Annotated in this window: 43 protein-coding genes, 4 tRNA genes and 3 pseudogenes; 36 read left to right on the top strand and 14 right to left on the bottom strand. The window is 53.0% G+C overall.

All coding sequences use genetic code 11. The features are described from left to right. Positions 1-65: 65 nt before the first annotated feature. The 8 genes and pseudogenes from HA51_RS24180 to nagB all read right to left on the bottom strand — a co-directional run bounded on the left by HA51_RS24180 (position 66) and on the right by nagB (position 6,569). Positions 66-140, bottom strand: a tRNA-Gln gene (locus HA51_RS24180). 20 nt (positions 141-160) lie between these two features. Then, positions 161-245, bottom strand: a tRNA-Leu gene (locus tag HA51_RS24175). Positions 246-256: 11 nt separating this feature from the next. Then, positions 257-333, bottom strand: a tRNA-Met gene (locus tag HA51_RS24170). Between the two features lie 215 nt (positions 334-548). Then, the gene (gene asnB, locus HA51_RS24165; protein WP_084937802.1) at positions 549-2,216 is read right to left on the bottom strand and encodes an asparagine synthase B; all 1,668 of its coding nucleotides are present in this window, start codon (positions 2,214-2,216) and stop codon (positions 549-551) included. Positions 2,217-2,544: 328 nt separating this feature from the next. Next, a pseudogene (locus tag HA51_RS24160) lies at positions 2,545-3,294 on the bottom strand (HAD-IIA family hydrolase). A gap of 39 nt (positions 3,295-3,333) precedes the next feature. Continuing rightward, positions 3,334-4,554, bottom strand: a complete 1,221-nt coding sequence (gene nagC, locus HA51_RS24155; protein ID WP_084937799.1) for a DNA-binding transcriptional regulator NagC — start codon at positions 4,552-4,554, stop codon at positions 3,334-3,336. Between the two features lie 7 nt (positions 4,555-4,561). Continuing rightward, positions 4,562-5,710, bottom strand: a complete 1,149-nt coding sequence (gene nagA, locus HA51_RS24150; RefSeq protein WP_084937796.1) for an N-acetylglucosamine-6-phosphate deacetylase — start codon at positions 5,708-5,710, stop codon at positions 4,562-4,564. A 58-nt stretch (positions 5,711-5,768) separates the two neighbouring features. Continuing rightward, the gene (gene nagB / locus HA51_RS24145; protein ID WP_084937793.1) at positions 5,769-6,569 is read right to left on the bottom strand and encodes a glucosamine-6-phosphate deaminase; all 801 of its coding nucleotides are present in this window, start codon (positions 6,567-6,569) and stop codon (positions 5,769-5,771) included. Between the two features lie 342 nt (positions 6,570-6,911). On the opposite strand from nagB, the pseudogene nagE reads away from it, so the two are divergent. The 3 genes and pseudogenes from nagE (at position 6,912) to HA51_RS24130 (ending at position 11,390) form a co-directional block, all read left to right on the top strand. Beyond that, positions 6,912-8,941, top strand: a pseudogene (nagE, locus tag HA51_RS24140) (N-acetylglucosamine-specific PTS transporter subunit IIBC). A gap of 151 nt (positions 8,942-9,092) precedes the next feature. Next, positions 9,093-10,760 carry a glutamine--tRNA ligase gene (gene glnS / locus HA51_RS24135; RefSeq protein ID WP_084937790.1) on the top strand — a complete coding sequence of 556 codons (1,668 nt, stop codon included), beginning with the start codon at positions 9,093-9,095 and terminating at the stop codon, positions 10,758-10,760. 234 nt (positions 10,761-10,994) lie between these two features. After that, on the top strand, positions 10,995-11,390 hold the full coding sequence (locus tag HA51_RS24130) for a hypothetical protein (RefSeq protein WP_084937787.1): 396 nt from the start codon (positions 10,995-10,997) through the stop codon (positions 11,388-11,390). A gap of 60 nt (positions 11,391-11,450) precedes the next feature. Here HA51_RS24130 and fur read toward each other — a convergent pair whose 3' ends face one another. The 4 genes from fur to ybfF all read right to left on the bottom strand — a co-directional run bounded on the left by fur (position 11,451) and on the right by ybfF (position 14,132). After that, positions 11,451-11,900 carry a ferric iron uptake transcriptional regulator gene (gene fur / locus HA51_RS24125; protein WP_084937785.1) on the bottom strand — a complete coding sequence of 150 codons (450 nt, stop codon included), beginning with the start codon at positions 11,898-11,900 and terminating at the stop codon, positions 11,451-11,453. Positions 11,901-12,257: 357 nt separating this feature from the next. Next, the gene (gene fldA, locus HA51_RS24120) at positions 12,258-12,788 is read right to left on the bottom strand and encodes a flavodoxin FldA (protein ID WP_034829111.1); all 531 of its coding nucleotides are present in this window, start codon (positions 12,786-12,788) and stop codon (positions 12,258-12,260) included. A gap of 135 nt (positions 12,789-12,923) precedes the next feature. Further along, on the bottom strand, positions 12,924-13,199 hold the full coding sequence (ybfE, locus tag HA51_RS24115) for a LexA regulated protein (protein ID WP_084937782.1): 276 nt from the start codon (positions 13,197-13,199) through the stop codon (positions 12,924-12,926). Positions 13,200-13,367: 168 nt separating this feature from the next. After that, positions 13,368-14,132 carry an esterase gene (gene ybfF / locus HA51_RS24110; RefSeq protein WP_084937778.1) on the bottom strand — a complete coding sequence of 255 codons (765 nt, stop codon included), beginning with the start codon at positions 14,130-14,132 and terminating at the stop codon, positions 13,368-13,370. A gap of 248 nt (positions 14,133-14,380) precedes the next feature. Between ybfF and seqA the strand changes: the two genes are divergently transcribed. Then, complete coding sequence (seqA, locus tag HA51_RS24105) at positions 14,381-14,920, top strand: replication initiation negative regulator SeqA (protein WP_084937775.1); 540 nt, start codon at positions 14,381-14,383, stop codon at positions 14,918-14,920. 25 nt (positions 14,921-14,945) lie between these two features. Then, on the top strand, positions 14,946-16,586 hold the full coding sequence (pgm, locus tag HA51_RS24100) for a phosphoglucomutase (alpha-D-glucose-1,6-bisphosphate-dependent) (RefSeq protein ID WP_084937772.1): 1,641 nt from the start codon (positions 14,946-14,948) through the stop codon (positions 16,584-16,586). A gap of 99 nt (positions 16,587-16,685) precedes the next feature. Here pgm and kdpE read toward each other — a convergent pair. Further along, positions 16,686-17,359 (bottom strand): annotated as a pseudogene (kdpE, locus tag HA51_RS24095) (two-component system response regulator KdpE). 246 nt (positions 17,360-17,605) lie between these two features. Between kdpE and HA51_RS24090 the strand changes: the two are divergent. From HA51_RS24090 to nei, 11 genes are all read left to right on the top strand, one after another. Further along, complete coding sequence (locus HA51_RS24090) at positions 17,606-17,806, top strand: DUF2517 family protein (RefSeq protein WP_084937769.1); 201 nt, start codon at positions 17,606-17,608, stop codon at positions 17,804-17,806. 151 nt (positions 17,807-17,957) lie between these two features. Next, the gene (locus HA51_RS24085) at positions 17,958-18,914 is read left to right on the top strand and encodes a YbgA family protein (RefSeq protein WP_084937766.1); all 957 of its coding nucleotides are present in this window, start codon (positions 17,958-17,960) and stop codon (positions 18,912-18,914) included. Between the two features lie 12 nt (positions 18,915-18,926). Next, a complete protein-coding gene (gene phrB / locus HA51_RS24080) occupies positions 18,927-20,354 on the top strand; it encodes a deoxyribodipyrimidine photo-lyase (protein ID WP_084937764.1) in 1,428 nt (475 codons plus the stop codon). A gap of 18 nt (positions 20,355-20,372) precedes the next feature. Next, the gene (locus HA51_RS24075) at positions 20,373-21,116 is read left to right on the top strand and encodes a type 2 GTP cyclohydrolase I (RefSeq protein ID WP_084937761.1); all 744 of its coding nucleotides are present in this window, start codon (positions 20,373-20,375) and stop codon (positions 21,114-21,116) included. Between the two features lie 140 nt (positions 21,117-21,256). Further along, entirely contained in the window at positions 21,257-21,913 is a 657-nt protein-coding gene (pxpB, locus tag HA51_RS24070; RefSeq protein WP_084937759.1) for a 5-oxoprolinase subunit PxpB, read from the top strand. Beyond that, positions 21,907-22,839, top strand: a complete 933-nt coding sequence (gene pxpC, locus HA51_RS24065) for a 5-oxoprolinase subunit PxpC (RefSeq protein WP_084937756.1) — start codon at positions 21,907-21,909, stop codon at positions 22,837-22,839. Before pxpB ends, pxpC begins: the two co-directional genes overlap by 7 nt. Then, complete coding sequence (gene pxpA / locus HA51_RS24060) at positions 22,829-23,566, top strand: 5-oxoprolinase subunit PxpA (protein WP_084937753.1); 738 nt, start codon at positions 22,829-22,831, stop codon at positions 23,564-23,566. The genes pxpC and pxpA overlap by 11 nt, the downstream gene beginning before the upstream one ends. A 58-nt stretch (positions 23,567-23,624) precedes the next feature. Beyond that, complete coding sequence (locus HA51_RS24055; RefSeq protein ID WP_084937751.1) at positions 23,625-24,353, top strand: DUF969 domain-containing protein; 729 nt, start codon at positions 23,625-23,627, stop codon at positions 24,351-24,353. Beyond that, positions 24,353-25,369 carry a DUF979 domain-containing protein gene (locus HA51_RS24050; RefSeq protein WP_084937748.1) on the top strand — a complete coding sequence of 339 codons (1,017 nt, stop codon included), beginning with the start codon at positions 24,353-24,355 and terminating at the stop codon, positions 25,367-25,369. Before HA51_RS24055 ends, HA51_RS24050 begins: the two co-directional genes overlap by 1 nt. Positions 25,370-25,376: 7 nt before the next feature. Further along, complete coding sequence (gene pcp, locus HA51_RS24045) at positions 25,377-26,024, top strand: pyroglutamyl-peptidase I (RefSeq protein WP_084937745.1); 648 nt, start codon at positions 25,377-25,379, stop codon at positions 26,022-26,024. A gap of 11 nt (positions 26,025-26,035) precedes the next feature. Then, positions 26,036-26,824 carry an endonuclease VIII gene (nei, locus tag HA51_RS24040; RefSeq protein ID WP_084937740.1) on the top strand — a complete coding sequence of 263 codons (789 nt, stop codon included), beginning with the start codon at positions 26,036-26,038 and terminating at the stop codon, positions 26,822-26,824. A 27-nt stretch (positions 26,825-26,851) separates the two neighbouring features. Here the strand turns inward: nei and HA51_RS24035 are convergent, their stop codons facing one another. Further along, on the bottom strand, positions 26,852-28,135 hold the full coding sequence (locus HA51_RS24035) for a citrate synthase (protein WP_084937737.1): 1,284 nt from the start codon (positions 28,133-28,135) through the stop codon (positions 26,852-26,854). Between the two features lie 632 nt (positions 28,136-28,767). Between HA51_RS24035 and sdhC the strand changes: the two genes are divergently transcribed. From sdhC to HA51_RS23935, 20 genes are all read left to right on the top strand, one after another. Next, positions 28,768-29,157, top strand: a complete 390-nt coding sequence (gene sdhC / locus HA51_RS24030; RefSeq protein WP_034829146.1) for a succinate dehydrogenase cytochrome b556 subunit — start codon at positions 28,768-28,770, stop codon at positions 29,155-29,157. Continuing rightward, positions 29,151-29,498 carry a succinate dehydrogenase membrane anchor subunit gene (sdhD, locus tag HA51_RS24025; RefSeq protein ID WP_084937734.1) on the top strand — a complete coding sequence of 116 codons (348 nt, stop codon included), beginning with the start codon at positions 29,151-29,153 and terminating at the stop codon, positions 29,496-29,498. Before sdhC ends, sdhD begins: the two co-directional genes overlap by 7 nt. After that, the gene (gene sdhA / locus HA51_RS24020) at positions 29,499-31,265 is read left to right on the top strand and encodes a succinate dehydrogenase flavoprotein subunit (protein WP_084937728.1); all 1,767 of its coding nucleotides are present in this window, start codon (positions 29,499-29,501) and stop codon (positions 31,263-31,265) included. 14 nt (positions 31,266-31,279) lie between these two features. Further along, positions 31,280-31,996, top strand: a complete 717-nt coding sequence (locus tag HA51_RS24015; protein WP_084937725.1) for a succinate dehydrogenase iron-sulfur subunit — start codon at positions 31,280-31,282, stop codon at positions 31,994-31,996. 208 nt (positions 31,997-32,204) lie between these two features. Further along, the gene (sucA, locus tag HA51_RS24010) at positions 32,205-35,012 is read left to right on the top strand and encodes a 2-oxoglutarate dehydrogenase E1 component (protein WP_084937722.1); all 2,808 of its coding nucleotides are present in this window, start codon (positions 32,205-32,207) and stop codon (positions 35,010-35,012) included. Between the two features lie 15 nt (positions 35,013-35,027). Beyond that, the gene (gene odhB / locus HA51_RS24005) at positions 35,028-36,248 is read left to right on the top strand and encodes a 2-oxoglutarate dehydrogenase complex dihydrolipoyllysine-residue succinyltransferase (RefSeq protein ID WP_084937719.1); all 1,221 of its coding nucleotides are present in this window, start codon (positions 35,028-35,030) and stop codon (positions 36,246-36,248) included. Between the two features lie 61 nt (positions 36,249-36,309). Then, the gene (sucC, locus tag HA51_RS24000) at positions 36,310-37,476 is read left to right on the top strand and encodes an ADP-forming succinate--CoA ligase subunit beta (protein WP_084937717.1); all 1,167 of its coding nucleotides are present in this window, start codon (positions 36,310-36,312) and stop codon (positions 37,474-37,476) included. Then, the gene (gene sucD, locus HA51_RS23995) at positions 37,476-38,351 is read left to right on the top strand and encodes a succinate--CoA ligase subunit alpha (protein WP_084937714.1); all 876 of its coding nucleotides are present in this window, start codon (positions 37,476-37,478) and stop codon (positions 38,349-38,351) included. The genes sucC and sucD overlap by 1 nt, the downstream gene beginning before the upstream one ends. A gap of 702 nt (positions 38,352-39,053) precedes the next feature. Next, positions 39,054-40,625: a cytochrome ubiquinol oxidase subunit I gene (gene cydA / locus HA51_RS23990; RefSeq protein ID WP_084937711.1), complete on the top strand. Its 1,572-nt coding sequence runs from the start codon at positions 39,054-39,056 to the stop codon at positions 40,623-40,625. A gap of 11 nt (positions 40,626-40,636) precedes the next feature. Beyond that, complete coding sequence (gene cydB / locus HA51_RS23985; RefSeq protein WP_084937709.1) at positions 40,637-41,776, top strand: cytochrome d ubiquinol oxidase subunit II; 1,140 nt, start codon at positions 40,637-40,639, stop codon at positions 41,774-41,776. 15 nt (positions 41,777-41,791) lie between these two features. Further along, a complete protein-coding gene (cydX, locus tag HA51_RS23980) occupies positions 41,792-41,905 on the top strand; it encodes a cytochrome bd-I oxidase subunit CydX (RefSeq protein WP_058962355.1) in 114 nt (37 codons plus the stop codon). Further along, entirely contained in the window at positions 41,905-42,198 is a 294-nt protein-coding gene (gene ybgE, locus HA51_RS23975; RefSeq protein WP_084937706.1) for a cyd operon protein YbgE, read from the top strand. The genes cydX and ybgE overlap by 1 nt, the downstream gene beginning before the upstream one ends. 191 nt (positions 42,199-42,389) lie before the next feature. Next, positions 42,390-42,812 carry a tol-pal system-associated acyl-CoA thioesterase gene (gene ybgC, locus HA51_RS23970; protein WP_425435789.1) on the top strand — a complete coding sequence of 141 codons (423 nt, stop codon included), beginning with the start codon at positions 42,390-42,392 and terminating at the stop codon, positions 42,810-42,812. Beyond that, a complete protein-coding gene (gene tolQ / locus HA51_RS23965; protein WP_084937702.1) occupies positions 42,809-43,495 on the top strand; it encodes a Tol-Pal system protein TolQ in 687 nt (228 codons plus the stop codon). The genes ybgC and tolQ overlap by 4 nt, the downstream gene beginning before the upstream one ends. Before the next feature lie 13 nt (positions 43,496-43,508). Further along, positions 43,509-43,937, top strand: a complete 429-nt coding sequence (gene tolR / locus HA51_RS23960; protein WP_034829164.1) for a colicin uptake protein TolR — start codon at positions 43,509-43,511, stop codon at positions 43,935-43,937. Positions 43,938-43,962: 25 nt separating this feature from the next. Next, positions 43,963-45,252: a cell envelope integrity protein TolA gene (tolA, locus tag HA51_RS23955; protein ID WP_084937700.1), complete on the top strand. Its 1,290-nt coding sequence runs from the start codon at positions 43,963-43,965 to the stop codon at positions 45,250-45,252. Between the two features lie 115 nt (positions 45,253-45,367). Next, on the top strand, positions 45,368-46,663 hold the full coding sequence (gene tolB, locus HA51_RS23950; RefSeq protein WP_084937697.1) for a Tol-Pal system beta propeller repeat protein TolB: 1,296 nt from the start codon (positions 45,368-45,370) through the stop codon (positions 46,661-46,663). A gap of 64 nt (positions 46,664-46,727) precedes the next feature. Next, positions 46,728-47,243 (top strand): peptidoglycan-associated lipoprotein Pal, encoded by a 516-nt coding sequence (gene pal, locus HA51_RS23945; RefSeq protein ID WP_084937695.1) that lies wholly within the window; start codon positions 46,728-46,730, stop codon positions 47,241-47,243. A gap of 9 nt (positions 47,244-47,252) precedes the next feature. Further along, a complete protein-coding gene (gene cpoB, locus HA51_RS23940) occupies positions 47,253-48,053 on the top strand; it encodes a cell division protein CpoB (protein ID WP_084937692.1) in 801 nt (266 codons plus the stop codon). Positions 48,054-48,218: 165 nt separating this feature from the next. Next, positions 48,219-48,294 (top strand) — tRNA-Lys (locus HA51_RS23935). Positions 48,295-48,355 lie beyond the last annotated feature (61 nt).

The following is a 48,355-nucleotide window of genomic DNA, read 5'->3' as shown; positions in this document are numbered from 1 at the left end:
AACCGGTGCCTTACCGCTTGGCGATATCCCATCTGTCGACTCGTATCCACGAGAAACTATCGGATTGGCTGGGGTACCAGGATTCGAACCTGGGAATGCTGGTATCAAAAACCAGTGCCTTACCGCTTGGCGATACCCCATCCGGCTGCCGAAGATGAAATGGTGCGGGAGGCGAGACTTGAACTCGCACACCTTGCGGCGCTAGAACCTAAATCTAGTGCGTCTACCAATTTCGCCACTCCCGCGAAAAAAAAGATGGTGGCTACGACGGGATTTGAACCTGTGACCCCATCATTATGAGTGATGTGCTCTAACCAGCTGAGCTACGTAGCCATCTTTTTTCGCTAACCTTCATCGGCGTTGCGGGGCGCATTATGCGTATTGAGCTTTGTAGCGTCAACAAGTTTTTTGCCGTTTTTTGCCTTAAAACACCTGTTTGTCTGGGTTATAACCAGGGTGGTGATTTATTCAGCAGTTTTTGATCGCAACATCGACGAATAAAGTAAAAAGGGGCCACATTCGGCCCCTTATGATACTCATTCAAAAGCTTATTTATACGCGGACTGATGCACGCCAACGGCACGACCAGAAGGGTCATCCATGGTCTTGAAAGCTTCGTCCCACTCAATCGCTTTCGCTGAAGAGCAAGCCACAGATGGACCACCTGGAACACACTCAGCCGCACTGGCAATTGGGAACAGCTCTTCAAAGATTTCGCGATACAGATACGCTTCTTTCGAGTTCGGCGTGTTGTACGGGAAACGGAAATGTGCGGTAGACAGTTGTTGGTCACTGATCTGTTTTGCTGCCACTTCTTTCAGTGAGTCGATCCAGCTATAACCCACGCCATCAGAGAACTGCTCTTTCTGACGCCATGCTACGCTTTCTGGCAGGTATGAAGAGAAGCACTCACGCAGGATGTGTTTCTCCATCTTACCGTTGCTGCCGCACAGTTTATCTTCAGGGTTGATGCGCATAGCAACGTCCAGGAATTTCTTATCCAGGAACGGCACACGGGCTTCAACACCCCATGCAGACATCGCTTTGTTAGCACGTGCACAGTCAAACATATGCAGAGCCAACAGCTTACGCACGTTTTCTTCATGGAATTCTTTGGCGTTAGGCGCTTTGTGGAAATAGAGATAGCCGCCAAACACTTCATCAGCACCTTCACCAGACAACACCATTTTGATGCCCATCGCTTTGATTTTGCGTGACATCAGATACATCGGTGTTGATGCGCGGATGGTGGTGACATCATAAGTTTCGATGTGATAAATCACATCGCGGATGGCATCCAGACCTTCTTGCACGGTGAAGTGAATTTCATGGTGCACCGTACCAAGGTGCTCAGCCACGGATTTCGCCGCTTTCAGATCCGGTGAACCTTCCAGACCTACCGCGAAGGAGTGCAGCTGTGGCCACCAGGCATCACTCTTATCTTCATCTTCAACACGTTTAGCAGCAAAACGTTTGGTCACGGCTGAAATGATCGAAGAGTCCAGACCGCCAGAAAGTAATACGCCATAAGGTACATCGGACATCAGATGGCTTTTCACTGACTCTTCGAGCGCATGTTTCAGGCCTGCGGCATCGGTGGTGTTCTCGGCAACCGCTGAGAAATCCATCCAGTCACGCTGCCAGTAGCGGCGGATTTCGCCGTCGCTGCTCGACATGAAGCTTCCCGGTGGGAATTCTTTGATGGTACGGCAAACCGGCACCAGCGCTTTCATCTCAGAAGCAACAAACAGGTTGCCGTGCTCATCGTTGCCCATATACAGCGGGATAATACCGATATGGTCGCGACCAATCAGATATTGCTGCTTTACGCTGTCCCAAAGAATGAAGGCGAACATACCTTGCAGGTCGTCGAGGAAATCGAGGCCTTTTTCCTGGTACAACGCGAGAATGACTTCACAGTCAGAGCCGGTCTGGAAGGCATAACGATCGCTCAGTTCAGCACGCAGAGCCTGATGGTTATAAATTTCACCGTTCACCGCCAGTACGTGGGTGTGGTCGGCGTTGTACAGCGGCTGTGCGCCGTTGTTAACGTCAACGATTGACAGGCGCTCATGCACCAGGATGGCCTTGTCGTCGGCGTAGACGCCGGACCAATCTGGGCCACGGTGACGCATCAGACGGGAACACTCCAGCGCTTTCTTGCGCAGTTCAACAGGATCGGTCTTCAGATCCAACACACCAAAAATCGAACACATAACTGACTCCTGATCTCACCTTATGGCGATGTGATTTCTACGTTTGTCCGGCAGCAGTGGCTGCGTGATGTATAAGAAAATGCGCTATTTGATGGTGGTAACGCAAGCAAAATTGCGATCTTTTGATAATAATAATGTTCACTTGCGCTAAAAATTGAATAATGTTCAATTTAATCGTGATTATTTTAGATGGCGTCTAATGGAATTGTGATTGCGATGGATTTGTGTACAGTGGGGGCGGCAAGGTACAGGCCACTTTAGGAGCCAAAACAAAAAGCCCCGCTCACGCAAAACGCGAGCAGGGCCATAAGAAACGCTGATGGCTAAATCAGAACAGATCGATATCTGCCACAGAAGGATAAATCCAGTCAGGTCGGAACGGCATGGCATCAATGTCGCTGAGCGTTGAGACGCCAGAAAGCACCAGAATGGTTTCCAGGCCGGCCTGGAAGCCAGCGAGGATATCGGTGCGCAGGTTATCGCCGACAATCACCGTCTCTTCGGAGTGCGCGTGCATCTTATTCAGCGCGGCACGCATGATGTACGGGCTAGGCTTGCCGACATAAAATGGCTTGCGACCTGAAATAGTCTCGATACCTGCACACAATGCGCCGCAGGAGGAACATAGCCACGTGCATGCGTATCCGGGTTGGTGGCGATAAAGCGCGCGCCGCTGGCGACGAAGAACGCGGCCTTGTGCATCATCTCCCAGTTAAAGGAGCGCGTCTCGCCGACAATAACAAAGTCCGGATTGACATCGGTAATGGTGAATCCGGCTTTATACAATTCATGGATCAGGGCACCTTCGCCAATCACATAGGCTTTTTCCTTCCTGACGGCGCAGGAAGTCGGCGGTGGCCATCGCTGAGGTATAAAACACTGAATCCGGTACTTCAACGCCCGCGTTGGCAAATCGATTTGCCAGGTCTTGCGCCGTTTGCGACGGATAGTTGGTCAGCACCACCAGTGGCATCTCTTTTTCAAGAATGCGCTGGAGAAATTCGTTGGCGCCTTTCACGGCAGTATTGTCGTGCATCAACACGCCGTCGATGTCACAGATTACGCTTTTGATGGTCATAATGGCTTCCGGTCAGGCCCGCCAGACGGCAGGCTTCAATTATTCTTCCAGCAGATGCTGCAGCAGAATGCCATTCAGCATCGCGCGTTTTGCCAGCGCAAACGCACCAATCGCTGAACGGTGATCCAGCTCAGAACGCACCACAGGCAGATTCTTGCGGAAAGCGTTCAGCGCCTGGGTATTAATGCAGCCTTCAATCGCCGGGAACAACACTTTGTCAGCTTCGGTTATTTCACCCGCCAGCACCACTTTTTGTGGGTTAAACAGGTTAATCGCGATAGCGATGGCTTTGCCCAGATAACGCCCAACATACTCGATCACTTCACACGCCAATGCATCACCATGATTGGCTGCTCGGCAAATTTGTGGCATCAGGCAATTATCGAGCGTGAGTGTGCTGGGATATCCCTGATTGAGCAGGTGGCGCACGCGGTTTTCAATCGCACCATTGGCGGCAATGGTTTCCAGACAGCCAAAGTTTCCGCAGTGGCAGCGCTCGCCGAGTGGATCAACCTGAATATGGCCGATCTCTCCTACGTTGCCATTGCTGCCAAGAAATATATGCCCATTGGCGATGATGCCCGCGCCCGTACCGCGATGTAAACGCACCAAGATGGAGTCTGCACAGTCGCGGCTTGCACCAAAATAGTGCTCTGCCAGTGCCAGACTGCGGATATCGTGACCGACAAAACTGGTGACGTTGAAGCGTTTTTTCAGGCTGGAAACTAGTGGCCAGTGGCTTACGTTAATATGCGGCATATAACGAATGATGCCGTTAATCGGATCGACTAAACCCGGCAGGATCACGGCAATGGCGATCAGTTCGTGGATTTTGCGCTGATGTGCGGCCATAAACGCAGCGATCGCATTAAACAGGGCATTTTCCAGCGTTTCTTGAGTGCGTTCAGGGAGCGGGTAGTCTTCTTGCGCCAGCGATTTTCCACTCAGGTCAAACAGCGTTAGCGTCGCATCATTGCGTCCTAAGCGGACGCCAATGGTATGGAAGTGGCGGGTTTCGGTGATGATAGAGATAGCGCGACGGCCGCCGGTGGAGGCTTGCTGCTCCACCTCTTTAATGAGGCCGCGCTCAATGAGCTGACGCGTGATTTTTGTGACGCTGGCGGGCGCAAGCTGGCTGAGATCGGCAATCTGTATGCGCGAAATCGGCCCCTGTTGATCAATTAGCCGATAAACGGCCGCACTATTAAGTTGTTTGACAAGATCGACATTTCCTATTTGAGTCTGGCCGCCAGTGGTCATTCAGTACTTACTCGCTGAGGACGTCGTCTCCGTTGACTAACGTCTTAGTGATTTGATAATCGCGGGTAAAGACAGTCAGGTTAGCGACTTTTCCTGCTTCCACCGAACCTAACTGTTTTGCCACGCCCATTGCCTGTGCCGGATAAAGCGTTGCCATACGCAACGCTTCATCCAGTGCGATACCACAGTGTTCTACGCTATTCTGCACGGCTTCAATCATCGTCAGCGCAGAACCACTCAGGGTACCGTTTTCGTCAACGCAAAGGCCGTCGCGATAGTATATTGTTTTGCCTGCAAAAATGAATTTATCAATCGACGCACCCGCCGGTGCTGTGGCATCCGTCACTAACACCAGCTTGTCGCCTTTGATGCGTTTTGCATTGCGCACGTTAGCGTAATGGACATGTAAACCATCTGCAATGATGCCGCAGTATACATCAGGTGAATCAAACAGCGCACCGATCAGCCCTGGCTCACGGCCCGCAAAGGTCGGCATCGCGTTATAAAGGTGGGTGGCAAAGCTGACGCCCGCACTGAAGCCCGTTTTGGCTTCTTCGTAAGTGGCGTTGGAGTGACCCGCAGAAACAATAATCCCTGCACCACATAGCTTGCGAATGACCTCGGCCCCGGCGTTTTCTGGTGCGAGTGTGACTTTAGTGATCACATCAGCGTTGGCACACAGGAAATCGACCATCTCCGCATCGGGCAGACGAATCAGCTCTGGATTGTGGGTGCCTTTCTTGGCTTTATTCAGCCATGGCCCTTCCAAATGCAGACCCAGTGCCTGGTTCTGATGCTTCGCCAGGTAAGCACGCATGGTTTCGATAGCGCGCTTCATCAGTTCATTGGTGCTGGTAATCAACGTCGGCAGATAGCTGGTACAGCCAGACTTTTCATTGGCACGTTGCATAATTTCCAGTGTTTCAACGCTCAACGCTTCAATATCATCGTTGAACTGCACACCGCCGCAGCCATTGAGTTGCAAATCAATAAAACCGGGAGCGATATAGGCACCAGCCACATCCTGCTGTGCCATTGTCGCGTCGAGGGCGTCACGCGGGCACACGCGCTCAATCAGGCCATTCGCAATCACGACCGCATGATTGTCCAGAATTTCATGGCCAGTAAAAATCCGGCCGTTTACTAATGCGTACATCGTTTTTCTCCCGGCTAATCCTGCCACCTTGAGGCGGCAGGTTTTTTACAAAGTGTTCTCACACACCTTTCATATTTTCCGCTTCCATTTCGCGGAAATATTTTACGGTTTTCACTTTCAGTTCCATGGTGGATGGCTCGTCGCACACCACGACAGATTTTGCATGCAGCTGCAAACAGCTGATGGTCCACATATGGTTAACGTTGCCTTCCACGGCAGCCTGCAGCGCTTGGGCTTTAACGTGTCCGGTAACCAGAATCATCACTTCCTCGGCATCCAGCAGCGTGCCCACGCCAACGGTCAGGGCATATTTCGGTACCTGATCAACATCGCCGTTAAAGAAGCGCGAATTCGCCAAACGGGTTTCATGCGTCAGCGTTTTGATACGGGTACGGGAAGAGAGGGAGGAGGCGGGTTCGTTAAACGCGATGTGTCCATCATTACCCACGCCGCCCATGAACAGGTTAATTTTACCGTAAGCGCGGATCTTCTCTTCATACTGGCGACATTCTGCGTCAATATCCGGTGCATTGCCATTCAGAAGATTGATATTTTCTGTTTGAATATCAACGTGATCGAAAAAGTTACGGTACATGAAGCTGTGATAGCTTTCAGGATGCTCTTTTGGCAGGCCAACGTACTCATCCATATTGAAGGTGACAACGTGTTTAAAGCTAACCTGGCCCGCTTTGTGCATCTCAATCAGATGCTTGTAAGCTTCCAGCGGGGTACCGCCGGTTGGCAAACCCAGCACGAAGGGACGTTCTGCGCTAGGCTTAAACGCGTTAATGCGGTTAACAATATGGCGTGCAGCCCATTTACCCACCTGGGTCGGTGTGGCCAAAGGGATCAGTCTCATGTCTTCACCTCAATTAAGATTTGGAAAATGTTGTCGCCGATTCTGGTTTAGGTTGCTGCCCTTAAGCGTAATCTGTTTAAGCGTAACCAGTAGGGAAAAGTGCGACCTGATATTTTTCATCATAAAATAAGTTTGTGGTGGTGGCTAGCATTTCGCAGGAATAAACGTCCGTTATGGTGATTAAAATCACAGTTATCGTGGTTTTAATTTGCGAGGCGAATTAATTTATCTTTACACTGCGCCTCGTGGTGAATGATGTCATCAAAGTACCGGGCGTCGGGATAATAAAATCAACCCACGCTACGGCAAACGCCAGTCTCATAGGGGGAGAATAAGGTGAGTATTTTAGGATATCTGCAAAAGGTCGGCCGCGCGCTTATGGTGCCGGTAGCGACTCTGCCGGCAGCGGCAATCTTAATGGGCGTGGGGTACTGGATTGATCCGGACAGCTGGGGCGCAGGCAATGCGCTGGCGGCACTGTTGATCAAATCCGGTTCAGCCATTATCGAAAATATGTCTGTGCTGTTTGCCATTGGTGTGGCTTACGGTATGTCGAAAGATAAAGATGGTGCAGCTGCGTTAACCGGCTTCGTTGGCTTCCTGGTGGTGACCACACTCTGTTCACCGGCCGCAGTGGCGATGATTCAGAAAATACCGGTGGATCAGGTGCCAGCGGCCTTCGGCAAAATCAATAACCAATTTGTCGGTATCCTGGTCGGTATTCTCTCCGCTGAAGTGTATAACCGCTTTAGCCACGTTGAGCTGCCAAAGGCGCTGTCGTTCTTTAGTGGACGCCGCTTGGTGCCGATTCTCGTTTCCTTCCTGATGATCGTCGTCGCTTTCATTCTGATGTATATCTGGCCGATCATCTTCGGCGGCTGGTGAACTTCGGTGAACACATTCAGAAAATGGGTTCAGTCGGTGCAGGTGTCTACGCCTTCTTTAACCGTCTCCTGATTCCCGTGGGTCTGCATCACGCGCTCAACTCAGTGTTCTGGTTCGATGTCGCCGGTATCAACGACATTCCTAAGTTCCTTGGTGGCGCGCAATCAATCGCTGATGGTACAGGTATTCCAGGTATCACCGGTCGTTACCAGGCGGGCTTCTTCCCTATCATGATGTTTGGTTTGCCAGGTGCTGCATTGGCAATCTACCACTGTGCGCGCCCTGAAAACCGCGCCAAAGTGGGCGGTATTATGTTGGCCGCAGCTTTTGCTGCCTTCTTTACCGGCATCACTGAGCCGCTTGAATTCTCCTTCATGTTCGTGGCGCCGGTGCTGTATGTCATTCACGCTGTATTAACCGGCATTTCCGTGTTCATCGCTGCCAGCATGCATTGGATCGCAGGCTTTGGCTTCAGTGCCGGGTTAGTGGATATGGTGCTCTCAACCCGAAATCCACTGGCGGTAAACTGGTGGATGCTGATCCCACAAGGTCTGGTGTTCTTCGCCATCTACTATGTGGTCTTCCGCTTTACCATCCAGAAATTCAACCTGATGACGCCGGGCCGCGAGCTTTCTGCGGGCGATGAAACCGATGGCTACGACGTTAACGTTGATCACAGCGGTAACGGCGAGAGCCAAACTGAATCACTGGCGCGTCGTTATATTGCGGCAGTAGGCGGTTCTGAAAACCTGACCAACATTGATGCCTGCATCACGCGTCTGCGTCTGAATGTGAAAGACTCTGCGCAAGTGAATGATGGCGTGGCGAAACGTCTGGGTGCTTCAGGTGTTATTCGCCTGAACAAGCAAAGCGTCCAGGTGATTGTGGGTACACAGGCTGAGATCATTGCCAGCGCAATGAAAACGGTGTTGAGTAAAGGTCCGGTAGCGGCCTCCGCAGTAGCGCCGGTCGCTGCATCTGCACCGGGTGCGGCTAAACCGCAGGCCGTCCTTAATAGTGAGAAAGCGGTCATTGCGACGCTGGTGGCACCGGTCACCGGTGAAGTCGTTGCACTGGAAGCCGTTCCAGATGAAGCGTTCGCCAGCAAAGCCGTGGGTGAAGGCCTGGCGATCAAGCCGACCGATAAAACCGTCGTGGCACCGATTGCCGGTACTGTGGTGAAAATCTTCAACACCAACCATGCATTCTGCCTGGAAGCGGCAAACGGTGTGGAGATTGTAGTGCACATGGGCTTGGATACCGTTGCGCTGGAGGGCAAAGGTTTTACACGCTTGGTGGAAGAGGGCACGACGGTCACTGCCGGTCAGCCGATTCTGGAGATGGATCTGGACTTCCTTAATGCTAACGCGCGTTCAATGATCAGCCCGGTGGTTATCAGCAACAGCGATGAATTCGCCGGTCTGAATCTGCTGGCAAGCGGTTCTGTTGTTGCGGGTGTGACGCCATTGTATGAAGTCAAAAACTAAGTCCTTGTGATTTAGTCAGAAGGCAGGAAGCAATTCCTGCCTTTTTTGTTTTAAAACCGCCAACAAACGGTTGTTTCCCTCCTGCGCTTTGTGGATCATACTCCGTTACTTCGTGGTACAAATCACCCGCTATTGTTTTGAGGATTTTGAGATGAGTGAGGCTGAAGCCCGCCCAACGAACTTTATTCGTCAGATCATCGACGAAGATTTGGCGAGCGGTAAGCACAACAGTGTGCATACCCGTTTCCCGCCTGAGCCCAATGGTTACCTGCATATTGGCCATGCGAAATCTATCTGCCTGAACTTTGGTATCGCCCAAGATTATCAAGGTCAGTGCAACCTGCGTTTCGACGATACCAACCCGGTGAAAGAAGATCTGGAGTTCGTTGAATCCATCAAGCGTGACGTGCAATGGCTGGGCTTTGAGTGGAGCGGCAACATTCGTTACTCCTCAGACTACTTCGACCAATTGTTTAACTACGCCGTAGAGCTGATCAATAAAGGTCTGGCTTACGTTGATGAACTCTCCGCTGATGAGATCCGTGAATATCGCGGCACGCTCACGGCACCGGGCAAGAACAGTCCGTATCGCGATCGCAGCGTGGAAGAGAACCTGGCGCTGTTCCAGAAAATGCGCGATGGCGGTTTCGCAGAGGGTAAAGCCTGTCTGCGTGCCAAAATTGACATGGCTTCAAGCTTCATCGTGATGCGCGATCCGGTTTTGTACCGCATTAAATTTGCGGAACATCACCAGACAGGCGAAAAATGGTGCATCTACCCGATGTACGATTTCACCCACTGCATTTCAGACGCCATCGAAGGCATCACGCATTCACTCTGTACACTGGAGTTCCAGGACAACCGTCGTCTGTACGATTGGGTGCTGGATAACATCACTATCCCTCAGCATCCACGTCAGTACGAATTCTCGCGTCTGAATCTGGAATATGCGGTGATGTCAAAGCGCAAGCTGACACAGTTGGTGACTGAGAAGGTCGTTGAAAGCTGGGATGACCCACGTATGCTGACCGTTTCCGGTCTGCGTCGTCGTGGCTACAGCGCCGCTTCGATTCGCGAATTCTGTCGCCGTATTGGCGTGACCAAGCAAGACAACATCGTAGAGATGGCGTCGCTGGAGTCATGCATTCGTGACGATCTGAATGAGAACGCACCACGTGCGATGGCAGTACTCGATCCTCTTAAAGTGGTGATCGAAAACCTGCCGGCAGGTCACGAAGAGACGTTGACCATGCCAAACCATCCTAACAATCCGGAGATGGGCACGCGTCAAGTGCCGTTCAGCCGTGAAGTGTGGATCGATCGTGCTGACTTCCGCGAAGAAGCCAACAAGCAGTACAAACGTCTGGTGCTGGGCAAAGAAGTCCGTCTGCGTAATGCCTATGTGATTCGTGCAGAACGGGTAGCCAAAGATGAAGAGGGGAACATTACCTGCATCTATGCAACCTGCGATGTCGACACACTGAGCAAAGATCCTGCGGATGGTCGTAAGGTGAAAGGCGTGATTCATTGGGTATCCGCCATTCATGCGCTGCCTGCAGAGTTCCGTCTTTACGATCGTCTGTTCAGTGTTCCGAATCCGGCGGCGGCGGAAGATTTCCTCACTACCATCAACCCAAATTCGTTGGAAATCAAACAGGGCTTTGTCGAGTCTGGTCTGCGTGAGGCCACGGCTTCCGCACCGTATCAGTTTGAACGTGAAGGTTACTTCTGTGCGGATAGCGTTTACTCGCAGCCAGGCAAGTTGGTGTTTAACCGCACGGTAGGTTTGCGCGATACCTTTGCCAAAATCGGTGATTAATCCTGCTTGTTGAAAGCACCACTTGATCATTAAAGGGCGAGTTTTCGCCCTTTTTTATTGCCTGTAATCCACCGCTTCCAGCTATTTATGCTGCGGTCGCTAAAATGTGCTTGTTGGTGAATTTTGCGACTAATCTGACTTTAGTAAAATTAATCCATTAGCGAGTGTGAAAAACTTTTTTTCAGGTAGGCTAGCGCACTCAGATAAGGCTCTGCGGGTTATCAAAGGAAAAAAATGACCAGTCTCGCTCTGGAAGCTAAACACAGTGTGGTGGTTTTACATCAGCTGATTGAACGTATTTTTAACCAGGCAGAAGGTAGCGATGACAGCATGGAATTGCTTCTGTCGCACTTTCACCCAGAATTCAAAATGGTGACGCCATTGGGCAAGCAATTGGATCTGAACGATACTGAAGTGTTGTTTCGCCAGTTGCATGGCCGACGTGAGGGCATGCGAATTGCGACCAGCGAACATGCCATCATCTCTCAGCAGAGCCAGGAAGTGACGATTCAATACCGTGAATTGCAAATGCTGAACGGCACTAATCAGAGTCGCATCTCGCTGGCTGTGCTGGATTGCAGCACCACCATTCCCCGCTGGCGCTATCTACACGAAACCTTCGTCGCTTGATAGCAGCATAAAAAAACCGGTGCCAGGCACCGGTTTTCTTATATTGCATAGCACACTCGATTACTTGTCGTGGAGCGTATCGTCTTCGCGGCAGTCTCCGATAGCGCAGTGACCATACAGATACAGGCTATGGTTGCTGAGCTTGATGCCATGGCGAGTCGCAATTTCACGCTGACGCGTTTCAATTGATTCATCGCTGAATTCGATGACCTTGCCACAATCCAGGCAAATCAGGTGATCGTGATGATGCTGTTGAGTCAACTCGAAGACGGATTTACCGCCTTCGAAGTTATGACGGGTGACGATACCTGCGTCATCAAACTGGTTAAGAACGCGATATACCGTTGCCAGACCAATCTCTTCGCCCATATCAATCAGGCGCTTGTACAAATCTTCCGCACTGACGTGATGGGACTCGGGTCCGGGTCCCTGAAGCACTTCCAAAATTTTCAATCTTGGCAGAGTGACTTTCAGGCCAGCCTTCTTCAATGCGGAGTTGTTGTCAGTCATGCGGATATTGTCCTGTTACTTTGCTTGTCACTTGTGGCACAAGGGCCTTGAATGTTTAGGTCAACGCCTATTCTCATTTGCGTCTCATTATAGAACTGAAGCAGTGAAATGAAAACCAAGCTGTCGCATAAAATCAACAATGGCTGTGGGGGTAATTACCGTCTAAGCCATGGCGAAACAGTGTGGTTTGGATTTCCATTTCACTCAGCCTCACTCTACAGTCAGAGGAATAAGCGGATGACCATTGCGGGTATTGTACAGATTTGCGGGGAAAAGTTAAAAAACCGTAGCTATTATTTTTATAGGAAATTCCGTTACACCGATGTGAGACACCGCCCACATCGGTTCGGGAAAACCTTATGCTTCGATGATCTCTTTCAACTGCAGTTCATCGAAGATCTGCTTCACCCATGCGTCGACACGTTCGTTGGTCAACTCTGGCTGACGGTCCTCGTCAATGGCCAGGCCCAGGAAGTGCTTGTCATCTGCTAAGCCCTTAGAGGCTTCGAAGTGGTAGCCTTCCGTCGGCCAGTGGCCAACAATCACTGCGCCGTTTGGCTCAATGATGTCGCGAATTGTGCCCATCGCATCACAGAAATACTCGGCATAATCTTCCTGGTCGCCACAACCAAATAGCGCCACCAGTTTGCCATTGAAGTCGATCTCTTCCAGCGTGGGGAAAAAGTCATCCCAGTCACACTGTGCTTCGCCATAATACCAGGTAGGAATACCCAGCAGCAGGATGTCGAAAGCTGCGAGATCTTCTTTGGTGCTCTTAGCAATGTCATGCACTTCGGCGACATCTTTACCCAGTTGTTTCTGGATCATTTTTGCAATGTTTTCAGTGTTGCCGGTATCGCTGCCGAAGAAAATGCCTACGATTGCCATGGGTTAAGTAACCTCTTAAAGCCTGATTGTGAAAGTAAGTCAATTGACTGCACATGTTAGCGAATGATAGCAGACCGTTGAAAAGGGCGGAACGAGTAAAGCCTGAACTTTGTGTTCCTGCGTGCGGTCGGCGCGCTAAAACAGTTTGAGTTGCGCCAGCAGCATTTGTTCGATCAATTCGCTGCGGCTAATGTTTTGTTGCTCGGCCAGCGTGTTTAAGGCGTCAACCGCCTCGCTGGACATTTTCAGCTCAACACGACGCAGCCCTCGCACTTTATCGCGCTTGAGCTGATTACGTTTGTTGATGCGTAACTGTTGGTCACGCGTCAACGGGCTGGTTTTTGGGCGACCGGGACGCCGCTCGTCTGCAAAAAGATCAAGCGTGGTACGGTCTGTCTGTTCTTTTGCCATGATTTTTGAAAATGAGTGGGCGCGAACGGCGGAAAGGCGCTGCGCGATTTATACATTATCGGCCCGACCGCGGCGAAAAAATCATCCGCGGCAAATTTTTAGCGCGACATCATACTTCAGCACACTCTGTGACGCCAATCCTAAACCACTTCTAGCAAGCTTTTGCTTTTACAGGTTAAAAAATCGACGAACGGCGCGTAAAACCGCATCAGGTTTTTCCGCGTGAACCCAATGCCCAGCGCCGCTGATAACATGTGCATGGGCTTGCGGAAACTGGCGCAGCAGGGCTTCGCGATGTTGATTATCCAGATAGGGGGAATCGCCACCGCGAATAAACAATGCGGGATGCTGCCACGCTGGAACCTCTTCCCAGCCCGAAATAGTGCTGTAATTGTCCCACAGCACCGGCACATTAAAGCGCCATTCTCCGTCCACAAAGGATTTAAGGATAAACTGGATGACACCCTCTTCCGCGATGTGATGACGCATTACTGCAGCGGCTTCGCTGCGGCGCGTCACGCCCGCAGCCGTCACGGCGCGAATGCCGGCAAAGATTTCATCATGGCGGCGCGTTTGATAATCCACAGGCGCGATATCAATCAGCACCATCTTCTCAATACGTTCAGGTGCGACAGCACTCAGCGCCATGGCGATTTTACCGCCCATAGAGTGACCGATGACGTCCGCACGTTCGATATCATGCGCATCCATCGTATCGACAATGTCCTGCGCCATCACAGAGTAGTTCATGACTTCGCTGCGCGCGGATAAGCCGTGATTGCGCACATCAACTTGCAGGGTAGGGCGCGCATCACGCATGCCTCTTGCCAACACGCCGAGGTTATCGAGGCTGCCGAAAAGGCCATGAATTAACAGAATAGGGGGGGCATCAGGCGAAGATTGTTCAGTTTCCAGTCGGGCGTTCAAAATCATGGCTAAAGTTCTTACGGTTGTGACCTTGGCTTAGGTTATCATGGATTCACCTGTCCAGGAGCCAGCCGGCCAGGCATTAGGGCATATTCCGACTTTTGCCCTGAAACGATGCCAGCGCTATCGGCTGCCACGGATTTAACTTTATAATCCTTATGTTAGAGCCCGCTCACATTTTGCACGACTGGATTTTGCTAAAGCCGTTGCAACAATGCGTGGTTCTGTCATTTGCCAGAATTGTACGGAATAAGATGAAAACGATTGAAGTTGACGAAGAACTCTACCGTTATATTGCCAGCCACACGCAGCACATTGGTGAAAGCGCCTCCGATATTTTGCGCCGCATGCTGAAGTTTACCGCGGGTCAGAGTGCACCTGCTGCGCCTGCCGTCAGTGTTTCAGTGAAGGAAGCGCAACCCGTGCGCAACGAAGCGCGTCCTCAGGATCGCGTGCGTGCCGTGCGTGAACTGCTGCTTTCCGATGAGTATGCCGAGCAGAATAAGGCGGTGAATCGCTTTATGCTGGTACTGTCAACGCTCTATCGTCTTGATCCTGCGGCCTTTGCTGACGCCACTGCCTCGCTGCAGGGGCGCACTCGCGTTTACTTCGCGGGTGATGAGCATACGCTGCTGCAAAATGGCACCCATACCAAGCCGAAGCATGTCCCCGGCACACCGTACTGGGTGATCACCAATACCAATACAGGCCGCAAATGCAGCATGGTTGAACACATCATGCTGGCTATGCAGTTCCCACAGGAACTGACAGAGAAAGTTCGCGGCACCATTTAAACCGAAGCGTCAGGGAGAAGCGCCAATGGCCAATCACCCCCGTGCCGGGCAACCCGCCCAGCAGAGCGATTTGATTAACGTTGCACAATTAACCTCGCAGTATTACGTCCTGAAGCCAGATGCGGCGAACCCGGACCATGCGGTGAAATTTGGCACCTCCGGCCACCGCGGCAGCGCGGGACGCCACAGCTTCAACGAAGTGCACATTCTGGCGATTGCTCAGGCCATCGCGGAAGAGCGCAAAAAGAATGGCATCACCGGTCCATGCTATGTGGGTAAAGATACCCACGCACTGTCCGAGCCAGCGATTCTGTCGGTGCTGGAAGTGCTGGCGGCGAACGGTGTGGATGTCATCGTGCAGCAGGAGAATGGCTATACGCCAACGCCAGCCATCTCCAATGCCATCCTTGAGCACAACAAACGCGGTGGTGCGCAGGCGGACGGTATCGTCATTACGCCTTCGCACAACCCACCTGAAGACGGTGGTATCAAATACAACCCGCCAAACGGTGGTCCGGCTGATACTAACGTCACTAAAGTGGTGGAAGATCGTGCTAACCAGCTGATCAAAGGCGAGCTGAAAGACGTGAAACGTCTGCCGCTGGATCAGGCATGGGCGAGTGGTCATATCGTTGAGCAAGATCTGATTCAGCCTTATGTAGAAGGGCTGGCACAGGTTATTGACTTCCCGGCGATTCAGAAAGCAGGCCTGAAAATCGGTGTCGATCCGCTTGGCGGTTCCGGGATCGCTTACTGGCAGCGTATTGCTGAGCACTACAAGCTGGATTTGACCATTGTTAATGATGCGGTCGATCAGACCTTCCGCTTTATGCACTTGGATAAAGACGGCGTAGTGCGTATGGACTGCTCGTCTGAGTGCGCAATGGCCGGTTTGCTGGCGTACAAAGATAAGTTCGATCTGGCATTTGGTAATGACCCGGACTACGACCGTCACGGCATCGTCACGCCTGCTGGCCTGATGAATCCGAACCACTATCTGGCGGTGGCGATCAACTACCTGTTCCAGCATCGCCCACAGTGGGGCAAAGATGTGGCGGTGGGTAAAACCCTGGTTTCCAGCGCGATGATTGACCGCGTGGTCAACGACATTGGTCGTAAGCTGGTGGAAGTCCCTGTCGGTTTCAAATGGTTTGTTGATGGTCTGTTTGATGGCAGCTTCGGTTTCGGCGGCGAAGAGAGCGCGGGCGCTTCCTTCCTGCGCTTCGACGGTTCCGCCTGGTCAACCGACAAAGACGGTATCATTCTGTGCCTGCTGGCTGCGGAGATCACTGCCGTCACCGGTAAGAACCCACAGCAGCATTATGACGAGCTGGCTGAGCGCTTCGGTGCGCCAAGTTACAACCGTCTGCAGGCACCTGCGACTTCTGCGCAAAAAGCGGCATTGTCTAAGCTGTCACCAGAGATGGTGAGTGCGGACACACTGGCAGGCGATCCCATCACTGCACGCCTAACGGCTGCGCCGGGCAACGGTGCCTCGATTGGTGGTCTGAAAGTGATGACCGAGAACGGCTGGTTTGCTGCGCGTCCGTCAGGTACCGAAGACGCTTATAAAATCTACTGTGAAAGCTTCCTCGGCGCTGAGCATCGCCAGCAGATTGAGAAAGAAGCGGTAGAGATTGTCAGCGAAGTGCTGAAAAACGCGTAATAATCGTTGAAGCGCGTTTTTTGAAATAAACTACGAAAGTTGTGCGCCTTTTTAACGCGTTTTCCTGAAACGACCCACGTGACAACATGGGTCGTTTTTTTATGGCATAAAGCGGTAACCAATACCGGTTTCAGTTAGTAAATGGCTGGGTTGGGTGGGATTCGTTTCCAGTTTTTGTCGCAAGTGCCCCATGTAGATACGCAGATAATGGCTGTGCTCTACCGCATTCGGCCCCCATACCTGATTCAGCAATTGACGCTGCGTCAGCACTTTCCCCGCATTGTTCAGCAATAAACTCAGCAGGCGAAATTCGGTAGGGGTCAGATGAATTTCCTGCTCGTTGCGCAGCACACGCCGTGCAGCCAAATCGACACTCACTTCGCCAAATTTCACTATCGGGTCAGGTTGGCTACTTTGATGCCGTCGTAAGGCGACGCGCACACGTGCCAGCAGTTCCCCAATGCCGAAGGGTTTGGTGAGATAGTCATCGGCACCGGCATCCAGCGCATCGATTTTATCCTGCTCATCACTGCGTGCCGACAGCACGATCACTGGCATGCTGCTCCACTGGCGCACTTCCCGAATAAAGTCATTACCATCCCCATCGGGAAGACCGAGATCCAGGATGACCAAATCCGGCTTACGCGTGGCGGCTTCAATCAGCCCGCGTTGTAATTGTTCTGCTTCCACAATCTTCAGCCTTCGCTCTCCAGCGCCAGGCGCACGAAACGGCGAATTTCTTTTTCATCTTCAACAATCAAGATGGTCGTCACGCTGACTCCTGCCACAGGTAAAGTTAACACGGCACTTTATCAAGAATCTTGCACCGCGTCCGTCATGATGTTCGTAACGCTAGCGCATCGTTAATTTTACAATTATGTAACTAACTTTCAGATGCGCCCAATAAGCGCAAAAAAAGATCAAAATAAGTGGTCGGATGAGTAGTAAAATTACACAACACCGCGTAATATCAGAAGCAGATCACATTTCAACGCAAAAGTTATCACGAGGAGGCAATGATGTATCAGGCATATCCACTTTATAAAATCGTGTTGCGCCGAGTGCTGGTGGTATTGGTTGGCCTGCTTGCGCTGCCGGTCATGCTGTTGCGCCAGGATCGTGCACGTTTCTACAGTTACTTGCATCGTATTTGGTGTAAAACCAGCACCAAGCCAGTCTGGTTAGCGCAGTCGGAAGCGACTGCTGGCATTCACTGGTAATTTTTTGCCTCGCGATTAAACCCGGTGGCTTCTGATGAAGCGCCGGGTTTTTTTATCTGAAATTTTCAGTTCTCAGGTACGCACCCGCTGTTATTGCCCCTCATTTCAGCTACACTTAAAACCTCTACAAGATTTTGGGGGTTGTACAAGTATGAGCGAAAAAATTCCTGTCGGCATCAGTGCATGCCTGCTCGGAGACAAGGTCCGGTTCGACGGTGGCCACAAGCGTTTCGCTTTTGCAACCGACGAACTGACCCCTTTTGTCCGTTTTGAACCGGTTTGCCCTGAAATGGCGATTGGGCTGCCTACACCTCGTCCCGCGCTGCGCTTGGTCAAAGAGTCTGACGATCAAATTCATCTTTGCTTCAGTAAGGATGGGGGACAGGAGGTGACGGATGAGATGCAGCGCTGGTCCGCCGATCGCGTAAAATCCCTTCATCATCTTTGCGGCTACATTCTTTGTGCTAAATCACCCAGCTGTGGTTTGGAACGCGTACGCATCTACAAACCCGAAACCAATGATAACCGTAAAGCTGGCACCGGCATTTTCACTGAATTCCTGCAGAAAGAGATGCCGTGGTTACCGCTGGAAGAAGATGGTCGCCTGCATGATGACGCCATCCGTGAAAACTTTATGGGCCGCGTCTATGCGCTACATGAATTCAATGAAATGTGGCGAAGTGGTTTAACCCGTCACAAATTAATTGCCTTCCATAGCCGTTACAAGCTGCTGCTACTGTCACATGCACAGGATGAGTACCGTGAAATGGGCCGTTTTGTTGCAGCCATGGAGCAGTGGGAGTCACTTGATGACTACGCATATGAATACCGCATCCGTTTGATGCATTTAATGTCGCATCAGGCTTCACGGCGTAATCACACTAATGTGCTGATGCATGTGCAAGGCTATTTCCGCCCGCAATTGTCCTCACCGCAACGTCAGGAACTGGCGCAGTTGATCGATCGTTATCGCACCGGCGTGCAGCCATTGTTGGTGCCCATCACCATGCTAAAACACTACATGGCGGAATATCCGCACCCGTGGTTGGCGCAGCAACGTTACTTCGATCCCTACCCAGAAGCGCTGCGCCTGCGCTACGGACAATAATTCTGGAGCTTTATGACCACCCATTTAGTCTGGCTGCGTAACGATCTGCGTATCAATGACAACACCGCCCTTACTGCCGCCTGCCGCGACAGTAAGGCCAAAGTACTGGCGCTGTTTATTGCTACACCTCAGCAGTGGCAGCAGCATGATATGGCGCCTAAACAAGCCGCCTTTATCCATCAAAATCTCTGTTTGCTGCAAGAGACGTTGGCCGAACGCGGTATTCAACTGCATTACCACCAGTGTGCTGACTTCAGTGCCTCGGTGGATCACCTCGCAGAATTTTGCCAGCAACACCAAGTTGATGCGCTTTATTACAACTATCAGTATGAGATTAACGAGCGTGAGCGTGATGCAGCAGCGGAAAAACGCTTAGATGCCCAAGGCGTGATTTGCCAAGGCTTTGACGACAGCCTGCTCTTGCCGCCGGGTAGTGTGCAAACCGGCAGCAATACCATGTTCAAAGTCTTTACCCCTTTCAGCCGCGCTTTTGTCAGACGACTCCATCAAGGATTGCCTGAATGCCACCATGCGCCGAAAGCGCGAGCTGAAGCGCCTTTGAGCGCCGGTAAAAAGATTCCCGCCTTCGATTATCCGATGGAGCAGATTGACGCCTCACTGTTTCCCGCTGGAGAAGAGGCGGCACTCAAGCAATTGCGGCATTTTGGCAAGCAATCGGTGCAACATTATCCTGATGTGCGGGATTTACCGGCGTTGGATGGCACCAGCCGTTTATCGCCTTATCTTGCCATCGGCGTGCTTTCGCCGCGTCAGTGTCTGCATCGCATCCTGAAAGAGCACCCTGATGCGCTTAATGAGGGCAAATCCTTTACCTGGTTAAATGAGCTTATCTGGCGCGAGTTTTACCGTCATTTGATGGTGGCGTTCCCCGCGTTGTGTAAACACCAGCCGTTTATCGACTGGACACATAACGTTGAGTGGCAAAAAAATGCCGCGCATCTCAACGCCTGGCAGCAAGGTAAAACCGGCTATCCGATTGTCGATGCGGCGATGCGCCAGTTAAATCACTTGGGATGGATGCACAATCGCCTGCGGATGATCACCGCCAGCTTTCTGGTCAAAGATTTGTTGATCGACTGGCATGACGGCGAGCGCTATTTTATGCAGCAGCTGATTGATGGCGACTTGGCCGCCAACAATGGTGGCTGGCAGTGGGCTGCCTCGACCGGCACCGATGCTGCGCCGTATTTCCGCATTTTTAATCCCACCACCCAAGGGGAACGCTTCGATAAGCAGGGTGAATTTATTCGCCAGTGGCTGCCGGAGTTGGCTGCGGTGCCGGACAGCGATATTCACCAGCCCCATGTGTGGGCGCAGAAAAATAACAAGAAACTCGATTATCCGGCGCCAATCGTAGAACATAAGGATGCACGTAAAAAGACACTAGACGCATTTGAGCGCGCGCGCGGCGCGGCTTGAGGCGGTCAGGGAGCCGGAATGAATAATGTCGAGTTAGAACACATCGTTAATCAACAGCTGAACACCAGTGCGTTCAGTGACTATGCACCTAACGGTTTGCAGGTCGAAGGTCGTCCAGAAGTCAAAACCCTTATCACGGGTGTAACCGCCTGCCAGGCGCTGCTTGATGAAGCGGTAAAGCGCAACGCCGATGCCATCCTGGTGCATCATGGCTACTTCTGGAAGAGCGAATCGCCGTTGATTAAAGGGATGAAGCGTCAGCGTCTGCGTACCCTGTTAATGAATGATATCAACCTGTATGGCTGGCACCTGCCGCTGGATGCACACCCCCAGCTCGGCAACAATGCACAACTGGCCAAGCTATTCGATATTGAGGTTAAAGGTGAGATTCAACCGTTGGTGCCTTGGGGCGAGATGGCTGAACCCCTGAGCGGCGAAGCACTGGCGGCAAAAATTGCTGAACGACTTGGCCGCATACCGTTGCATTGTGGCGATAATGCGCCGGCATTGATCAAGCGCGTGGCGTGGTGCAGTGGGGGCGGCCAAGGCTTTATCGATAGCGCCGCGGCATTTGGCGTGGATGCGTTTATCAGTGGCGAAGTGTCAGAACAAACCATTCATAGCGCGCGCGAACAAGGCCTGCACTTTTTCGCAGCCGGACACCATGCGACAGAACGTGCCGGTATTAAAGCATTGGGAGAGTGGCTGGCGCAGAGCTACGACCTCGACGTCACGTTTATTGATATCGATAATCCTGCCTGATTTCTCGCCTCTCACGTCCTTAACTCTCGTTAAGGACGCAAATCTATTGACACACCTCTGTCACTTTCGCATAACTTATTGACTTTTCGCATAGCAAAACCACTTTGCTATGTGCTTTGACAATGACCAGGAGGTGGATTTTGCAACGAGCACGTTGTTATCTGCTAGGTGAGCGAGCGGTGGTAATGGAACTGGAACCGCCAGTTTCCCTCTCCAGCCAGCAGCGCATCTGGGGATTGTGCCAGCGCCTGCAGCATCATGAGCAGATTCAGGAAGTGATTCCGGGAATGAATAACCTGACGCTGTTGCTACGCGATCCACAATTGAATGCACTTGATGCCATTGAGCGATTACAGCGTTGGTGGGAAGAGAGTGAAGAGCAGGTGCCAGAATCACGCCGGATTGAAATTCCGGTGGTGTACGGCGGTGCAGGCGGTCCCGATCTGCAGGTGGTGGCCGACAGAGCGACGATGACGCCAAAACAGGTGGTAGAGCTGCACGGTAGCATTGACTACGTGGTGTATTTTATTGGCTTCCAGCCTGGTTTCCCCTACTTGGGCGGACTGGACGAACGGCTGCATACACCGCGCCGTGCGGAACCAAGGGTAATTGTACCCGGCGGCTCCGTGGGTATTGGTGGCAGTCAAACCGGCATTTATCCACTGGCCGCGCCGGGCGGTTGGCAGTTAATTGGTCATACACCACTCAGCTTGTTCGACCCACTACAGCAACCGCCAACTTTACTGCGTCCCGGCGATAGCGTGCGCTTTGTGCCGCAAAAGGAGGGCGTATGTTAAATATTCTTCGTGCTGGATTAATGACGTCGATTCAGGACACCGGGCGCACCGGCTGGCGGCAGTATGGCATCAGTGTCAGTGGCGCGCTTGATCAGCCTTCGATGCGCACCGCCAACATGCTGGTGGGAAATCCTGATGAGAGCGCGGTACTCGAAATCGTGCTGGGCCAGTTTAAAGCCGAGTTCAAACGTGATGGTTGGTTTGCGCTGACCGGTGCAGGATGTAATGCCGAACTTGACGGCAAACCGGTGTGGACAGGCTGGCGTCTGCCGGTGAAAAAAGGGCAGGTGCTGTCATTAGGCATGCCAACGCGCGGGATGCGTAGCTACCTGGCCGTGAACGGTGGCTTTGCTATTGATGACATGCTGGGCTCGCACAGTACCGATCTCAAAGCGGCCTTCGGGGGTTGGCAGGGACGTAAACTGCAGGATGGCGATAAGTTACCCTTGGGTAAAGCCACGCGGACCTTTAAAGGCAAAGCCGGTGTCCGTCAGTTACTGTGGGGCAATCGAATTCGTGCGCTTCCTGGCCCGGAATACAGTGAATTTACCCGTGAAGCGCAGGAAGGTTTCTGGCGCAGTCCGTGGAAGCTCAGCCCGCAAAGTAACCGTATGGGCTACCGCCTGCAGGGGCGCCAATTACACCGTAAAGCCACCCGCGATTTGTTATCGCATGGACTGGTGCCCGGCGTGGTGCAGGTGCCTCCTAATGGCCAACCCATTGTGTTGATGGCGGATGCGCAAACCACCGGGGGTTATCCGCGAATTGCCTGCGTAATCGAAGCTGATTTATACCAGTTGGCGCAAATTCGTCTTGGTGAGCCGATCCACTTTATCCACTGCACGCTGGAAGAAGCACTCGATGCCAGAAAACAGCAGCAGCGCTCGCTCGATCAAATCGCCTGGGGACTGGAACATGAAAATTGATCTTAACGCCGATCTCGGCGAAGGCAGCGCCAGCGATCAGGAACTGCTGACGCTGGTGAGTTCGGCCAATATCGCCTGCGGTTTTCACGCGGGTGATGCGGAAACCATGTTGCAATCGGTGCGCTGGGCCAAAGCCAGTGGTGTGGCGATTGGCGCGCATCCTAGCTTCCCCGATCGGGAGAACTTCGGACGTACCGCGATGCAACTACCGCCTGAAACGGTATACGCCCAGATGATTTATCAGATCGGTGCTTTGAAGGTCATTGCTGAAAGCGAGGGTGAGCGCTTGGTGCATGTGAAGCCACACGGCATGCTTTACAACCAGGCAGCGGCAGATGCGACGTTGGCGGATGCGATTGCCCGCGCAGTGAAAGCAGTCGATCCGGGATTGATTCTGGTCGGGCTGGCAGGAAGTGCTTCCATCGCTGCCGCTGTGCATCATGGCCTGCGCACGCGTGAAGAGGTGTTCGCCGATCGTGGCTATCTGGCAACGGGTGCACTGGTGCCGCGCAGCCAACCGGGCGCGATGATTGAAGAAACCGAACAAGCGTTGGCGCAAACGCTCAACATGGTGCAGCAACGCCAGGTACAGAGCATCAGCGGCGAATGGGTGAAGGTCAACGCGGAAACCGTCTGTCTGCATGGTGATGGTGCGCACGCGCTGCAATTTGCCCGTACGCTGCGTGCCGCTTTTACAACACATCATATTGCTGTCACCAGCGCATAACGATAAGTCAGCCGCCCGGCAACCCGCCGGGCTTTTTATTTCTGATGAGGGGAAACAAATGGATCAAGTGGTCAATCTCTGGCCGTTACTCGGCATTGCCACCATCGTATTGGGATTTGTATTGCGCTTTAACCCAGTGCTGGTAGTGATTGTTGCAGGCTTTGTCACCGGGCTGGCGGCACACCTGCCGTTGGCGGACATTTTAGAAAAGTTAGGATCAGGTTTCTTGAATACGCGCAACTTGCCGCTGATTCTGCTGCTGCCATTGGCGGTTATTGGCTTGCTCGAGCGTCACGGTTTGAAAGAGCGGGCGCAAACCTGGATTGCTCAGATCAAAACTGCAACGGCGGGTCGTTTATTAATCGTCTATCTGTTCGTGCGCGAAATTACGGCTGCACTCGGTTTGACCAGCTTGGGTGGTCACCCGCAGATGGTGCGACCACTGCTCGCGCCTATGGCCGAAGGGGCAACAGAAAATCGTTATGGCGAGGTGCCGGAAGAGGTCCGCTATCGCCTGCGTGCCATGTCTGCTGCCACTGATAACGTTGGCTTGTTCTTTGGTGAAGATATCTTTGTTGCGTTCGGCGCGATTATTTTCATGCATAACTTTATGCAAGAGTCGGCAGGTATCAGCACCGAACCGCTGCATATCGCCTTATGGGGTATTCCTACCGCGCTCTGTGCTTTCCTGATCCACTCGGCACGCTTAGTGCGTCTTGATCGTCAGCTGTCGCGAGAATTAGGCGCACTGAATCAACAAGCGCTGAATGCCAAAGGAGGGAAGTAATGTTCCAGCAACAATATTTAATGTGGCTGGCAGGCGTCATCCTGCTGATCGTTGCGGTTCTTTCCTGGCGTGACAGCGCTAACCCACGCCGCTTCACCACTGGTCTGTTCTGGGCGTTGTATGGTCTGATTTTCCTGCTGGGTGATGGCGCTTATCAACTGATGGGGCAGTGGGCAGGCGATGCGGCGCTAGGTAAGCGTTGGTTGCATATTGGTGTCGGCGTGGCCGTGGTGTTGATGGCGCTGATTGCCGGTTTCGGTGGCGTGCGTTTGGGACGCTATCACCAACGCAGCGACGAGCAGAAACAGGAGAGCGCTAAGCGTCTGCGCAATAAATTGTTCCTTCCCGCACTGGCGATTCCAGTGGTCACGGTGATTGGCGTGCTGGCGTTCAACAATATTCCCGGCTTGCAGGATGCGGTGTTTGGTCCGGGTAACCACTCCACCTTAGTGACACTGTTCTCGATGATGGTGGGCTGCGTGCTGGGCTGGATCATCGCGCTGCAAATCACCCATGAAAAACCGCTGCAATCAATTCAGGAAACACGCCGCTTGCTTGATGCGGTGGGCTGGGCCTTTATCCTGCCGCAAATCCTTGCCACGCTTGGCCTGCTGTTCACCAGCGCGGGTGTCGGCACTGCGATTTCCCATCTCACAGAGCAATATCTTGCAGTGGACAATCGACTAATTGCCGTTGCGGTGTATGCGATTGGCATGGCGCTGTTAACCATGGTGATGGGGAATGCGTTTGCCGCCTTCCCGATTGTGACTGCGGGTATCGGTATCCCGATTCTGGTGCTGCAACACGGGGGTAATCCGGCGGTGATGGCGGCAATTGGTATGTTCTCTGGCTATTGCGGCACCTTAATGACGCCGATGGCCGCTAACTTCAATATCGTGCCTGCCCGCTTATTGGAGCTGCCGGATCGCAATGCGGTGATTAAGGCTCAGGTGCCAACCGGTGTGCTACTGTTGGTGGTAAACGTGTTCCTGCTTTACTTCCTGATGTTCCTATGAGGTTGCAATGAAAACGGTATTGATGACGGCCTTTGAGCCGTTCGGCGGCGAAACGATTAACCCTTCATGGGAAGCGGTGCGCAGCTTTGATGGCAAAGAAATCGGCGGTGCACGCATTGTGGTGCGCCAGCTGCCTGTGGTGTTTGCCACCTGCGGTAAGGTGCTTGCGCAAGCGTTGGATGAGATCCAGCCCGATCGCGTGCTGTGCGTGGGGCAGGCGGGGGGACGCAGCGATATCACCGTCGAACGCGTGGCGATCAACGTGGATGATGCTCGTATTCCCGACAATGATAATCAGCAGCCCATCGATCAACCGATTGTGGCAGATGGCCCCGCCGCGTACTTCTCCACCTTGCCCATTAAGGCGATGGTTGCAGCACTGCGTGAGGTCGGCGTGCCCGCGTCGGTATCCCAAACTGCGGGAACCTTCACCTGTAACAACGTGATGTACAGCTTGCTGCACTGGCTGAAAACCACCAACAGCGCAGCGCGCGGTGGGTTCATCCATATTCCCTATATGCCGGAGCAGGCGGTGAATCACCCTGGCGTAGCGAGTATGGCGACGGCGAGCGTGATTCTGGCGCTGGAAACCTCTCTGCAGGTGATTTTGAGTACCGAGAATGACATTCGCGTGGTCGGTGGAGCGACGCACTAACAGGAGACGTTATGCCTGAAGGACCGGAGATCCGCCGCGCGGCGGATCAACTGGCAGCGGCGATGGAAGGCAAGCCACTCACCGACGTGTGGTTTGCCTTTCCTGAACTGAAAACCTACGAACCTGCACTGATGGGTGAAACCATTAATGCCTTTGAAACGCGCGGCAAAGCACTGCTGACGCACTTCTCCAATGGCTTAATTCTTTACAGCCATAACCAACTGTATGGGGTGTGGCGGGTGGTACCGACCGGTACTGAACCTAACACTTCGCGGCAGCTGCGCGTGCGTTTAGCCAATGCCGATCAAACCATCCTGCTGTACAGCGCTTCGGATATCGAACTGCTCAATGCGGATACCTTGGGCGCCCATCCTTTTTTACAGCGCGTTGGCCCCGATGTACTGGATGCCACATTAACGGTGGAAGAGGTGCGTGAGCGGCTGTTATCGCCACGTTTTCGTCGTCGGCAGTTTAGCGGACTCCTGCTGGATCAGGCTTTTCTGGCGGGATTGGGTAACTATCTGCGGGTGGAGATATTATGGCATGCCGGATTACTGGCATCGCACCGGGCACAGGATTTGACTGAAGATCAGCTTAATGCGCTAAGTGAAGCCATGCTGGCGGTGCCACGTTTGTCGTATCAGATGCGCGGCAGCATGAAAAAGTATCACGAAGAGGCGGCGTTTCGTTTCGAGGTATTTCATCGACAGGGTAAGAAGTGTCGGCGTTGCGGTGAAGTGATCGAGAAAGGCGTGCTGTCATCGCGACCGTTTTACTGGTGTCCGGGATGCCAGAAATGAGAAGGGCGGGATAACCCGCCCTCAATGTTATTTCTTCAGCGCCGAGGTAAAGGGACGCTCGGTGTAACCGGTGTACAGCTGACGTGGACGCGCAATTTTCATGCCTTCGTCGTGCATCTCTTTCCAGTGTGCAATCCAGCCCACGGTACGCGCCATCGCGAAGATCACGGTAAACATGGAAGAAGGAATACCCATCGCTTTCAGAATAATGCCAGAGTAGAAATCGACGTTCGGATAGAGTTTACGCTCGATAAAGTACGGGTCGTTCAGTGCGATGTGTTCCAGCTCCATCGCCACTTCCAGCAGATCATCCTTCATACCCAGTTCGTTCAGCACTTCATGGCAGGTATCGCGCATCACGGTGGCACGTGGATCATAGTTTTTGTAAACGCGATGGCCAAAGCCCATCAGACGGAACGAATCGTTCTTGTCTTTTGCACGTTTAACAAATTCTGGAATGTGTTCAACGGTGCTGATCTCTTCCAGCATACGCAGGGTGGCTTCGTTGGCGCCACCGTGTGCCGGTCCCCACAGCGAAGCGATACCGGCAGCAATACAGGCAAATGGGTTCGCGCCAGAAGAGCCGGCGGTACGCACGGTTGAAGTAGAAGCGTTCTGCTCATGGTCGGCGTGCAGGATCAGAATACGGTCCATGGCGCGCTCAAGCACTGGGTTCACTTTGTACTCTTCGCACGGCGTGGCGAACATCATGTGCAGGAAGTTACCGGCATACGACAGGTCATTGCGAGGATAAACAAACGGCTGACCAATCGAATATTTGTAGCACATCGCCGCCATGGTCGGCATTTTCGACAGCAAGCGGAAAGCGGCAATCTCGCGATGGCGCTCAATGTTGACGTCCAATGAATCGTGATAAAACGCGGCCAGCGCGCCCGTTACCCCACACATCACTGCCATTGGATGCGAATCGCGGCGGAAGCCGTGGAAAAGGCGGGTGATTTGCTCGTGGATCATGGTGTGACGGGTAACGGTGGTGCGGAATTCTTCAAACTGGGCTTGGGTCGGGGCTTCGCCATTCAGCAGGATGTAACACACTTCGAGGTAGTTGGAGTGGGTTGCCAGTTCAGAAATCGGGAAGCCGCGATGTAACAGAATGCCTTCATCACCGTCAATAAAAGTGATTTTAGATTCGCATGACGCAGTAGAGGTGAAACCGGGATCGAAAGTGAACAGGCCGTGATTGCCAAGTGTGCGGACATCAACAACATCTTGTCCCAGCGTACCTTGCATCACATCCAGTTCAACGGAAGCATTATTTTGTAGGGTTAGCGTCACTTTTTTATCTGTCATTTTTCGTCTCCATAGCGCCTTAGTAGGTAAGGATCTTAGACACCAGAATAGCCTTCATGTTGTATAAAACCACAATCTTCACAGTATCACTCTGCGGTAACGTTTGTCGTGCAGGGTTACAGGGAGATGTATTAGGGCCAGTCGGTGGCGTTCGGGCATGACATGCTGAACAGCGCGGATGTTAAAGATCCTGTCACGACATAACTTCTTGGTAACCAATAACCTGATGCTTTGTGTTGCTCGTAAAGGCAATGTTACATAACTTGAGCTTAGGGGAAAGTGTATCCCCATAACTTTTGTGCATCATAGGGCTTTAATGCGTTTGTTTGTAACTGAAATGTTGATCTATTGTCAAATCAGATAATTAAAAATGTATGAATTGTGAAAATCGTGAGGAGGATCACTGTTCAGCTTAAATGTGACCAAAGAGATTGTAGGGGAATTGTAATCAGAATGTGATCCTCCTATACTCCCGCCAGGTCTCCGGAACACCCTGACACCAGGAGCCACCCAGCGTTTTACCCGCGTCACATAACACTGGATGTTGCTATTTTGGTGGCGGTTGCAGTCTGAACACGCGCTGTGCTCTGATGCGACTCAGGTCCGGAGGAAGCAAAATAAAAAAGAGCTGTGTGGGCAAAACCGTGAAAAAACAAAGACCTGTTAACTTGGATCTCTCGACGATCCGGTTTCCCGTTACTGCAATATCGTCCATTCTCCACCGCGTCTCCGGCGTGATTACCTTTGTCGCCCTCGGAATTCTGCTCTGGTTACTGGGTCTCTCTCTCTCTTCTCCTGAAGGCTTCCAGCAAGCGGCATCCATCATGGATAGCTTCTTCGCCAAATTCATCATGTGGGGCATCCTGACTGCGCTGGCGTATCACGTCGTGGGCGGCATTCGTCATATGTTGGCTGATTTTGGCTTTATGGAAGAAACCCTGCAGGTGGGAACCCGTTCCGCGCAAGCGGCTTTTGGTATCACTGTCGTGCTCTCAATTTTGGCTGGAGTCCTCGTATGGTAAGCAATGCTTCTGCATTAGGACGCAACGGTATTCATGACTGGCTGTTACTGCGTGCTGCTGCAATCTTAATGACGCTCTACATCATCTACCTGCTTGGTTTTGTGGTGATGACTGGCACCTTGACCTATGACGCCTGGCATGGCTTCTTCGCCTCTGCCTTCACTAAAGTGTTCACGATGCTGACGCTGTTCTCGATTCTGATCCACGGCTGGATTGGTATGTGGCAGGTCCTGACCGACTACGTCAAACCGGTAGCAACTCGCTTGCTGCTGCAGTTTGTGATTGTGGTCGCGCTGTTGTCGTATGCCATTTATGGAATCGTTGTTGTGTGGGGTGTGTAAATGAGTTTGCCAGTCAGAGAATTTGATGCCGTGGTGATCGGCGCGGGTGGCGCGGGAATGCGCGCGGCTCTGCAAATCTCCCAATCAGGCCAGACCTGTGCTCTGTTATCTAAAGTCTTCCCAACCCGTTCTCATACGGTGTCGGCGCAGGGCGGTATTACCGTTGCGCTGGGTAACACCCACGAAGATAACTGGGAATGGCACATGTACGATACCGTTAAAGGCTCCGACTACATCGGTGACCAGGACGCGATCGAATATATGTGTCACGTCGGCCCAGAAGCGATTCTGGAACTGGAGCACATGGGGCTGCCTTTCTCCCGTCTTGATGACGGCCGCGTGTATCAGCGTCCGTTTGGTGGTCAGTCTAAGAACTTCGGTGGTGAGCAGGCGGCGCGTACCGCTGCGGCCGCTGACCGTACCGGCCACGCCTTGCTGCATACCCTTTATCAGCAGAACCTGAAAAACAAAACCACCATCTTCTCAGAATGGTATGCGCTAGACCTGGTGAAAAACGAAGACGGTGCGATTGTCGGTTGTACCGCCATCTGCATGGAAACCGGTGAAACCGTCTACTTCAAAGCCAAAGCGACCATTCTGGCGACCGGTGGTGCAGGCCGTATTTACCAGTCCACCACTAACGCACACATCAACACCGGCGACGGCGTTGGCATGGCACTGCGTGCCGGTGTGCCGGTGCAGGATATGGAAATGTGGCAGTTCCACCCAACCGGCATCGCCGGCGCGGGCGTGCTAGTGACCGAAGGTTGCCGTGGTGAAGGCGGATATCTGCTGAACAAACACGGCGAACGTTTCATGGAACGTTATGCGCCAAATGCCAAAGATCTGGCAGGCCGCGACGTGGTAGCACGTTCCATGATGGTGGAAATCCGTGAAGGCCGTGGCTGCGATGGTCCATGGGGCCCGCACATCAAGTTGAAACTCGACCATCTGGGTGCAGAAGTTTTGGAATCCCGTCTGCCGGGTATCCTTGAACTGTCGCGCACCTTTGCCCACGTCGACCCGATTAAAGAACCGATTCCAGTCATCCCAACCTGCCACTACATGATGGGCGGCGTACCGACCAAAGTGACTGGCCAGGCGCTGCGCGTGAATGAGCAGGGTGAAGATGAAGTGATCCCGGGCTTGTTCGCGGTAGGCGAAATTGCTTGCGTATCGGTTCACGGTGCCAACCGCCTGGGCGGTAACTCGTTGCTTGACCTGGTGGTATTCGGTCGTGCTGCCGGTGTGCATCTGCTGGAATGTCTGCAAGAGCAGGGTGAACTGCGTGAGGCCACGCAGGAAAATATCGATGAAGCCATGGCGCGCTTTAACCGTTGGGAAAACAACACCACGGGTGAAGATCCGGTTGAAATCCGTAAAGCGTTGCAGCGCTGCATGCAAAACAACTTCTCGGTATTCCGCGAAGGTGATGCGATGCGTGAAGGTCTGGAAGAGCTGAAAGTGATTCGTGAACGCCTGAAGTCAGCGCGTCTTGATGACCGTTCGCCAGATTTCAACACCCAGCGTATCGAGTGCCTTGAGCTGGATAACCTGATGGAAACCGCGTACGCCACTGCGGTCGCCGCCAACTTCCGTACCGAAAGCCGTGGCGCGCACAGCCGCTTCGACTACCCGGAACGTGATGATGCAAACTGGCTGTGTCACAGCCTCTATGTTCCGCAAACGGAAAGCATGACGCGCCGTGAGGTGAACATGCAACCGAAACTGCGTGCGGCCTTCCCGCCGAAAGCGCGTACCTACTAATTGCGGAGATCATCATGAGACTCGAATTTTCTATCTATCGTTACAACCCGGAAGTCGATGACAAACCGCGTATGCAGGAATACACGCTGGAGTCAGAAGACGGTCGCGACATGATGTTGCTGGACGCGTTGATTCGTCTGAAAGAGAAGGACCCAACGTTGGCCTTCCGTCGCTCATGCCGTGAAGGCGTGTGCGGTTCTGACGGCCTCAACATGAACGGTAAAAATGGCTTAGCCTGCATCACGCCAGTTTCCGCTCTGGGTAATGGCACGAAGAAAATTGTTATCCGTCCACTGCCTGGTTTGCCGGTGATCCGCGACCTGGTGGTTGATATGGGACAATTCTATACGCAGTATGAGAAGATTAAGCCTTTCCTGTTGAATAATGGGGAAAATCCGCCAGCGCGTGAGCATCTGCAGATGCCTGAAGAACGTGAGCATCTGGATGGATTGTACGAGTGTATTCTGTGCGCTTGCTGCTCAACCTCGTGCCCTTCGTTCTGGTGGAACCCGGACAAGTTCATCGGTCCGGCAGGTTTGTTAGCCGCTTACCGTTTCCTGATCGACAGCCGCGATACCGAAACCGATGCGCGACTGGACAATCTTAATGATGCTTTCAGTGTATTCCGCTGTCACAGCATCATGAACTGTGTGAGCGTGTGCCCGAAAGGACTAAACCCGACGCGCGCCATCGGTCATATTAAGTCCATGTTGCTGCAACGCGGCGCATAACATACTGAAGTCACTGTCCGGGAACCCAGGTTCCCGGCAGTTTACGGAAGCCTCTATAAGCGCGGTACTGACCACGCTTATAAAGGTTCCCTTACGGGCCAGGCGCTGGTTGCGCATAGGTTCGTATCGCTGAACTCACTACGGCAAGCCGCGAAAGCGGCAACAAATGAAACCTCATAAAAAGCAGATTAATGCTTAAGGGATCACAATGCAGAACAGCGCGATGAAACCCTGGCTGGACTCCTCCTGGCTGGCCGGCGCGAACCAATCCTACATAGAGCAACTCTATGAGGATTTCCTGACCGATCCTGACTCTGTTGATGAAATGTGGCGTGAGCTGTTCCAACAGCTGCCCGGCACCGGCGTGAAACCTGAGCAGTTTCACTCCACCACGCGTGATTACTTCCGCCGCCTGGCAAAAGATGCGACCCGTTACACATCCTCAGTCACCGATCCGGCTACTAATTCCAAACAGGTTAAAGTGCTGCAGCTGATCAATGCGTTCCGCTTCCGCGGCCATCAGCACGCTAACCTCGATCCGTTAGGCTTGTGGAAACAAGACCCTGTCGCGGATCTTGAACCGGCTTATCACGATCTCACCGACGCCGATTTTCAGGAAAGCTTTAACGTAGGCTCTTTCGCCATTGGCAAAGAGACCATGAAGCTGGCTGATCTGTTCGCGGCGCTGCAGCAGACGTATTGTGGCTCGATTGGTGCAGAGTACATGCACATCAACAACACCGATGAGAAGCGCTGGATTCAACAGCGTCTGGAATCGGTGGTGGGCCATGCGTCATTCAGCAGTGACGAGAAAAAAGGTTTCCTGAAAGAGCTGACCGCGGCTGAAGGTCTGGAAAAATACCTCGGCGCGAAATTCCCGGGTGCAAAACGCTTCTCGCTGGAAGGCGGCGATGCGCTGGTGCCAATGCTGCGCGAAATGATTCGTCACGCGGGCAAAAGCGGTACGCGTGAAGTGGTCTTGGGGATGGCACACCGTGGTCGTCTCAACGTCCTGATCAACGTACTGGGTAAAAAGCCACAGGATCTGTTTGACGAGTTCTCAGGCAAACATAAAGAGCACCTCGGCACCGGCGACGTGAAGTACCACATGGGCTTCTCGTCTGACGTTGAGACCGAAGGTGGTTTAGTGCACCTGGCGCTGGCGTTCAACCCGTCACACCTCGAAATCGTTAGCCCAGTGGTTATGGGTTCGGTGCGTGCACGTCTGGATCGCCTGGCTGAGCCAAGCAGCAACAAAGTTCTGCCGATCACCATTCACGGTGATGCGGCGGTGATCGGCCAAGGCGTGGTGCAGGAAACCCTGAACATGTCTGCGGCGCGCGGTTACGAAGTGGGTGGTACCGTTCGCATCGTGATTAACAATCAGGTGGGTTTCACTACTTCCAACCCGAAAGATGCGCGTTCAACGCCTTACTGCACCGACATCGGCAAAATGGTACTGGCGCCGATCTTCCACGTGAATGCGGACGATCCGGAAGCGGTCGCTTTCGTCACTCGCCTCGCACTGGATTATCGCAACACCTTTAAGCGTGATGTATTTATCGATTTGGTGTGCTATCGCCGCCACGGTCACAACGAAGCGGATGAGCCAAGTGCAACCCAGCCGTTGATGTACCAGAAAATCAAAAAACACCCAACGCCGCGTAAGCTGTATGCAGACCAACTGGAAAGCGAAGGCGTTGCCACGCAGGAAGATGCCACCGAGCTGGTTAATCTGTACCGCGATGCGCTGGATGAAGGCGAATGCGTGGTGCCAGAATGGCGTCCGATGAGCCTGCACTCCTTCACCTGGTCGCCGTACCTGAACCACGAGTGGGATGAAAACTATCCTGCCACTGTTGAGTTCAAACGCCTGCAAGAGCTGGCGCGCCGCATCAGCAGCGTACCGGAAGCGGTTGAAGTGCAGTCGCGCGTGGCGAAGATTTACAACGACCGTAAAGAGATGGCGGAAGGCAACAAACTATTCGACTGGGGCGGTGCTGAAAACCTGGCATATGCGACCTTGGTTGATGAAGGCATTCCTGTCCGTCTGTCGGGTGAAGACTCCGGCCGCGGCACCTTCTTCCACCGCCATGCGGTGATCCACAACCAGACTAACGGCTCAACTTACACGCCACTGCACCATGTCCATAACGGCCAAGGTCAGTTCAAAGTGTGGGATTCCGTGCTGTCAGAAGAAGCGGTGCTGGCCTTTGAATACGGCTATGCCACTGCAGAACCGCGCGTGCTGACCATTTGGGAAGCGCAGTTCGGCGACTTCGCCAACGGTGCTCAGGTGGTTATTGACCAGTTCATCAGCTCCGGCGAGCAGAAGTGGGGCCGTATGTGCGGCCTGGTGATGCTGCTGCCGCACGGCTATGAAGGCCAGGGTCCAGAGCACTCCTCAGCGCGTCTGGAACGCTATCTGCAACTCTGTGCTGAACAGAACATGCAGGTGTGCGTGCCGTCAACGCCAGCTCAGGTTTACCACATGCTGCGCCGTCAAGCGCTGCGCGGTATGCGCCGTCCGCTGATCGTGATGTCACCGAAATCGCTGCTGCGCCATCCACTGGCGGTCTCCAGCCTGGAAGAACTGGCCAATGGCAGCTTCCAACCGGCGATTGGCGAAATCGACGATCTGGATCCGAAGCAAGTGAAACGCGTGGTGATGTGTTCCGGTAAGGTTTATTACGATCTGCTGGAACAGCGTCGCAAGAATGAGAAGAACGATGTCGCCATCGTGCGTATCGAACAGCTCTATCCGTTCCCGCACAAAGTGGTGCAGGACGTATTGAAAAATTATGCCCATGTGCAGGATTTCGTCTGGTGTCAGGAAGAGCCACTGAACCAGGGCGCATGGTATTGCAGTCAGCATCATTTCCGCGAAGTGGTTCCATTCGGTGCGTCACTGCGTTACGCAGGTCGTCCGGCTTCTGCTTCACCAGCCGTGGGCTACATGTCCGTACATCAACAACAGCAGCAAGACCTGGTTAACGACGCGCTGAACCTTGGTTAATTAAAAGGAAAGAAAATGAGTAGCGTAGAAATTCTGGTTCCCGATTTGCCTGAATCCGTAGCGGACGCAACGGTTGCAACCTGGCACAAAAAACCCGGCGATGCGGTCAGTCGCGACGAAGTACTGGTTGAGATTGAAACGGACAAAGTTGTGCTGGAAGTGCCTGCTTCAGCAGACGGTGTACTGGAAGCGATTCTGGAAGATGAAGGCGCAACGGTGCTCTCGCGCCAGCTGTTAGGCCGCCTGGTGGAAGGCAACAGCGGTGGTAAAGAGACGTCTGCGAAAGTAGAAAGCAATGAAGCAACACCAGAACAGCGTAAAACCGCATCCCTGGAAGAAGAAAGCAACGATGCGCTGAGCCCAGCGGTTCGTCGCCTGATCGCTGAAAACAACCTCGATGCCAGCCAGATTAAAGGCACCGGTGTAGGCGGTCGTCTGACGCGAGAAGATGTTGAGAAGCATGTCGCTAAGAAAGCCGACGGCGCGAAAGCAGCCCCTGCAGCAGCGGCGGCAGCACCACAAGCCGCTGTGGCTAATCGCAGCGAGAAACGCGTGCCAATGACGCGTCTGCGTAAGCGTGTGGCTGAGCGTCTGCTGGAAGCGAAAAACAGCACCGCGATGCTGACCACCTTCAACGAAATCAACATGAAGCCGATCATGGACCTGCGCAAGCAGTACGGCGACGCGTTTGAAAAACGTCACGGTGTGCGTCTGGGCTTCATGTCCTTCTACATCAAAGCGGTAGTTGAAGCGCTGAAACGCTATCCAGAAGTAAACGCTTCTATCGATGGCGAAGATGTGGTGTACCACAACTACTTCGACGTCAGCATCGCGGTGTCTACCCCGCGCGGTCTGGTGACCCCAGTGCTGAAAGATGTTGATGCGCTGAGCATGGCTGACATCGAGAAGAAAATTAAAGAACTGGCGGTGAAAGGCCGTGACGGCAAGCTGACAGTTGAAGAGCTGACCGGCGGTAACTTCACCATCACCAACGGTGGTGTGTTCGGTTCCCTGATGTCTACCCCGATCATCAACCCACCGCAGAGCGCGATTCTGGGCATGCACGCGATCAAAGAGCGCCCGATGGCGGTCAATGGCCAAGTGGTGATCCTGCCAATGATGTATCTGGCTCTCTCTTACGACCACCGTCTGATCGATGGCCGTGAATCCGTTGGCTATCTGGTCGCGGTGAAAGAGATGCTGGAAGATCCGGCACGTCTGTTGCTGGACGTCTAATTTTCGCCGGGCGCGCCGCATATTGGTGCGCCCAAACTCATATCTGAATGGATAGAACATCATGAACTTACATGAATACCAGGCGAAGCAGTTGTTTGCTCGCTATGGCATGCCAGCTCCAACTGGTTACGCCTGCGCTACGCCACGTGAAGCAGAAGAAGCCGCCTCTAAAATTGGCGCAGGTCCGTGGGTAGTAAAATGTCAGGTACATGCCGGTGGCCGCGGTAAAGCGGGTGGCGTGAAAGTGGTGAACAGCAAGGAAGATATCCGTGCATTTGCTGAGCATTGGTTGGGCAAGCGTCTGGTGACCTACCAAACTGATGCACACGGTCAGCCGGTAAACCAGATTCTGGTAGAAGCCGCGACTGACATCGATCAGGAACTGTATCTGGGTGCGGTGGTTGACCGTGCTACCCGTCGTGTGATCTTCATGGCTTCAACTGAAGGCGGCGTGGAAATCGAGAAAGTGGCGGAAGAAACCCCGCACCTGATCCACAAAATGGCGCTGGATCCACTGGCCGGTCCTCAGCCTTATCAAGGCCGTGAACTGGCGTTCAAACTGGGTCTGTCCGGTAAGCAAGTTAGTCAGTTCACCAAAATCTTTATGGGTCTGGCGACCATGTTCCTGGAGCGCGACCTGGCGATGGTTGAGATCAACCCGCTGGTGATCACTAAGCAGGGCGACCTGATCTGCCTCGATGGCAAACTGGGAGCAGACGGCAACGCACTGTTCCGTCAGCCTGAGCTGCGTGAAATGCGCGATCCAAGCCAGGAAGATCCACGTGAAGCGCACGCGACACAGTGGGAACTGAACTACGTTGCGCTGGATGGCAATATCGGCTGTATGGTAAACGGTGCCGGTCTGGCAATGGGTACCATGGACATCGTGAAACACCACGGTGGCCAGCCAGCTAACTTCCTTGATGTAGGTGGCGGCGCGACCAAAGAGCGCGTAACCGAAGCCTTCAAAATCATCCTGTCTGACGATGCTGTTAAAGCGGTATTCGTTAACATCTTCGGCGGCATCGTACGTTGCGATCTGATCGCAGACGGCATCATCGGTGCAGTAGCAGAAGTGGGTGTGAACGTGCCAGTTGTGGTGCGTCTGGAAGGTAACAACGCCGAGCTGGGCGCGCAGAAACTGGCCGACAGCGGTCTGAACATCATTGCAGCAACCAGCCTGACAGACGCTGCGCAGCGTGTTGTTGCTGCCGCGGAGGGTAAATAATGTCCATTCTTATCGACAAAAACACCAAAGTCATTTGCCAAGGTTTCACCGGTGGCCAGGGGACTTTCCACTCTGAGCAGGCTTTGGCCTATGGTACGCAGTTGGTTGGCGGTGTCACGCCAGGCAAAGGCGGCACCACGCATCTCGGTCTGCCAGTGTTCAACACTGTACGTGAAGCGGTAGAAGCCACTGGCGCGACTGCCACCGTGATCTACGTTCCAGCCCCATTCTGTAAAGATGGCATCCTGGAAGCTATCGACGCAGGCATCAAACTGATCATCACCATCACCGAAGGTATCCCTACACTGGATATGCTGACCGTGAAAGTGAAATTGGATGAAGCTGGCGTGCGCATGATCGGCCCGAACTGCCCAGGTGTGATCACCCCAGGCGAATGTAAGATCGGCATCATGCCAGGTCACATTCACCAGCCAGGCCGCGTAGGCATCGTGTCTCGTTCAGGCACCCTGACTTATGAAGCGGTTAAGCAGACCACTGACATCGGCTACGGCCAGTCAACCTGCGTCGGTATCGGTGGTGACCCGATCCCAGGTTCTAACTTCATCGATATCCTGAAAATGTTCCAGGATGATGCCCAGACCGAAGTGATCGTCATGATCGGTGAGATCGGTGGTAGCGCTGAAGAAGAAGCCGCAGCCTTCATCAAAGAGCACGTGACCAAGCCGGTTGTCGGCTACATTGCGGGTGTGACTGCACCGAAAGGCAAACGTATGGGCCACGCAGGCGCCATCATTGCCGGTGGTAAAGGCACCGCTGATGAGAAATTCGCAGCGCTGGAAGCGGCCGGTGTGAAAACCGTACGTAGCCTGGCTGACATTGGCGACGCAGTTAAAGCGGTTCTGCCAATCAAATAAGCCGTCACTTGTGATGAGTATGAAGCCACCTTCGGGTGGCTTTTTTTATGCCTGAAAGGGCAGGGGAGGCGATTGGCAACAACGCCCTGTGCAGAGCCACACAAAAAGCAGGGAAAAACCCTAACGGGGATAAAATCTGCGGCTATGCTTACTGGGTTGGAAAGGTAAAGATTAGAAAATGTGCGTGATTTCACATGGGAAATCAAACCTTAGCATCCGGTATTAACGTTAAAAAAATGCGGGAGAAGTAATTATTTGCTTAATTGCATCACTCGTTGATGACAACTAATTAACAACAACGCTAACACTACATACCTGAAAAATTATTGTGTTAATCCAGATCAATAAACCGTGAGATATAACAAACTTTACTGCTGGCATCACGCACGACAAACGGTATAAATTGCGCTGCATCAATTCAGTCTTTTCCGAAATTTTTCAGGAGTTTGAGCCAAGCGTTGTTAGCGCAATTCTGCTGCCTCCACGCATCACACTCTTAATCGAAACAGATTGAAGCGATCGGTTTTTCGGGAATTTTCATCACTGTTACTCACTCATTTCGGGCTACAGATTTCTCTGTTCTGTCAGTAATAAAACTGGAATCAATAATCAGTCGTTCCTGGATCTTATTCTGCACGTCAATGTTCGTTGTTTATCGTTGTCAGCCGCAGAATAAATTCATGCGAGGAGCAAGGAGTCATCATGTTAGATATTGTCGAGCTGTCGCGTTTACAGTTTGCCCTGACGGCGATGTACCATTTCCTGTTCGTCCCTTTAACGCTGGGTATGGCGTTTTTGTTGGCGATCATGGAAACCGTATATGTCCTGACGGGTAAGCAAATTTATAAAGATATGACCAAGTTCTGGGGCAAGTTGTTTGGTATCAACTTTGCGCTGGGCGTCGCAACCGGTCTGACCATGGAGTTTCAGTTCGGGACCAACTGGTCATATTACTCCCACTACGTCGGCGATATCTTCGGTGCGCCGCTCGCCATTGAAGGCTTGATGGCGTTCTTCCTTGAATCCACCTTCGTCGGTCTGTTCTTCTTCGGTTGGGATCGCCTCGGCAAAGTCCAGCACCTTGCGGTGACCTGGCTGGTGGCGCTCGGTTCTAACATGTCCGCACTGTGGATTCTGGTGGCAAACGGTTGGATGCAAAACCCGATCGCCTCTGAATTCAATTTCGAAACCATGCGCATGGAGATGGTGAGCTTCTCTGAACTGGTGCTCAACCCGGTTGCGCAGGTGAAATTTGTTCACACCGTCGCCGCAGGGTACACCGCCGGCGCGATGTTCGTGCTGGGTATCAGTGCCTGGTATCTGCTGAAAGGCCGCGATGTGGCATTCGCTAAGCGTTCATTCGGTATTGCCGCCAGCTTCGGTATGGCCGCGATCCTGTCGGTGATCGTCTTGGGTGATGAGTCCGGTTACGAAATGGGTGACGTGCAGAAAACCAAACTGGCGGCAATTGAAGCCGAGTGGGAAACGCAGCCAGCACCTGCTGCCTTCACGCTGTTTGGTATTCCCGATCAGGATTCGCAGGAGAACAAGTACGCCATTCAAATCCCGTATTTACTCGGACTGATTGCGACGCGATCGGTAGATACACCCGTCACCGGTCTGAAAGATCTGTTGTCGCAGCATGAAGTGCGCATCCGAAACGGCATGAAAGCCTATGCGTTGCTGAACGAACTGCGGGCAGGTAGCAAAGATCCCGCAGTGCGTAGCCAGTTCGAAGCCAGCAAACAGGATCTGGGTTATGGCTTACTGCTGAAGCGCTATACCCCGGATGTGGCCAATGCCACCGAAGCGCAGATCCAGAAAGCCACGCAGGACTCGATCCCACGCGTTGCGCCACTCTACTTTGCTTTCCGCATCATGGTGCTGTGTGGTGTGCTGCTGATGGGCATCATCGCGCTGTCCTTCTGGAGCGTGATTCGTAATCGCATTGGTAAGAGTCGCTGGTTGCTCAAAGCTGCGCTGTACGGTATTCCGCTGCCGTGGATAGCCATCGAATCGGGCTGGTTTGTCGCTGAGTATGGCCGTCAACCTTGGGCGATTGGTGAAGTATTACCGACTGCCGTAGCGAACTCTTCGCTGACCGTTGGCGATCTGCTGTTCTCGATGATTCTGATTTGCGGTCTCTATACGCTGTTCCTGGTGGCAGAAATGTATTTGATGTTCAAATTTGCCCGACTGGGGCCAAGCAGCCTGAAAACCGGCCGCTACCATCATGAAACCGTGAAAGCGGCCGCTCAGCCAGCACGTGGATAAGGAGAGCAACCATGTTTGATTATGAAGTTTTGCGCTTTGTCTGGTGGTTGCTGATTGGCATCCTGCTGATTGGCTTCGCTGTGACGGATGGCTTTGATATGGGGGTCGGTATGCTGACTCGCATCCTCGGCCGTACAGATACTGAACGTCGTATTATGATCAACAGCATCGCACCGCACTGGGATGGCAACCAGGTTTGGCTGATCACCGCCGGTGGTGCGTTATTCGCTGCCTGGCCAATGGTCTATGCCGCGGCGTTTTCCGGTTTTTATGTGGCGATGATTCTGGTGCTGGCCTCACTGTTCTTCCGCCCGGTTGGCTTTGACTACCGTTCGAAGATTGAAGATACGCGCTGGCGTAACACCTGGGACTGGGGCATCTTCATCGGCAGTTTTGTACCACCTCTGGTGATTGGTGTGGCGTTTGGCAATCTGCTACAGGGCGTACCTTTCCATGCGGATGAGTATCTGCGTCTGTTCTACACCGGTAATTTCTTCCAGTTGCTGAATCCATTTGGCTTGCTGGCGGGGGTGATCAGTGTGGCGATGATTCTGACGCAAGGCGCAACCTATCTGCAGATGCGTACCAACGGCGAACTCCACCTGCGCTCGCGCGGCACCGCGCAGATCAGTGCGCTGGTGATGATGGTGTGCTTCGTGCTGGCAGGCGTGTGGGTGAAATACGGTATTGATGGCTATGTGGTGAAAAGCGTCCTCGATCACCATGCGGCATCTAACCCGCTGGGCAAAGAGGTGGTACGCGAAGCCGGTGCATGGCTGGTCAACTTTGAGAAGACGCCTGTCTTGTGGCTGTTCCCGGTACTGGGTGTGCTGCTGCCATTGTTGACGGTGCTGTGCTCTCGCATGGAAAAAGGGGCGTGGGCGTTTATCTTCTCCTCTCTGACACTGGCCTGCGTGATTATGACGGCGGGTATTGCGATGTTCCCGTTCATCATGCCATCCAGTACCGTGCCAGGAACCAGCCTGACCATGTGGGATGCCACATCTAGCCTGCTGACATTAAAAGTCATGACTTTTGCTGCCGCCATCTTCGTTCCGCTCATCTTGGTGTACACCACCTGGTGTTACTACAAGATGTTTGGCCGTATCACCAAAGAACACATTGAGAGCAATACGCACTCCCTGTACTGATTAAGGAGATTGAGCATGTGGTATTTTGCCTGGATTCTCGGCACCTTGCTGGCCTGTGCGTTTGGCGTGATCACGGCGCTGGCGATTGAGCAAGCAGAAGAGAGTGGCGCGAAGGACAAACAGCACTGATGCGCACGCTGATTCAGACGCTTTACGGTCTGATGGATAAGGGCCCATTGCGGGCCCTTTCGCTGATTCTGGCATTGTGGCTGGCCGGTTGTGTTATTTGGCAACCGTCGCGCTTTGCTGCCCGCACCAGCGAGTTAGCCATCTGGCACGGATTGTTGTTGATTTGGGCGGTGTGTGCTGGCGTGGTACACGGCACAGGATTTCGTCCACAGCAAACACGCTGGCGAGCAGTTTTCGCGCCATTGCCTGCGATGATCATTTTGATTCTGGGAATTTACTGGTTCTATCATTAAGTCCTGCCTCAGGACCAAAATCCGCGCATTTTTATGTCTAAATTCAGGGGCTGACGTGAGTTTTTGTCAGCGCCTGGTCAAGAAATATCCCAAAAATCCTTCCAGTTGTTAACGTGTGATAATTATTTTCTCCAGGCTCTGGCGGACCATTCCCAAGCCGATCTCACTTGCGTATAGTAGCAACGTTTAAAATGAGACCGGGATGTAGAGTGAGTACAACGCTGTTTCGCTGGCCGGTTCGGGTCTATTACGAAGACACTGACGCCGGTGGTGTGGTTTACCACGCCAGTTATCTTGCTTTCTATGAACGAGCACGTACCGAGATGTTGCGCCAGCATCATTTCAATCAACAAGCCCTGTTGGAAGAACAGGTGGCGTTTGTGGTACGACGCATGACGATAGACTTCGTTGCCGCAGCACGTCTTGACGATCTTCTGGATATCCAGAGTGAAGTGACTGCCATGACGCGCGCAACCATGACGTTCTCGCAGCGTATCGTGAATGCAGAAGGCAAAGTGCTGAATGAAGCAGAAGTCATGATTGCCTGCATCAACCCACATCTAATGAAGCCGATTGCGCTTCCCAAGTCTATTGTCGCGGAGTTCAAGCAGTGACTGACATGAATGTTCTTGATTTGTTCCTGAAGGCGAGCCTTCTGGTCAAACTTATCATGTTGATTTTGATCGGCTTTTCTATTGCCTCTTGGGCGATCATTATTCAGCGCACGCGCATCCTGAATGCGGCGGGCCGTGAAGCCGAAGCGTTTGAAGATAAGTTCTGGTCAGGTATCGAATTATCGCGCCTGTATCAGGAGAGCCAGGGACGCCGTGATGAACTGGGCGGCTCTGAGCAGATTTTCTATTCGGGCTTTAAAGAGTTTGCGCGTTTACATCGTGCGAATAACCACGCACCTGAAGCGGTGGTGGAGGGCGCGAGCCGCGCGATGCGTATTTCCTTGAACCGTGAACTGGAAGCGTTGGAAAATCACATTCCTTTCCTTGGCACCGTCGGTTCCATCAGTCCGTATATTGGTCTGTTTGGTACAGTGTGGGGGATCATGCACGCCTTTATCGCACTGGGTGCGGTTAAGCAGGCCACGCTGCAGATGGTTGCGCCGGGTATCGCCGAAGCGCTGATTGCCACTGCTATCGGTCTGTTCGCGGCCATTCCTGCCGTTATGGCGTACAACCGTCTGAACCAGCGAGTGAATAAGCTGGAGCAGGGCTACGACAACTTTATGGAAGAGTTCACGGCTATCCTGCATCGTCAGGCTTTCTCCACCGACAACACGAAGTAAGTCGAGGTTAACGATGGCCAGAACCCGTGGTCGCGGGCGCCGCGACCTTAAGTCGGAAATCAACATTGTTCCACTGCTGGACGTGCTGTTGGTGTTGCTGCTCATCTTTATGGCAACGGCACCGATTATTACGCAAAGCGTGGAAGTGGATCTGCCTGACGCGACCGATTCTAAAACGGTCTCAACGGACGATAACCCCCCCGTCATTGTTGAGGTGGCGGGTGTCGGTCAGTACAGCCTGGTGGTGGATCACGATCGTATGACGCAACTGCCGCCGGAACAGGTGGTGAGCGAAGCACAGCGTCGCATCGAAGCCAATCCGAAGACGGTGTTCCTGATTGGTGGTGCGAAAGACGTGCCTTACGACGAAATCATCAAGGCGCTGAACCTGTTACATCAGGCTGGCGTGAAATCTGTCGGTTTGATGACACAGCCGATTTAAAGCGAACCGTTTTTGGGATCCGAGAGTGTCGAAGGTAACCGAGCAGAACGACAAGTTAAAACGCGCGATAATCATTTCGGTGATTCTGCACATCGTGCTGATTGCCCTGCTGATTTGGAGCTCGTTTAACGAAAAGATCGAATCCAGCGGCGGCGGTGGCGGCAGTGATATTGATGCCGTGATGGTCGATTCCGGCGCCGTGGTTGAACAATACAACCGCCAGCAGAATCAACAACGTGACAGCCAACGTGCCGAGCAGCAGCGACAGAAGCAGTCTCAGCAGCAGGCCGAAGAGTTACAGCAGAAGCAAGCCGCTGAACAGCAGCGTCTAAAAGAGATGGAAAAAGAGCGACTGCAGGCGCAGCAAGAAGCCAAAGAGCAGGCGAAACAGCAGGCTGAGCAGCAGAAAGCCGCTGAGACCGCCGCCAAGCAGGCGCAGGACCAGCAGAAAGCGGCGGAAGCTGCTGCGGCGAAAGCTAAATCCGATGCGAAAGCAGAGGCGGATGCCCAAGCTAAAGCGGCCGCAGATGCCAAAGCTAAAGCGGTAGAAGAGGCTAAGCAGGCTGCAGCGGACGCAAAGAAGAAAGCGGACGAGCAGGCCAAAGCAGCAGCGGCTGAAGCGGCGAAAGAGAAAGCGGTAGAGCAAGCCAAAGCTGCCGCCGAAGCGAAAGCACAAGCGGCTGCCGAGGCCAAAGCGCAGGCTGCTGCAGACGCTAAAGCGAAAGCGGCTCAGGAAGCGAAAGAAGCTAAAGAGCAAGCGGCGGCAGAAGCGAAAGAAGCAAAAGCGGCTGAAGCGGCAAAAGAGAAAGCTGCGACCGAGGCGAAAGCCAAGGCCGATGCTGCTGCGAAGGCGAAAGCAGACGCTGCGGCGAAAGCGAAAGCGGCTGCCGATGCTAAGAAGAAAGCCGCCTCTGAAGCTGCGAAGAATGAAAGTGACGTTGATGACCTGTTAGGTGGACTCTCGTCTGGTAAGAATGCACCGAAAAGTGGCACGGCTTCTGGCGGTGCAGCGGGGCAGGGGAATCAGAAGAAAGCGGGTGCATCAGGCGCAGAGATTAACTCTTATATGGGCCAGGTCGTTGGCGCGATTCAAAGTCGCTTCTATGATGCGGATACCTTTAAGGGTAAAGAGTGTAATCTGCGTATCAAGCTGGCACCAGATGGCTTGCTGATAGATGTTACATCAGAAGGTGGCGACCCGGCATTGTGCCAGGCTGCAATTACCGCCGCGAAGCAGGCTCGTATTCCTAAGCCACCATCGCAAGCAGTGTATGAAGTGTTTAAAAACGCCCCAATGCGTTTCAAACCGGAATAATGCAGTAACCCACGGCAGGTTGAACTAAGGTTAGCTTGCCGTAATTTATGAACACTCGTGTTTTTCAGGAACTGTGCGAATTATCGTGGACTCAGGTTCAGATAAGGGAGAAAAGATGAAGCAGGCACTTCGTGTAACCTTAGGTTTTTTTGTACTGCTGTGGGCGGCGATGCTGCACGCAGAAGTGCGCATTGAAATTACGCAGGGCGTGAATACCGCACGTCCAATTGGTGTGGTGCCGTTCAAATGGGCTGGCCCAGGCGCGGCACCTGAAGATATTGGCGGCATTGTCAGTGCTGACTTACGCAATAGCGGCAAATTTAACCCGCTGGATCGTTCACGTCTGCCACAGCAGCCAACCAGCGCGCAGGAAGTGCAACCTGCTGCCTGGAGTGCATTGGGTATTGATGCGGTCGTCGTGGGCCAGGTCACGCCTAACCCAGATGGCAGCTATCAGATTGCTTACCAACTGGTAGATACCGGTGGTGCACCGGGTACCGTGTTGGCGCAAAACTCTTACAAAGTCACCAAGCAGTGGTTGCGTTATGCAGGCCACACCGCCAGTGATGAAGTGTTTGAGAAGCTAACCGGTATTAAAGGCGCATTCCGTACGCGTATCGCTTACGTGGTGCAGACCAACGGCGGTCAGTTCCCGTATGAGCTGCGTGTGTCCGACTACGATGGCTACAACCAGTTCACCGTTCATCGTTCACCTGAACCGCTGATGTCTCCGGCCTGGTCACCAGACGGCAGCAAAGTGGCCTATGTGACGTTTGAGAGCGGTAAATCGGCACTGGTGGTGCAGACGCTGGCAAACGGTGCGATTCGTCAGGTGGCCTCTTATCCACGTCACAACGGTGCACCGGCCTTCTCGCCGGACGGCTCTAAACTGGCGTTCGCGCTGTCTAAAACTGGCAGCCTGAACCTGTATGTAATGGATCTGGCTTCAGGTCAGACGCGTCAGGTGACCGATGGTCGCTACAACAGCACCGAACCAACTTGGTTCCCGGACAGCCAGACACTGGCTTATACCTCGGATCAGGCAGGTGCGCCTCAGATTTATAAGATTGGTGTTAACGGCGGTGCGCCACAACGTATTACCTGGGAAGGTGCGCAGAACCAGGATGCGGATGTGTCTTCCGACGGCAAAACCATGGTGATGATCAGCAGCGCCGGTGGTGCTCAGCATGTCGCCAAACAAGATCTGGTAACGGGAGCCGTTCAAACAATAACGGACACGTTCCTGGATGAGACGCCAAGTCTGGCGCCTAACGGCACGATGGTAATCTATAGCTCTACTCAGGGGATGGGTTCCGTGTTGCAGTTGGTTTCAACAGATGGGCGTTTCAAAGCGCGTCTTCCGGCAACCGATGGACAGGTCAAATTCCCTGCCTGGTCGCCGTATCTGTAATGCATGAGTCCCCTGCACAGCGGGGGATGACAATGTATAGCAAACAAAATAATAGGATAAAGAAATGCAACTGAACAAAGTGCTGAAGGGTTTGATGCTGGCTCTGCCGGTAATCGCGGTGGCTGCATGTAGCTCGCACAAAAACAACAACAACGATCAGACTGGTATGGGCGCAGACAACGGCGCTTACGGTGCTGGCCAGAACGGTAACATGTCTTCTGACGAGCAAGCGCGCCTGCAGATGCAGCAGCTGCAGCAGAACAACATCGTTTACTTCGGTCTGGACAAATATGATGTGGCTTCTGACTATGCTCAGATGCTGGATCAGCACGCTAACTTCCTGCGTGGCAACCCGTCTTACAAAGTGACCATCGAAGGTCATGCGGATGAGCGCGGTACTCCAGAGTACAACATCGCCCTGGGCGAACGTCGTGCTAACGCCGTTAAAATGTACCTGCAAGGTAAAGGCGTGTCTGCTGACCAGATGTCTATCGTATCTTACGGTAAAGAAAAACCAGCTGTACTGGGTCATGACGAAGCGGCTTACGCTAAAAACCGTCGTGCCGTACTGGTTTACTAAGAGCATCATATGATGAGTAACTTCAGACTTCATCTGTTGAGTCTGTCGTTACTGGTTGGCGTAGCGGCTCCTTGGGCCGCTAATGCCCAAGCGTCAATCAGTAGCGTTGGCTCAGGCTCGGTCGAAGACCGTGTCACCAATCTTGAACGTATCTCTAATGCCCAGGCTCAGCTTCTGCAGCAACTGCAGCAGCAGATGAGTGACAACCAAAGCGATATCGATTCGCTGCGCGGCCAAATCCAGCAGAACAGCTATCAACTTAATCAGGTGGTCGAGCGCCAGAAGCAGCTCTATCAGCAGATTGATACGTTGAGCAGCGGTAATGCGGGCGCACAGGCGAGCGCTGGCGGTGATGCCGCAGCGGCGGGCGCAGCGGGAAACGCTGATGCAGGCGGCAGCAATGCCAGTGGAAGTTCCGCTGCCCCTGCGCAAACCGGCGATGCCAATACCGATTACAACGCAGCAGTCGCGCTGATTCTCGAGAAGAAGCAGTTCGATCAGGCTATTACTGCCTTGCAGGCGTGGGTGAAGAAGTATCCTGACTCCACCTATCAGCCAAATGCCAATTATTGGCTGGGTCAGTTGAATTACAACAAGGGTAAAAAGGATGATGCTGCCTATTATTTTGCCACTGTGGTAAAAAACTACGCAAAATCACCTAAAGCCCCAGAAGCGCTATTTAAAGTTGGCGTGATCATGCAAGAGAAGAACGATACGGCGAAAGCTAAAGCGGTCTATCAACAAGTGATCAAACAATTCCCAAATAGTGAATCTGCCAAGCTGGCGCAAAAGCGTCTGGCTGGGATGTAATTTGTGCAGTTGAGACCGGATTTCGTATGATTTCTGGTCTTGCAGCATGAAAGGTAAGCAATTGAGTGATTTGGTGAAAAATAAGGGTTGCGCCCTCCCGCTAAATCAGTAATATATGCCGCCGTTGCCCGGGCAGTTTAACAAAGCGTCCGGCAGCCTGAAGATGGGTCGTTAGCTCAGTTGGTAGAGCAGTTGACTTTTAATCAATTGGTCGCAGGTTCGAATCCTGCACGACCCACCATCTTAACCTGCTGTATGTTTAGATGTTTTCTTCAGAAGCTTCACAACCTTGATGGGTCGTT

The organism is Pantoea rwandensis, from assembly GCF_002095475.1.
Lineage (GTDB): Bacteria > Pseudomonadota > Gammaproteobacteria > Enterobacterales > Enterobacteriaceae > Pantoea > Pantoea rwandensis.
The sequence above is the reverse complement of the archived record's forward strand: the minus strand, read 5'-3'. Positions and strand labels throughout refer to the sequence as shown.

What these genes read in the sequence shown, in the direction of transcription:
- phrB (WP_084937764.1), top strand. Translation starts at nt 18,927, where the DNA reads ATGACCACCCATTTAGTCTGGCTGCGTAACGATCTGCGTATCAATGAC.
- ybgC (WP_425435789.1), top strand. Translation starts at nt 42,390, where the DNA reads ATGAGACCGGGATGTAGAGTGAGTACAACGCTGTTTCGCTGGCCGGTT.
- fur (WP_084937785.1), bottom strand. Translation starts at nt 11,900, where the DNA reads ATGACTGACAACAACTCCGCATTGAAGAAGGCTGGCCTGAAAGTCACT.
- tolB (WP_084937697.1), top strand. Translation starts at nt 45,368, where the DNA reads ATGAAGCAGGCACTTCGTGTAACCTTAGGTTTTTTTGTACTGCTGTGG.
- pxpA (WP_084937753.1), top strand. Translation starts at nt 22,829, where the DNA reads ATGAAAATTGATCTTAACGCCGATCTCGGCGAAGGCAGCGCCAGCGAT.
- tolR (WP_034829164.1), top strand. Translation starts at nt 43,509, where the DNA reads ATGGCCAGAACCCGTGGTCGCGGGCGCCGCGACCTTAAGTCGGAAATC.
- sdhA (WP_084937728.1), top strand. Translation starts at nt 29,499, where the DNA reads ATGAGTTTGCCAGTCAGAGAATTTGATGCCGTGGTGATCGGCGCGGGT.
- cydA (WP_084937711.1), top strand. Translation starts at nt 39,054, where the DNA reads ATGTTAGATATTGTCGAGCTGTCGCGTTTACAGTTTGCCCTGACGGCG.
- glnS (WP_084937790.1), top strand. Translation starts at nt 9,093, where the DNA reads ATGAGTGAGGCTGAAGCCCGCCCAACGAACTTTATTCGTCAGATCATC.
- ybfF (WP_084937778.1), bottom strand. Translation starts at nt 14,132, where the DNA reads ATGATTTTGAACGCCCGACTGGAAACTGAACAATCTTCGCCTGATGCC.
- HA51_RS24015 (WP_084937725.1), top strand. Translation starts at nt 31,280, where the DNA reads ATGAGACTCGAATTTTCTATCTATCGTTACAACCCGGAAGTCGATGAC.
- cydX (WP_058962355.1), top strand. Translation starts at nt 41,792, where the DNA reads ATGTGGTATTTTGCCTGGATTCTCGGCACCTTGCTGGCCTGTGCGTTT.
- sucD (WP_084937714.1), top strand. Translation starts at nt 37,476, where the DNA reads ATGTCCATTCTTATCGACAAAAACACCAAAGTCATTTGCCAAGGTTTC.
- nagC (WP_084937799.1), bottom strand. Translation starts at nt 4,554, where the DNA reads ATGACCACTGGCGGCCAGACTCAAATAGGAAATGTCGATCTTGTCAAA.
- HA51_RS24130 (WP_084937787.1), top strand. Translation starts at nt 10,995, where the DNA reads ATGACCAGTCTCGCTCTGGAAGCTAAACACAGTGTGGTGGTTTTACAT.
- cpoB (WP_084937692.1), top strand. Translation starts at nt 47,253, where the DNA reads ATGATGAGTAACTTCAGACTTCATCTGTTGAGTCTGTCGTTACTGGTT.
- pcp (WP_084937745.1), top strand. Translation starts at nt 25,377, where the DNA reads ATGAAAACGGTATTGATGACGGCCTTTGAGCCGTTCGGCGGCGAAACG.
- odhB (WP_084937719.1), top strand. Translation starts at nt 35,028, where the DNA reads ATGAGTAGCGTAGAAATTCTGGTTCCCGATTTGCCTGAATCCGTAGCG.
- nei (WP_084937740.1), top strand. Translation starts at nt 26,036, where the DNA reads ATGCCTGAAGGACCGGAGATCCGCCGCGCGGCGGATCAACTGGCAGCG.
- HA51_RS24085 (WP_084937766.1), top strand. Translation starts at nt 17,958, where the DNA reads ATGAGCGAAAAAATTCCTGTCGGCATCAGTGCATGCCTGCTCGGAGAC.
- asnB (WP_084937802.1), bottom strand. Translation starts at nt 2,216, where the DNA reads ATGTGTTCGATTTTTGGTGTGTTGGATCTGAAGACCGATCCTGTTGAA.
- sucC (WP_084937717.1), top strand. Translation starts at nt 36,310, where the DNA reads ATGAACTTACATGAATACCAGGCGAAGCAGTTGTTTGCTCGCTATGGC.
- HA51_RS24035 (WP_084937737.1), bottom strand. Translation starts at nt 28,135, where the DNA reads ATGACAGATAAAAAAGTGACGCTAACCCTACAAAATAATGCTTCCGTT.
- ybfE (WP_084937782.1), bottom strand. Translation starts at nt 13,199, where the DNA reads ATGGCAAAAGAACAGACAGACCGTACCACGCTTGATCTTTTTGCAGAC.
- nagB (WP_084937793.1), bottom strand. Translation starts at nt 6,569, where the DNA reads ATGAGACTGATCCCTTTGGCCACACCGACCCAGGTGGGTAAATGGGCT.
- ybgE (WP_084937706.1), top strand. Translation starts at nt 41,905, where the DNA reads ATGCGCACGCTGATTCAGACGCTTTACGGTCTGATGGATAAGGGCCCA.
- HA51_RS24075 (WP_084937761.1), top strand. Translation starts at nt 20,373, where the DNA reads ATGAATAATGTCGAGTTAGAACACATCGTTAATCAACAGCTGAACACC.
- pal (WP_084937695.1), top strand. Translation starts at nt 46,728, where the DNA reads ATGCAACTGAACAAAGTGCTGAAGGGTTTGATGCTGGCTCTGCCGGTA.
- HA51_RS24090 (WP_084937769.1), top strand. Translation starts at nt 17,606, where the DNA reads ATGTATCAGGCATATCCACTTTATAAAATCGTGTTGCGCCGAGTGCTG.
- sucA (WP_084937722.1), top strand. Translation starts at nt 32,205, where the DNA reads ATGCAGAACAGCGCGATGAAACCCTGGCTGGACTCCTCCTGGCTGGCC.
- HA51_RS24055 (WP_084937751.1), top strand. Translation starts at nt 23,625, where the DNA reads ATGGATCAAGTGGTCAATCTCTGGCCGTTACTCGGCATTGCCACCATC.
- pxpC (WP_084937756.1), top strand. Translation starts at nt 21,907, where the DNA reads ATGTTAAATATTCTTCGTGCTGGATTAATGACGTCGATTCAGGACACC.
- HA51_RS24050 (WP_084937748.1), top strand. Translation starts at nt 24,353, where the DNA reads ATGTTCCAGCAACAATATTTAATGTGGCTGGCAGGCGTCATCCTGCTG.
- pgm (WP_084937772.1), top strand. Translation starts at nt 14,946, where the DNA reads ATGGCCAATCACCCCCGTGCCGGGCAACCCGCCCAGCAGAGCGATTTG.
- sdhD (WP_084937734.1), top strand. Translation starts at nt 29,151, where the DNA reads ATGGTAAGCAATGCTTCTGCATTAGGACGCAACGGTATTCATGACTGG.
- seqA (WP_084937775.1), top strand. Translation starts at nt 14,381, where the DNA reads ATGAAAACGATTGAAGTTGACGAAGAACTCTACCGTTATATTGCCAGC.
- fldA (WP_034829111.1), bottom strand. Translation starts at nt 12,788, where the DNA reads ATGGCAATCGTAGGCATTTTCTTCGGCAGCGATACCGGCAACACTGAA.
- nagA (WP_084937796.1), bottom strand. Translation starts at nt 5,710, where the DNA reads ATGTACGCATTAGTAAACGGCCGGATTTTTACTGGCCATGAAATTCTG.
- cydB (WP_084937709.1), top strand. Translation starts at nt 40,637, where the DNA reads ATGTTTGATTATGAAGTTTTGCGCTTTGTCTGGTGGTTGCTGATTGGC.